Genomic DNA, 45,077 nt, shown 5'->3' with positions numbered 1-45,077 from the left:
CATCTTCTTGTAGCGCTCCTCCATCTCGCGCACGGCCCATTTGAGGGCGATGACCGCCTTCTTCGGATCGGTGACGACGGGCGAGAGCAGATGCGGGATGCCGTCGTAGACGGAGAGTTCCAACATCTTCGGATCGACCATGATCAGGCGGCACTCCTCCGGCTTCAGCCGGTAGAGCAGCGACAGGATCATGGTGTTGATGGCCACCGACTTGCCCGAGCCGGTGGTACCGGCCACCAGCAGGTGCGGCATCCGGGCAAGATCGGCGATGATCGGCTCACCGCCGATGTTCTTGCCAAGACACAGGGCGAGCTTGTGCTTGCTCAGGCTGAAATCGACGGACGCCAGGAGTTCGCGCAGGTACACGGTCTCACGGGTGTCGTTGGGCAGCTCGATGCCGATGACGTTGCGGCCGGGCACCACGGCGACGCGGGCCGAGACGGCGGACATGGATCGGGCGATGTCGTCCGAGAGGGAGATGACGCGGCTCGACTTTGTCCCGGGGGCCGGCTCCAATTCGTAGAGCGTCACCACCGGACCGGGCCGCACGGCGAGGATGTCACCGCGTACGCCGAAATCCTGCACGGTCTGCTGGAGGTTGAGGGCGTTCTGCTCGAGGACGTCGGCATCGATCTCCTCGGTGCCGGTCGGATCGGGTTCGGCCAGGAGTTCGAGGGAGGGGTGCTCGTAATCCTCGTTCTCGACGAGGGACATGGAGATGTGACGCCCGGCGGCGATGAGGGTCGGGCGCTCGGGCAGAATGGCGCGCGGGATGTTCAGGACCGGGGCCAGGGGGGTGGCTTGGGGAGCTGCGACCTGGTGGGGGACGGCAACGGGTTCGGCCTCGGGCGCCACGGCGGCCAACGCGATCTCCTCGGACGAAGGCTGCTCTTGCGTCGTCACCACGGCTTCGGCCTCCGGCTCCGCCGAGACGGGTTCTTGAACGACGGGTTCGGGCATGGACGCGCCCTTGGGCGTGCGCAGGAGAACCGTCCGCGTCGGAATCACCGTGGGGACGAAAGCCGGTGCGGCAAAAGTCACCGGTTCGAGGAAGGCGGGGGCCGCGGGAGCGGTTTCTTCGGAGGCGGGCTCCTGAACGGAAGGCTCTTGGAAGACCTCCTCCGAATGAGCCTCAGGTTGGACGGCGATCTCGCCCTGGGCCTGCGGCATTGCCTCGGGCAGGAACGGCACGACGGCAACGAGCGGCTCCAGGGGGATGGCCTCCGGGGCAGGGGAGGGGGCCACGGGGATCCGGGCCGAGCGGATGGCCGCACGGGCGGCCATGGCGCTGAGCATGGGCGCGCGCGGTGCGGCGGCCGCCGGCGCGGCGGGCACCCGCACGGCGTTGTCCTGGCCATCGGCCGGGACCGGGGTCGCGGTCCGATCGAACTGAAGCAGGCGGTCGAGGACGTAGACCGGCGCGGGCGGCAGGAGCGCGAGCCCTGCCGGAGCGACATCCACGGGAGCGGCCACGACGGCCATGTCGGTGGTGGCCACGTCCGGGCTGGCCATGACCGAGATGGATACGTCCGGGATGAACGCGGCCTCGCCGTCGGCCGCGGGCAGGGTGACGACCTCGACGGCCTCGACGACCGGCACGATCTCGGAGGCCGATTCGACCTCAACGGCCTCGGCCCGGATCTCCGACCAGGCGTCGAGGGCGGCGCAATCCCGGTTGTCGAACCAGGCGTGGACCTCGGACCAGTCCGGCACGTCTTCCCAGTCGCGATCCTCCACGATGGGTTCGGCCGCGAGCACCTCAGGCTGGGCGATCACCGCCACCTCGGCGAGCTCCTCCGGCGCGGTCACGACGGGGGCGGGGACCGCCTCGTCCACGGCCGACAGCTCGAGGACCGGCGTCTCGGCGACGGGACTGGGCTGGCGGCGAGGGGGGCTGCGGAAGAATCGCACGCCTTCCGGCACCACGAAGGGCTGGCGCCACAGGGGCTCGGCGGCGGCGGCGGCGGCCTCGCGGGTCGCCTGCTCGATGGCTTCGCGTTCGATGGCCGCGAGGGCGGCGGCCTCGGCGGCGCGCTCCGCCTCGGCCTGAGCCCGCAGGGCCTCGGCTTCCGCCTCGGCTTTGGCGCGAAGGGCCTCGGCCTCGGCCAGGACGGCGCGCTCGGCGTCGAGGGCGCGCTGACGGCGCTCCTGCAGCACCGGATCGGGCGTGCGCGTGTAGCGGACGGCGGGGGCCGGCGCGGTGGTGGCGCGGGCCTGGATGCGCGGAACTTCGTCGGCCTCCGGCACGATGGCGGCGGGCCGGCGCGGTGTCCGGATCAGCACGCGGGGACCGGCTTCGCCCCCGGCGAACCCGTCCTCGCTGCGGGCCGCCGGCGTGGTCCGCGCCGGGATCATGTCGAGGGTGGCGCGGTCGTCGAACACGTGGTCGGGCCAGCCCTGCACGGCGGGTGGAATCCGGTAGGTGGGCTCGCGCCCGACCAAGGTCTGCGGGCTGGTCATCCAGCTCGGCACCGGCCGGGTGGCGGCCACGGTGTAGTCCGGGCGCTGCGGCGGGCCGGCGAGGCGGCGGGTGAGGGTGGCCCGCAGGTTCATGAGGCGATGCGCCAGGGCGCCGATGGACAGGCCGAGGCGGTCGCCGCCACGGACCGGACGCGAGGGATCGCGATGGGAATAGGGAAGCCGTCCCGATGCACGCATGATTGGCCGAATTGACTCGAAGCGGGTCCGCCGCCGGGAGGGGCGCGGTTCACGCCTGAGTTAGGACCATCGTCGTTAACAGACGCTTGCGGCGCCCGATGCTGGAGGCGGGAACCCCGGCGGGGTAGGATAGCGGCGCCTTCCAGCCGCCCGGAGCCACCCGCCCCTTGTCCATGCCCCCGGTCCAGCCCGTTTCCCCCGAGTCCTTCCGCTCGCTCTATACCCACGGCTTCGCCCGGGTCGCGGCCTGCACCGGGCGTAGCCATCCGGGCGACCCGGCGGCCAATGCCGAAGCGACCCTCGCCCTCGCCCGGGACTGCGACCGGCAGGGCGCGGCCCTGGCTGTGTTTCCCGAACTCGGCCTTTCCGGTTACGCCATCGAGGACCTGCTGCTGCAGGGCACGGTGCTGGACGCCGTGGCGGCGGCCGTAGAGACCGTGCGGGCGGGGTCGGAGCACCTGAGCCCGGTGCTCGTCATCGGCGCGCCCCTGCCCTGGCGGCACCGACTCTACAATTGCGCCCTCGCCCTCCACCGGGGCCGGGTGCTCGGGGTGGTGCCGAAGAGCTACCTCCCGAACTACCGGGAATTCTACGAGAAGCGCCACTTCGCCTCGGGCGTCGGGATCGTCGGCGAGACGATCCGGGTGGGGGAGGACACCGTGCCGTTCGGCACCGATCTGCTATTCGCCGCCGACGACCTGCCCGGCTTCGTCCTCGGCCTCGAGGTCTGCGAGGACCTCTGGGTCCCCGCCCCCCCCGGCATGGATCTGGCGCTCGCCGGGGCCACGGTGCTCGCCAACCTCTCGGGCAGCCCCATCACCGTCGGCCGGGCGGAGTCCCGCGCGCTCCTGTCACGCGCCGCCTCCATGCGGGGCCTCTGCGCCTACGTCTATGCGGCGGCGGGCTACGGCGAATCCACCACCGACCTGTCCTGGGACGGCCAGACCAGCGTCGACGAACTCGGCGAACGCCTCGCCGAGGGCCCGCGCTTCGCCCAGGACCCGGTCGTGACGATCGCGGACATCGATCTCGATCGCCTCGTCCAGGAGCGGCTCCAGGCCGGGAGCTTCGACGACAATGCCCGCGCCCGCGCCTCGGATTGGCGCCGGATCGGCTTTCGCCTCGATCCGCCCCGTGGCGATCTCGGCCTCCGGCGGCGAGTCGAGCGATTCCCGTTCGTGCCGGCCGATCCGGCGCGCCTCGCCCAGGATTGCTACGAGGCCTACAACATCCAGGTGGCCGGCCTCGCCCAGCGCCTGGAGGCGACGGGAACGAGCAAGGCCGTCATCGGCGTCTCGGGCGGCCTCGATTCCACCCACGCGCTCATCGTCGTCGCCAAGGCGTTCGACCGCCTCGGACTGCCGCGAAAAAACATCCTGGCCTACACCCTGCCGGGCTTCGCCACCTCCGACGAGACCAAGGCCAACGCCCATGCGCTCATGGCGGCGCTCGGCACCACGGCGCGGGAGATCGACATCCGCGACACGGCGACGAAGATGCTCGCCGAGATGGGGCATCCGTTCGGACGCGGCGAGGCGGTCTACGACGTCACCTTCGAGAACGTGCAGGCGGGCCTGCGCACGGACTATCTGTTCCGCCTCGCCAACCAGCAGGGCGGCCTCGTCATCGGTACCGGCGACCTGTCGGAGCTGGCGCTGGGCTGGTGCACCTACGGCGTCGGCGACCAGATGAGCCATTACGGCGTCAATGCCGGCGTGCCCAAAACCCTGATCCAGCACCTCATCCGCTGGGTCGTGGGCACGGGGCAGTTCACGCCGGACGTGAACGCCACCCTGGAGGCGATCCTCGGCACGGAGATCTCGCCCGAACTCGTGCCCGTGGCGGCGGGTACGCGCCCTCAGAGCACGCAGGACGCCATCGGCCCCTACGCCCTGCAGGACTTCAACCTGTTCCACATCCTGCGCTACGGGTTCCGCCCCGCGAAGATCGCCTTCCTGGCCCTCCACGCCTGGGGCGATGCCGGGGCGGGGGCCTGGCCGCCGGACTACCCGGTCGACGAGCGCGGGGCCTACGCCCTGCCGGAGATCCGCGCTTGGCTCGCCCTGTTCCTGAAGCGGTTCTTCGGCTTCAGCCAGTTCAAGCGCTCGGCCCTGCCCAACGGGCCGAAGGTCTCGGCCGGCGGCGCCCTCTCGCCGCGGGGCGACTGGCGCGCCCCCTCCGACGGCAGCGCGCGGGCCTGGCTGAACGACCTGGAGCGGACCGTCCCGAGGACCTGATGCCCGGCCGGCGGAAGGCCCCACGCGGCACGGTCTGTCGGTGTCGAAACGCACGCTGACACAGTCCCGTCCGAATGTATGGCTAAGACATTCGTCGGGCGGGCGATTCGGAGATTGACCGATGCAGAATTACAACGTTTTCTGCCTCAGATCCGTCGAGGGCCTGTGCTGCGCCGTGCCGGAGAGCCGCGCGGTGCCGCACTTCCTCGCCGGGGGACATTGGTCGTTCGGCGGCAAGCTCGACGAGTCCGCCGCGATCCCCGTGGAGTTCGATGACCGGGCGGCGGAGACCGCCGTACGCTTCAACGGCTTCTACCTCTTCCAGACGATGGACAGCCGCTTCCATTGATCCTGCATCCGCAGGGCGCGTCGCACAATCCGGCGATCATTCCTTAAGGCCCCTGTGACAGGGTCACGGCTCGCGAGCGGTGAACGGAGATCGCGCCCCATGTCGGAGCATCGCAGGGAAATTCGCCAGAGGACGTTCCTCAAGGGCCGGATCATCTTCAACAAGGGCGCATCGAGCATGGACTGCCTCGTGCGGGACATGTCGCCCTCCGGCGCGCGGCTCTCGCTCAGCGAGACCACGACCCTGCCCGACGCGTTCGAGCTCTACATCCCGCAGAAGGACAAGACCTACCGCTCGACTCTGGCGTGGCGTCGCCTCGACAGCATCGGGGTCACCTTCCAGGAGGAAGCCACCCCGGCCCCCGTCGCGGCGCCCGTCGACGATGCGGCATCCCTCGTCGCCCTCGTGCGCCGGGTGAGCGAACTCGAAGCCGAGAACGCCGCCCTGCGCCGCCTGCTGCTGACCACCCCCACCGCCCCGAGCGCGGGAGCCGCGAGCGCCGCCTGATCCGGTTTCGCCCCCCCCGCGGCCGGCGACGAACGCAGGGCGGGGCCGGGCTTAGCCGACGTCCAACACGGCACGGATCCGCGCCGCGTGGTCGGCGAGCATTCCCGAATCGGCCATGCCGCCGCTGTGCCGCCCGAGCGGGATGCCTTCGAAGCGCGGCAGGATATGGACATGAAGGTGGAACACCGTCTGTCCGCCGGCCGGTTCGTTGTACTGGAACACCGTCAGACCGTCGGCGGAAAACGCCGCCTTCACCGCGCGGGCGACGCGCTGCACCGTGGCCGCCACCGCCGCCAGGGACTCAGGGCTGGCGTCGAGGAGCCCCCGCGCCGGTGCCTTGGGGATCACCAGGGTATGGCCCTCCCCCTGGGGCATGACATCCATGAACGCGAGGGTGTGATCGTCCTCATAGACCCGGTGGGCCGGGATTTCGCCGCGTAGGATCTTGGCGAAGACGTTCTGGGGGTCATAGGCTGCGGTCACGCGGTCACGCTCCTGTCGGATGGTCGGGCCGCACGATGCCGAGACGCGCTCCGCGCGTCTACCATCCCATGGAAAGTCGCGCTGCGCGTCCACGCCCGGATGCAAAGACGCGCCGCGTCCGTCCGGCGCCGAAATCCGCTGAACCGTGGCCGTGGTCCGTGCGTTGCCGTGCCCGATGCCCGGACTTCTCCGGCACGCTCCCGGACGAGACCCGCATGGCCCACGAAAGCACCAGCGCCATTTACACCGCCGCGGGCGCCAACCTCGCCATCGCGGCCGCGAAGTTCGTCGGCGCCTTCTTCACCGGCTCCTCGGCGATGCTGGCCGAGGGCGTCCACTCCGTGGTGGACACGGCCAACCAGATTCTGCTGCTGGTAGGGATCAAGCGGGCGAAACGCCCGGCCGATGCCCTGCACCCGTTCGGCTACGGCCGAGAGATCTACTTCTACGCCTTCATCGTGGCGCTGTTCATCTTTCTCGGCGGCGGCGCCTTCGCGATCTACGAGGGCATCCACAAGCTGCACTATCCCGAGCCCGTCTCCGACGCGCACGTGTTCGGCCATACGATCCCTGGCCTGTGGGTGAATGTCGGCATCCTGGGCTTCGCCGTGCTCGCCGAAGGCTATTCCTGTGCCGTCGCCCTCAAATCGTTCTGGGCCGAGAAGGGCAGCCGCCCGCCGATCACCGCCATCCGCCGCAGCAAGGACCCGGCCCTGTTCACCGTCCTCGTCGAGGATGTCGCCGCCCTGATGGGCCTCGTGGTGGCGCTGTCGGGCGTGATCCTGGCGCATGTGCTCGACATGCCCGACCTCGACGGCTGGGCCTCCATCGCCATCGGGGCGATCCTCATCGGCATGGCGATCTTCCTGATGATCGAGACCCACGGCCTGCTCATCGGCGAAGCGGCGGACCCGGCCGTCGTCGCCGCCATCCGGGAGGTGGTGCGAACGGAGCCGGGCGTCCACCACGTCAACGCGGTGCTCACCCAGCACATGGGTCCGTCCGACATCCTCGTGAACGTCAGCCTCGACATGGACGACAACCTGAAGGCGGGCGCCATCGAGGCCATGGTCGGCCGCCTCGAAGCCAAGCTCAAGGCGCGCAGCCCCGACGTGACGCGGGTGTTCATCGAGATCCAGGCCAAGGAGCAAGGCGCGGAAGCAGCGGGCGCCAAACCCGTCGCCGCCGAGGCTTAGAGGGCCTCACGAAACTCCCGATGCCGGACGGTTCTCGCTCCGTGACCGACGGCGCCACGGGCGTTTTGTGAGAAACACTCAGGGCGCCGGCTCGGCGAGCGCCATCGCGATGGCCGCGTCGAGGTCGGCGGGCTTCGTCTTCGGGGCGTAGCGGGCGATCACTCGCCCGTCGCGTCCGACGAGGAACTTCGTGAAGTTCCACTTGATGCCGGTGAGGCCGAGGAAGCCGGGCTTCTGCCGCTTGAGATGATCGAAGACCGGATCGGCCCGTGGCCCGTTGACCGCGACCTTGGCGAGCACCGGGAAGGTCACGTCATAGGTGAGATGACAGAACCGGGCGATCTCGGCGGCGTCCCCCGGCTCCTGGGCACCGAACTGGTTGCAGGGAAACCCGAGCACCACGAGCCCGGCCGCACGGTAGCGCCGCCACAGATCCTCGAGCCCGGCATACTGACCGGTGAAGCCGCATTGCGACGCGGTGTTGACGATGAGGAGCACGTCGCCGCGATGCTGGGCGAGGGGATGGGGCGTGCCGTCGGCCGCGCGCGGAGCCAGGCTGTACAGGTCGGTCATCGAAAGCCTTCGGTCTTGTCCCGGCGATCAGACCGGCTCGTCGGGCACGACGTCGATCTCCCCGCGCCGGAACGGCGTCAGGGTATCGAGGGCGTCGGCGGCCTCGATGACGTGGGCGCGCTCGCGCTTGAGGTAGTCGGCCACGGCACGGCGTAGGGCCGGATCGGCGATGTCGTGGGCCGAGTGCATGAGCACCGGCCGGTAGCCCCGGGCGAGCTTGTGCTCGCCCTGCGCCCCGGCCTCGACCCGCTTCAGGCCGTGGGCGATGGCATAGTCGATGGCCTGATAATAGCAGACCTCGAAATGCAGGAAGGGATGGTCCTCGATGCAGCCCCAGTTGCGGCCGTAGAGGGCGACGTCGCCGATGAAGTTGATGGCACCGGCGATGATCCGGCCCTCGCGCCGGGCGAGGACGAGGAGCACCCGCTCCGGCATCCGGGCACCGACGAGATCGAAGAATTTGCGATTGAGGTAGGGCCGCCCCCATTTGCGTGCGCCGGTGTCGGAATAGAACGAGTAGAAGGCGTCCCAGTGCTCGGGCTTCAGGGCGTCGCCGGTGACATGCTCGATGGTGATGCCGTTGGCGAGTGCGTCCCGGCGCTCGCGACGGATCACCTTGCGTTTGCGCGAGGCCAGGGCCCCCAGAAAGTCCTCGAAGCTGGCATAGTCGGCATTGTCCCAGTGGAACTGCTGGTCGATGCGCTGGAGGAAGCCGAGCTCGCCGGCCTGCCCCCATTCGCGCTCCTGCATGAAGGTGACGTGGATCGAGGAGGCCTTCGTCTCGGCACGCAGGGCACGCAGGCCCGCGACGAGGGCGGAGGCCGCCTCGTTGACGTCCTGCCCCGGCGCGATGAGGAACCGCGCGCCCGTGACGGGCGTGAACGGCACGCTGACCTGGAGCTTCGGATAATAGGCGCCCCCCGCCCGCTCATAGGCATCGGCCCAGCCGTGATCGAACACGTACTCGCCCTGGCTGTGGGATTTCAGATAGCAGGGCGCGACGCCAACGAGGCGGCCTTCCCGCTCGACGGCAACATGGAGCGGCAGCCAGCCCGTGTGGCGGGAGACGCAGCCCGAATCCTCCAGGGCCGACAGGAAGGCGTGGGAGGTGAAGGGGTTGTGGGTCTCGTCCCCGGCCGACAGGGTCTCGGACGAGGTGGCGCAGGCATCCCACTCCGCCGCCGCGATCTGGCCGAGGCCCTGGACCGCGCGCACCCGCAATTCGGTCACGGTCTCGTCGGTCCCAGTCTCGGCCGGGGCGTCGGGGGCAGCGTCGGGCGTGTCCATGGATGGCGAATCTAGTCCCCGGCGGCGGAGGGGCCAAGGGTGGGCCGGGGCCGCGCACCGTCGCAGGGGTCGGATCGCTACGGGCGAAATCCCTCGAACACCATCTGATCGGCATGTGCCTCGGCGTGGCGGCGCTGATCGGGTGTGCGCACGGTCCAGGTCATCACCGGACGCCCGCCCAGGAGACGGCAGAGATGGACCGGGGCGCAGGGTAGGTCGTCGACGCGCCAGGACAGGAAATCCGGCTCGGTCTCGGCGAAATGCAGCAGGTCCGAGAGGGAGCGGCGCAGGCTCGGGGGCAGGGCGGCATAGGCCGGATCGTTCTGCCGGGTCTCCGCCACGATGCCGCGCGGGACGTCCGGCGCAAGGGTCCGCAAGGCGGCGACGAGTTGCGGGTCGAAGGATTTCACCGCCACGGGGCCGTCATAGGTTCGCGCGAGGTCGGCCACGCGCTGGACGAGGCGCAGGTCGCCATCGTAGCGCGACTTCACCTCGATCACGAGGGGTGTGCGTCCCGCGATGGCCCCGAGGAAGGCCGGCAGGGTCGGGATACGCTCGGCCGAGCCCGCGACGGGAAGATCCGTCAGGGCGGCGGCCGAGAGGGCCTCCACCGGGTCCGACGCCTCGGTCAGGCGACCGAGGGCGGGATCGTGGAACACCATCGCCTCGCCATCGGCGCTGCGCTGCACGTCGCACTCGATGGCATAGCCCCCCGCGACCGCAGCTTGCGCGGCCACGATCGTGTTCTCCGGCACCCCGGCCGCCCGGTCGTGCAGGCCGCGATGGGCGATGGGCCGCGCGTTAAGCCAGGCCGGGGCGTTGACGCTCATTTGACCTCGAAAATCGCCTCCACCTCGACGGCGGCGTCGAGGGGCAGTTCGGCGACGCCGACGGTGGAGCGGGCGTGCCGTCCCCGGTCGCCCAGCACCGCCACCATGAAGTCGGAGGCGCCGTTCATGATGCCGGCGAGGCCGGCGAAGCTCGGCACGGCGTTGATGAAGCCGCCCAGCCGTACGCATTGCACCACGCCGTGGTCGAGGTCGCCCACCGCCGCCTGGACCTGAGCCAGGACATTGATGGCGCACAGGCGCGCGGCGGCGATGCCGCTCTCCACCGACACCTCGGCGCCGAGCTTGCCCACATGGGCGGGATCGAGCTTGCCGTCGGCCGAGAAGCAGATCTGGCCCGAAATCACCACGAGGTTGCCGGTGCGGACGAACGGAACGTAGTTCGCCACGGGGGCCGCCGCTTTCGGCAGGGTGAGGCCGAGGGCCTCCAGACGTTCCTTGGCCGTGCTCATCCGGTCGCATCTCCCCGTCGGTTGTTCCGTGGCGGCTCTGACCATGTCCGCACGCGGCACGCAAGCCACGTCGGGCCTCGTGCCCGAGAAGCGTAGCGGAGTCTCGTGTCGGCTGCGTGAACCCCGCCCATGATTGACAGAATTGACGTTTTCTCTAGTAATCGCGCGCGTGCCGCCCCCTTGTCGAGGCGGCACTTTCATTTGGTGCGGCTGCCCTCGCGCGCCGCCACGCGACACGGAGTCGGGATCGTGACATCCGCCCTTCTGCCGACCTATGCCCGCGCCCCCATTGCCTTCGAGCGCGGCGAGGGTGCCTGGCTCGTGACGCGCGACGGCGAGCGATACCTCGATTTCGGGGCCGGCATCGCGGTGAATGCCCTGGGCCACGCCCACCCACACCTCGTGGAGGCGCTGACCACCCAGGCCCAGAAGCTCTGGCACACCTCGAACCTGTTCGAGATTCCGGAGGGCGAACGGCTGGGCCGGCGCCTCGTGGACGCGACCTTCGCGGACGTGGCGTTCTTCGCCAATTCCGGCGCCGAGGCCAACGAGGCCGCCATCAAGATGGCGCGCAAGTACCATGCGGCAGGCGGACACCCCGAGCGGTTCCGGATCATCACCTTCGAGGGCGCCTTCCATGGGCGGACCCTCGCCACCATCGCGGCGGGGGGCCAGGCCAAGTACATCGACGGCTTCGGCCCGAAGGTGGACGGGTTCGATCAGGTGCCGACGGGGGATTTCGACGCCCTCGAGGTCGCCATCGGCCCTGAGACCGCCGCCCTGATGATCGAGCCGATCCAGGGCGAAGGCGGCCTGCGGGTGATCCCGCACACCGACCTGCGCCGCCTGCGCGCCCTGTGCGACCAGCATGGCCTGCTCCTCATCATGGACGAGGTCCAGACCGGCGTCGGGCGCACGGGCCGTCTGTTCGCCCACGAATGGTCGGGGGTGACGCCCGACATCATGAGCGCGGCCAAGGGCATCGGCGGCGGCTTTCCCCTGGGCGTCTGCCTTGCCACGACCGAGGCCGCGCGCGGCATGACGGCCGGCACCCACGGCACCACCTTCGGCGGCAATCCCCTGGCCATGGCGGTGGGCAACGCCGTGCTCGACGTGGTGCTGGGCAACGGCTTCCTCGCTCGAGTCGAGGCGCTCGGCCTACGCCTGAAGCAGAGCCTCGCCGCCCTGCGGGACAGCCATCCCGACGTGATCACGGAGGTTCGCGGCGAGGGCCTCATGCTCGGTCTGAAGCTCGCCGTGCCGAACACCGAATTCGTCGCCGCAGCGCGGGACGGGCACCTCCTGGTGATCCCGGCGGGCGACAACGTCGTGCGCCTGTTGCCGCCCCTCATCGTCACCGATGTGGATGTGGCGGAGGCCGTGGCACGCCTCGATGCGACGGCGACCCGCCTCGAAGCCGAGAAGCTCGCCCCGAAGAGACAGGGAGCGGCGGCGTGATGGCCGGCTCCACGACGAACCGTCAGACGAAGAACGGACCCATGACCACCACCCTCAACGGGACCGGACCCGGCCCGCGCCACTTCCTCGACCTCAAGGATTTCTCGCCCCAGGAACTGCGCACGGTGCTGGATGCCGCCGCTGCCATCAAGGCGCGCCGGCGCAAGGGCGAGGTGGCGACCGAGCGGCCCCTCGTGGGCAAGACCCTCGCGATGGTGTTCGACCGGCCCTCCACCCGCACCCGGGTGTCGTTCGACGTCGGCATGCGCGAACTCGGCGGCGAGACCCTCATGCTGACGGGCAGCGAGATGCAGCTCGGCCGGGGCGAGACCGTTGGCGACACCGCCCGCGTGCTGTCCCGCTACGTCGACGCGATCATGATCCGGATCCTCGACCACGACCTCATGCTCGAACTCGCCGAGCACGCCACCGTGCCGGTGATCAACGCCCTCACCAAGGTGTCGCATCCCTGCCAGATCATGGCGGACGTCCTGACGTTCGAGGAGCACCGCGGCCCGATCAAGGGCCGTACCATCGCGTGGTCGGGCGACGCCAACAACGTCCTGGCGAGCTGGGCCCACGCCGCCGCGCGGTTCGACTTCACCCTCAACGTCGCCGCGCCGCCGGAGCTCTCGACGCCGCAGCCGCTCCTCGACTGGGCGCGGGCGCAGGGCGCCACGATCAACGTCACCACCGACCCGTTCGAAGCCGTGGCCGGCGCCGACGCCGTGGTGACGGATTGCTGGGTGTCGATGGGCGACGAGGACGACACCCACCGTCACAACCTGCTCTCGCCCTATCAGGTGAATGCCAAGCTCATGGCGGCGGCGGCCAAGGACGCCCTGTTCATGCACTGCCTGCCGGCCCATCGCGGCGAGGAGGTCACGGCCGAGGTGATCGACGGTCCGCAATCGGTGATCTTCGACGAGGCCGAGAACCGCCTGCATGCCCAGAAGGGCATCCTGGCCTGGTGCCTGCACGCGCCCGGCCTGTAGGAACGGGCGTATCCGTCGGCGGGGACGCGACACGCGGCCCCCGTCGCGCGGCCCGGACTCGCATCCTATATGAGGGGCTGAGCCGGACGCGGCCGTGCCGGGCGACACTCCCGTGCGCAGCCCTTCGCGTCCGAAGGAGATGCCAGTGACCGCCGAATCCGAACATTCCGCCAGACCCGCAGCGCAAGCCCCCGTCATTGAGGGCGCCGACGATGTGGTGCTGCCCTTCGCGGTGGAAGCCCTCGACGTGCGCGGCCGGGTGGTGCGCCTCGGCCCGTCCGTCGACACCATCCTGCGCCGCCACGGCTATCCCGACCCGGTGGCGCGGCTGCTGGGTGAAGCGGCGGCGCTCACGGTGCTCCTCGGCTCGTCCCTGAAGTTCGAGGGTCGGTTCCAGCTCCAGACCAAGACCGACGGTCCCGTCGAGATGATCGTGGTCGATTTCGAGGCGCCCGACCGGGTGCGGGCCACGGCGCGGTTCGATGCCGGACGGGTCGAGGCTTTGGGCGCCGCGCCGGTGAAGAACCCGGACCTGATGGGGCAGGGGTACCTCGCCATGACCATCGACCAGGGGCCGCAGAGCAGCCGCTACCAGGGCGTCGTCGCCCTCGAAGGCCAGAGCCTGGAAGAGGCGGCCCACCAGTATTTCCGCCAATCGGAGCAGATCCCGACGCAAGTCCGCCTCGCCGTCGCGGAGGAGTTCGCGGGCGGGACCACGACCTACCGTGCGGGCGGCCTCCTCGTGCAGTTCCTGCCCCAATCCATCGACCGGGCGCGTCTGGCCGACCTGCCGCCCGGCGATATCCCCGAGGGGCACGCCCTCCTCGATGCGCAGGGGGGCGGCGAGGACGATGCCTGGGTCGAGGCCCGCAGCCTCGTCTCCACCATTGAGGACCACGAACTCGTCGATCCGGCGGTGTCGTCCGAGACCCTGCTCTACCGCTTGTTCCACGAACGCGGCGTGCGGGTGTTCGAGGCACAAGGGGTGCGCGAACAGTGCCGATGCTCGCCCGAGCGCGTCATGGCGATGATCGTCTCGTTCTCCCCTCAGGAACGCCGCGACATGATCGCGGACGACGGCCGCATCGGCATCACCTGCGAGTTCTGTTCGCGGCGCTACGACCTCGACCCGGCGGAAGTCGAGGCGCAGGCCGCCGTCGGTTGAGGGCGGATCAGCCCTTCAGGGCGTCCAGCCCCGCGACCGCCGTGGTCACGTCGATCTCGGTGATCGTGAAGTCGGCGATGCCGTGCACGCGGAACGGGTCGGCCTCGACATAGGCCTCGATGGCTTCGCGGGGCCCGCGCGCGAAAATCACCCCGCCGGTTCGCGGCACCTTGCGGCCAGAGGCGAGGAAGCCGTGCTCGGCATAGCCCCGCTTCACCCAGGCCATGTGCGCCTCCATGTGGCGGTCGGCCTCCTCGGTGCTTTTGACGTAGGTGAGCGCGATGACGATCATGCCGGTCGGTCTTTCGTAAGGGACGGCCCTCAGGCCTTCAGAACCGGCTCGGCAATCTCGCCGCTGCCGCGCCGGGCGAGGTAGGCCGGCTGGAACAGGCACATCCGCACGGCGTCGCGGTACTTGCCGTTGACGAAGAACTCGTCCTTGAGGATGCCCTCCGGAACGAAGCCGCAGCGCTCGTAGATCCGCACGGCCCGGGCGTTGTCCTTGTCCACGTGCAGGTAGAGCTTGTGAATGTTGAGCACGCTGAAGGCGTAGTCCATGGCGATGCGGGTGGCGCGCGGCGCGTAGCCCTGGCCCTGGAAGGCCGGATGGATCGCGATCTGGAATTCGCAGCGCCGGTGGAGGTGGTTGATCTCCACGAGCTCGACGAGGCCGGCGGGCGCCCCCTCCGCCGTGGCGATGATGAAGCGCCGCTCCGTCTGGTTGTGGATGTTGCGCTCGTAGAGCTGCGCCAGTTCGGCGAAGGATTCGTAGGCCTCCTCGAACCAGTAGCGCATGATGCTGTCGTTGTTGTTGAGCTGATGCACGAACATCAGGTCTTCGCGCTCGAGGGGGCGAAGCTTCACCGGGCCGTCGGCCGCGATGGTACGGGTGGTGACGGGACTCACGGGACGACACACTCGGAAATCAGGCGACGCATGAAGGCTTCGCCGGCGGCCAGGGCCGCCAGGGTGATGAACTCGTCGGGCTGGTGTGCCTGGTCGATGGAACCGGGCCCGCACACCACCGTGGGGATGCCGGCGACCTGGAAGCGTCCGGCCTCCGTGGCATAGGGCACCGAGACCGTGTGGTTGCGCCCCGCCACCCGCAGGGCGAGGCGCTCGGCCGCCGAGCCGGGCTCCGGCGCGAGGCCCGGAACCGCGACCTCCTCCAGGGTCTCGATGCGCCCGTAGTCCCCGTAGCGGTTGAGCCGTTCGGCGAGCACGCGCTGCACCTTCGCCTGGAAGAGGGCGGGGATTTCCCCCATGTCGAGGTCGGGCAGACCCCGGAACTCCCAGTGGAAGGCACAGAGCTTCGGCAGGATGTTGCGGGCCGTGCCGCCCGACATGGTGCCGACATGGACGGTGGTGGAGGGCGGATCGAACCGGCCGGATGCATCGCCCCGCGCGATCATGAGGTCTGCGATGCGGTTGAGTTCCGACACGAGATCGGCCGCCGCCATCACGGCATTGGCGCCAAGCATCGGTTTGGCCGAATGCGCCTCGTGGCCGTGCACCGTGGTGAGGTAGGTGACGATGCTCTTGTGGGCGTCCGCCACCTCGAGATCCGTAGGTTCGCCCACGATGACGGCGCCCGGACGCGGCAGGTCGGCGCCGAACCGCGCGATGGTGTCGGCGACGCCGAGGCAGGTGGTCTCCTCGTCGTAGGACAGGAGGATGTGGATCGGCCGCACGAGGGGGGCGGCGAGGAAGTCCGGCACCGCCGCCAGGGCCAGAGCGCAGAAGCCCTTCATGTCGACGGCGCCGCGCCCGTAGGCGCGCCCATCCGCCACCCTCAGGGTGAACGGGTCCGTGCTCCAGGCCTGCCCCGTCACCGGCACCACGTCGGTGTGGCCCGACAGGACGACGCCGCCGTCGATCCTCGGACCGATCGTGGCGAACAGGGCGGCTTTGTCGCCCTGGGCATTGGGAATCCGCACGAAGGGCACACCAAGCCCGTCGAGGTATCCAGAGACGAAGTCGACGAGGGCGAGGTTCGATTTCGAACTCTCGGTGTCGAACGCGACCAGCTGCGCCAGGAGGTCGAGGACAGCCTGGCTCGGAACGTCGCCGGGCATCGCCTTAATGGACGCTGCGGCGGACGTGGGGCGAATCGAGGGAGAAGGCGGGGATCTCGGCCTCGAAGCTCTCACCGGCATTCGTCGCCATGGTGTAGCTGCCGGCCATGACGCCGTCAGGCGTCGTGAGGGGGCAGCCGCTGGTGTAGCTGAACGACTCGCCGGGATCGAGCACCGGCTGCTTGCCGACGACGCCGGCGCCGCGCACCTCCTGCGTCGCCCCGCGCCCGTCGACGATGCGCCAGTGGCGCGAGCGCAGCTGCACCTGCTCGGAGCCGTTGTTCACGATCTCCACGGTGTAGGCGAAGAAATAACGGCTCTCGTCGGGCGAGGATTCCTCCTCGACGAAACGGGGCATGACCGTCACGCTGATCCCGCGCGTCTGAGCCTTGTACATCGCCTTCCACGCCTCCGTGATCCGCCCGAGCGCGGCGCGCAGCTTTCCAGCGGGGCGCGCGACAAGCTCAGGGCGCCGTGGTACGGCCCGGCGAAAACCGCGTCAATCGTGGCGAATACGGGGAGACCCGTGCACACATGAGGACCATCCGCGTGGTCGACGAGACCGTCTCGCGTTTTTCCAGCATCCTGCCGAGGCCGGGCCGGCTCCTGGGACCGCTCGCCGGCCTGATCATGGCCGGACTCGCGGGCGCCTTCGCGTGGCGCGCGCCCGAGGTGAACGGCTGGGCGGCCGCCGCCCTCCTCGCTGCCCTTTTCCTCGACGCGGCCGCGCGCCTCGTCGGACGCCGGGTCGCGCGCCGCATCGGGCCGGCCCCCCGCATGGTCGGGATGCCGTCGGTGGTGCTCGCCGTCGGACCGGGGGCGGGCGTCGGCGCCGTGCTGTTCGGCCTCGGGCTCGCCGCGTGGCCGGCGGGCTTTCCGGTGCTGGCGAGTGCCATGGCGGGGCTCATCGCCATGGGGGCGCTGGCCCGCCTCGCCCTCGCGCGGATCGTCCTCGCGACCCCACGGGAGCCGGAGGCTTAGCGGCTCTCACACGACTCCCGCCCCTGGACGGTTCTCGTCCTGCAGACGACGGTGCAGCGGGAGTTTTGTGAGGGACACTTAACCCCACCTTAGGCCGTTCGCCCGACACTGATGCGGATGCCGCCGATGCTTCGCGAACGAGGCGCCCGGTCGCGCGCGGCCAAGCCCCGAGGAGACCGGACGCCATGCAGAACACGGGAATTCTGGCCGCCCAAGGCATCGCGGCCCTGACCCGGGCCGGGGCGATCCGGCCCGATACGCCTTACGCCCCCGACCAGATCCAGCCGGCGAGCCTGGATCTGCGCCTCGGCGCCCGGGTGTTCAGGGTGCGTACGAGCTTCCTGCCCGGCGCCCGCACGGTGCAGGCCTGCATCGACGCCTTCGCGCTCCACGAGATGGACCTGACGCGCGGCGCCGTGCTGGAGACGGGCTGCGTCTACATCGCCGAATTGCAGGAACACCTTGCCCTGCCGGCCGACCTCGCGGCCAGCGCCAACCCGAAGAGTTCGACGGGACGGATCGACGTGTTCACCCGCGTCATCACGGACCGAGGCACGGCCTTCGATGGGGTCGAGGCCGGCTATCACGGCCCGCTCTACGCCGAGATCTCGCCGCGCACCTTCCCGGTGATGGTGCGCACGGGCTCGCGCCTGTCGCAGATCCGCTTCCGCCGGGGCGAGCCGCGCCTGACGGACGCGGAACTCGCGGCCCTGCACGCGGCGACGCCCCTCGTCGATGCGGGCCAGCCGTCGTTCCAGGGCGGCATCGCCGTCTCCATCGATCTCGCCGGCTTCGACGGCCTCATCGGCTACCGGGCCAAGCGCCACACCGGCCTCGTCGATGTCGACCGGCCGGGCGCGCATCGCACCGCCGCGTTCTGGGAGCCGCTCGCCGCCGACGGGTCGGGCGCGCTCATCCTCGATCCGGGGCAGTTCTACATCCTCGCCTCCAAGGAAGCCGTGCAGGTGCCGCCGGACCACGCCGCCGAGATGGTGCCGTTCGATCCCCTCGTCGGCGAGTTCCGGGTGCATTACGCCGGCTTCTTCGATCCGGGCTTCGGCTTCGCCGGGGCCGGCGGGGCAGGGGCTCGCGCCGTCTTGGAAGTGCGCTCCCGCGACGTGCCGTTCCTCTTGGAAGACGGCCAGATCGTCGGCCGCCTCGTCTACGAGCGCATGGCCGAAATCCCGGCCACCCTCTACGGCGCGGGCGCGGGCTCCAATTATCAGGCCCAGGGCCTGAAGCTCTCGAAACACTTCGCCTGAAAAGCGGGTCTCGAAGGGCTTGCCCTCCGCGGGTCCAGGGCTGGCTCTGGCTCTTCGTCGGGCTCCGCCCGACCCCCGCCGAAGGGCTTGCCCTTCGGAATCCCGTTTCAGACCGGGAGCGTGAGGGCGGCGCGCAGGCCGCCGAGGCCCGAGCGGTCGAGGTGGAGGCCGCCGCCGTAGAGTTCGGCCAGTTCCTGGGTGATCGACAACCCGAACCCGTTCCCCGGTACGGTCTCGTCGAGGCGTCGACCGGGCCGGACCGCCTCGGCGGCGGCCTCCGGGGCGAGGCCCGGCCCGTCATCCTCCACGGCGACGACGAGGCCGGCTTCCGACGCTGCGGCGCTGATGCGGACATAGCCCCGGCACCACTGACAGGCATTGTCGATGAGGTTGCCGAGCATCTCGTCGAGGTCCTGGCCGTCGCAGGCCACGGCCGCCCCCGCCGGCAGGCTGACGTCGAGGACGAGGCCCTTCTCCGAATACAGCCGCGCGAAGGTGGTGCGGAGATCCGCGACGGGTTCGGCGAGCGGCGTGCGGGTCCGGGTGGCGCCCCCCAGCGCCCCCGCGCGGGCGCGGCGGAGATGATGACGCACCTGCCGGTCCATGGAGGCGACGAGGTTGGCGAGCACGCCGTCCGGGTCGCGGGTCCGGTCGGACAGGGCGAGGGTCAGGGTGGCGAGGGGCGTCTTCAAGCCGTGGGCGAGGTTGGCCACATGGGTGCGGGCGCGCTCGAGATTGGCCGCGTTCTGGTCGAGGAGGGCATTGACCTCCTCGACCAAGGGCCGGATTTCCGCCGGCTGCTTGCCCGGCACGCGGTCCCGCTCCCCGGCCCGCACCGCCGCGAGGTCCCGGCGCAGGCGCTCCAGGGGCCTTAGGCCGAGGCGCACCTGGGCCAGGGTGCCGGCCACGAGGCTCACGCCGAGGATGCCGAGGATGAGCGCCAGGGCGCCGCCGGCCTCGCGCAGGGGGCCGCGCAGGGCGGCGGCCGGCGCCGAGGCGACGAGGACGGTGGGCGGCCCTGGCCCCTCAGCCGGCAGGACGAGGACGCGGAGGATCAGGCTCTCGCCCCAGGGGCCGGTTCCGTCGGCCGGGCGCGGTTGATCCGAACCGCGCGGCCCCTCGGGGCTCGCCTGCGCGGCGAGGTCGCGGCCGTCGAGGCTTCCCGAGCGCAGGACCTGTCCGCCCCGGCGGACCTGCCAGTACCAGCCGGCCCGGTCACGGTCGAAGGGGGGACCGTCGAAGTCGCGCGACAGGCGCAAGGCTCCGCCTGGACCGCGTTCGAGGCCTGCGCCAAGGGCGACGAGCTGGCTGTCGAGGCGGCTGTCGAGCTGCCCCCGGACGAAGCGGTGCAGGACGAGGCCGATGGCGACGCCCGCCACCACCAAGGCTGCGGTGATGAGCACGAGGGCGGCGGCGAGGAGCCGGCGCTGCAGCGACCCCGGATGGAGCGGCCCCGGCGGCCGCCCGGGCTTCGGTGAGTCAGATTTCGGAGTCTCGGTCTTCGGAACCACGGGCTGCGGAGGCCGGTGTTCCGGTGGGGCAGGGCGCTCGGGCTTTTCGCGATGGGCCTCCGGACTGGGCGCTCTCATGCCGCCTCGCCCGGCATCAGCCGGTAGCCGTGGCCGCGCACGCCCTCGATGCGGGCCGGGGCGATCTTGCGGCGCAGGCGCGTGATGATGACCTCGACGGAGTTCGAATCGACGTCGGCGTCTCCATCATAGACCCGCTCGATGAGCTGGCCCCTGGGCACCACCCCGTCCTTGCGCAGGATGAGGCAGGACAGCACGCGCCATTCGAGACCCGTCAGCTTCAAGGGCAGGCCGTCGCGCTCGAAGGTGCCGAGCCCGGAATCGTACGTGAGGGGACCGCAGACCACGCGGTTCGCCCCGTGGGCGGTGGCGCGCCGCACCAGGGCGCGCAGACGGATCACGAGTTCCTCGACCCGGAACGGCTTCACCAGGAAGTCGTCCGCCCCCGCCTTGAACCCCGCCACCTTGTCGCTCCAGCCGTCGCGGGCCGTGAGGATGAGCACCGGCACCGTCCGGCCCTCCGCCCGCCACGCCTGCAGCACCGCGATCCCGTCGCGCTTGGGCAGGCCGAGGTCGAGCACCACGGCATCGTAGGTCTCGGTCTCGCCGAGATGCTGGCCGTCCTCGCCGTTCACGGCGTGATCGAGGGCGAAGTTCTCCGCACGCAACGCCTTGGCGATCTCGGCGGCGAGGGGCGCGTCGTCCTCCACGAGCAGGATTTTCATGCGGGCGGGGGTCCTGGGCTGAGTGAAGGGGCGAGCTACGCCCGGCGGATAAACCGGGGCTGAACCGCCCGGTTCAGATCGGATTGGAGGCGGCCCCCTAGAACGGCGTCAACCCGAGAGGGCAACGCAGACGAAGGACCCGACACCGTGACCACATCGAACACCATCGACGGCACCGCCACCGACCTCACCCCGAAGCCCACGAAGCGCTCGAACCGCCGCGCCTGGATGGCGGGCGCCATCGCCGCCCCCCTCGCCTTCGGCGCCGTCGGCCTGTCGCTGGCTCAGAACAACGCCGCGACGCTGACTCCCGTCGCCCCCGTGGCGATCTCGGCCCTGAAGCCGTCGGCCGCCATCGCCGCCAAGGGCGAGGTCGCCGAAATCTACGGCAACAAGTTCATCGTGCAGGACGGTTCCGGCAAGGCCCTGGTGGAGACGGGCCGGGCCGGCGAGGGCGGAACCCTGGTGAAGGCCGGCGAGGCCGTGACCGTCCAGGGCCGGTTCGAGAACGGCTTCCTCCACGCCATGGTCATCACCCGCGCCGATGGCAGCCGGGTGGTGGTCGGCCCCGCCGGCGGTCCGCCCCCCGGCACCCTCGACTGGGCGAAGGATAAGGTCGGCCTCGGCCCCAAGGCCGACGTGCCGACCCTGACGGCCCTCGTGGAAGCCGCTGGATATTCCGACATCCGTGTCCTGGGTCAGGGACCGCGCCACCTCGACGTGGCGGCACGGGGCGCCGACGGCCGCGAGCGCCAGCTCCATGTCGGCTTCGACGGACGGGTGCGCGAGACGCGCGTGTTCTGAACCCGCCGACTGGCTTCGCGTTCTTAACCCCCGGTTGCCCGTTGCCCGAAGGGGCCGGGCACCCTCATCGAGAGAGCCTCCCATGACCAAGACCATCGCCCTGTTGAGCGCGGCCGCGATACTCGTGACGTCCGCCGCCGTGGCCCAGCCCGCACCGCCGCCGCCCGGCGGCCCGAGGCCCGGACCGGAGGCCGGCGCGCCCTCGCCGCCCCCGCCGCCGGGCGGCCCCCAGGCCGGACCGCGCGGACCACGTGGCGGCCCGGACGCGCCTCCGCCGCCGCCCAAGGCCGCGCAGTTCCGCCTGGAGCGAGGCGACACCGCCCTCGACGTGAAATGCGCCGCCGACGAGTCCATGCGGGCCTGCGCCGACATCGCCGTTCAGCTCCTGGACAAGCTCGCGGCCATGCCGGTTCCCCCGCCGCCCGCTCCGAAACCCCGCGACTGATCGGCCGCGATCCGGAGGGGCGGCGTCAACGGCCACCCCTCCAACTTGGAACCAGAGGTTGAAGGCTTCCACGGCGACACGAAAGAGCCCTGCGACCGTTCGCCCATGACGATGTGGCAACCTCGATTGCCTGAGAGACTGCCGGCCTCCGCAAGGGGCGCTGGCGCGAACAGGGTGATTACGTTGGTGGACACCGACAACGACGGCCCCCTCGACGCCGAAGAACTACGGTCTGGCACCCTGTGCCGGGCCGTTTCCGTTTCAGGCGGCGGCGACCGTCCGGGAACGTCGCGTGACGAGGATTGACCGCTGCCCCGCATTCGGACCATGCCAAGCTGGCACGCCCTTCGCGAGGCAGTCCGCTGAAAAGACGGTCGGCGCCACGAGGGCGGCAGGTTCCGGAAAGGCGCCCATGGAATTCTTCGCCCAGCAGTTCATCAACGGGCTGACGCTCGGATCGATCTACGGCCTGATCGCACTGGGCTACACCATGGTGTTCGGCATCATCGGCATGGTGAACTTCGCCCATGGCGACGTCTTCATGCTCTCGTCCTTCATCGCGCTGATCTTCTTTCTCATCCTCACGACGTGGCTCGGCCTCACTTCGGTGGCCCTGGTGTTCCTCGTTGTGCTGATCCTCGCCATGGTGCTCACCGCCCTGTGGGGCTGGGCCATCGAGCGCGTGGCCTACCGGCCCCTGCGGGGCTCGTTCCGGCTGGCCCCCCTGATCTCGGCCATCGGCGTGTCGATCTTCCTGTCGAACTTCGTGCAGGTGGTGCAGGGCGCGCGCAACAAGCCGGTGCCGCCGCTCGTCCGCGACGTCATCGTTCTCTACCAGAACGAGCAATACACCGTGACCCTGTCCTACAAGCAGGCGATCATCATGACGACGACGGCGCTGCTCCTCGCCGGCTTCTGGTACCTCGTGCAGCGCACGCCGTTCGGCCGGGCCCAGCGCGCCTGCGAGCAGGACCGGCGCATGGCCGCGCTGCTGGGCATCAACGTCGACCGCACGATCTCCCTGACCTTCGTGCTCGGGGCCGCGCTCGCCGCCGTCGCCGGTACCCTCTACCTCCTGTATTACGGCGTGGTCTCGTTCTCGGACGGGTTCGTGCCGGGCGTGAAGGCGTTCACGGCGGCGGTGCTCGGCGGCATCGGCTCCCTGCCGGGGGCCGTGCTCGGGGGCCTGATCATCGGCCTCATCGAGACGTTCTGGTCGGCCTACTTCTCAATCGAGTACAAGGACGTGGCCGCGTTCCTGATCCTGATCGTGGTGCTCATCTTCAAGCCGTCCGGCATCCTCGGACGCCCCGAAGTGGAGAAGGTCTAGCGTGGCGCAAGGTTCGACCCAACACGCTTCGACGATCGGACGGGTGACCCCGACCGTGGCGCGCCGCTCGGGGGCCGCCCTGCCCGACATCATCAAGGACGCGGCCCTCTTCGCCCTCGTGACCCTGGGCCTGAGCATTCCCGTGGTGGCCTACCGCACGGATCTCGGGCAGGGCACCGGCCTCGAACTCACCGGCCGCTGGGGCCTCGTCGCCGGCCTGTGCGCCGCCGTGTTCGTCCTGCGCCTCGCCCAGCGCCTCGTCCTCGGTGAAGTCGCGCGCCGCCGCGAGGTCCGCACCCTGGCGACGGCGGAAACCAAGGCTTCCGCCCGCGTCGCGCGGCCCGGTCGGATCATCGGCCCCCTCACCCTCGGCGTCGCCCTCACGCTGCCGCTGCTCGCGGCCCTCGGCACCGGCAGCCTGTCGGATGGGCGCTACTGGATCGATCTCGGCATCCTCATCCTGACCTACGTGATGCTCGGCTGGGGCCTCAACATCGTGGTGGGCCTCGCAGGCTTGCTCGACCTCGGCTACGTCGCCTTCTATGCGGTCGGCGCCTATTCATACGCCCTGCTGTCGACGGTGTTCGGCCTGTCGTTCTGGGTGTGCCTGCCGCTCGCAGGATTGTTCGCGGCGGCCTTCGGCGTGCTGCTGGGCTTTCCGGTGCTGCGCCTGCGGGGCGACTACCTTGCCATCGTGACCCTGGCCTTCGGCGAGATCATCAGGCTCGTCCTCATCAACTGGGTCGATTTCTCGGGCGGCTCCGGTGGCCTCTCGTCGATCCCCCGGGCGAGCTTCTTCGGCATCCCGTTCACGGCCGGGGAGGGCGGTTTCGCCCATCTCTTCGGCCTCACCTTCAACCCGATGCACCGGGTGGTCTTCCTCTACTACCTCATCCTGGTGCTGGCGCTGATCACCAATCTCGTGACCCTGCGCATGCGCCGCCTGCCGCTGGGCCGCGCCTGGGAGGCCCTGCGCGAGGACGAGATCGCCTGCCGGTCGCTCGGCATCGACACCACCATGACGAAGCTCACGGCCTTCGCGCTGGGCGCCATGTTTGCGGGCTTCGCCGGCTCGTTCTTCGCCGTGCGGCAGGGCTTCGTGAGCCCGGAAAGCTTCAACTTCCTCGAGAGCGCCATCATCCTGGCCATCGTGGTGCTCGGCGGCATGGGCAGCCAGCTCGGCGTCGCGATCGCGGCCATCGCCATGGTGGGCGCGCCGGAATTGCTGCGCAACCTCGGCTTCCTCAAGGCGGTGTTCGGCGAGGGCTTCGATCCCAACGAGTACCGCCTGCTGCTGTTCGGCCTCGCCATGGTGGCGATGATGGTCTGGCGCCCGCGCGGACTCATTTCCGAACGCACCCCGTCCGTCCGCCTCGGAGCACGCGCCCGATGAGTCAGGCTCGCCGCGGCCCGGCCGACCCGATCCTCGTCGTCGACCACCTCACCATGCGGTTCGGCGGCCTCACCGCCGTCGGCGACGTCTCGTTCAAGGTCGGGCGCGGCGACATCACCGCCCTCATCGGCCCCAATGGCGCGGGCAAGACCACGGTCTTCAACTGCATCACGGGCTTCTACAAACCCACCGAGGGCATGATCCAACTCCGCCAGGAGAGCGGCGAAACCTACCTCCTGGAACGGCTGCCCGGCCACGACGTCAATCGCCTCGCCCGCGTCGCCCGCACCTTCCAGAACATCCGCCTGTTTCCGCAGATGACGGTGCTGGAGAACCTGCTGGTCGCCATGCACAAGCCCTTGATGCGGGCCTCGGCTTTTAGCCTCGCGGGCATCCTCGGCCTGCCCGGCTATCGCCGGGCGCAGGACGAGGCCATCGCCAAGGCCGCTGCCTGGATCGAGCGCATCGGCCTCACCCACCGGGCCGACGAGCCAGCGGGCGACCTGCCCTACGGCGACCAGCGCCGCCTGGAGATCGCCCGGGCCATGTGCACGGATCCCGTGCTGCTCTGCCTCGACGAACCGGCCGCCGGCCTCAATCCGCGCGAATCGGCCGATCTCAACACCCTCCTGCGCCTCATCCGCGACGAGTTCGGCACCTCCGTCCTCCTCATCGAACACGACATGTCCGTGGTGATGCAGATCTCCGACCGGATCGTGGTGCTCGATTACGGCATCAAGATCGCCGACGGCACGCCCGACGAGATCCGCACCGACACCCGCGTCATCGCCGCCTATCTCGGTGTCGATGACGAGGAGGTCGCGGCCGTCGAAGCGGAAGTCGGCCTTGCGGGAACCCACGCATGAGCGTCGCGGGCATCAACGTGCTGGTGGACGAGACCCGCGCCCGGATGGAGGCCGCCAAGGCGCCGCTCCTCAGCGTGCGCGGCGTCTCGGCCTATTACGGCAGCATCCGCGCCCTCAAGAACGTCGACGTCGAGGTGAACGAGGGCGAGATCGTGGCCCTCATCGGCGCCAACGGCGCCGGCAAGTCCACCCTGATGATGACGATCTTCGGCCAGCCCCAGGCCCGCGAGGGCACCATCACCTTCGCGGGCCAGGACATCACGCGGCTGCCGACCCACGAGATCGCGCGGCTCAACCTCGCCCAGTCGCCGGAGGGCCGCCGCATCTTCTCGCGCATGACGGTGCGCGAGAACCTGCAGATGGGTGCCGCCGTCAACGGCGGGAAACATTTCGCCGAGGATCTCGAGCGGATGTGCACCCTGTTCCCGCGTCTGCGCGAGCGGATCGACCAGCGCGGCGGCACCATGTCGGGCGGCGAGCAGCAGATGCTCGCCATCGCCCGAGCCCTCATGAGCCGGCCGCGCCTGCTGATGCTCGATGAGCCGTCGCTGGGCCTCGCCCCCCTGGTGGTGAAGCAGATCTTCTCCACCGTGCGCGAGCTGAACCGCACGGAGGGGCTCACCGTGTTCATCGTCGAGCAGAACGCCTACCATGCCCTCAAGCTCGCGCATCGCGGCTACGTCATGGTCACGGGCGCCGTCACCATGAGCGGGACGGGCCAGGCGCTGCTCGACGATCCGCAGGTGAAGGCCGCCTACCTCGAAGGGGGACAGCATTGATGCCGGAATCCTTCGCGCTCGACGGGCCCGCCATCGGAGTCTTCCTCCTCGTCACCGTGGCCATGGGCGGCTCGGCCGCCTGGATGACCGGCAGCGGCCTCGCGCGCGGCTGGCGTCCGTTCTGGCACTGCGCCCTGGCTCTGCTCCTCATCGCCGCCGTGACGCGCTTCCTGCATTACGCCCTGTTCGAGGGGACGCTCCTGTCCGGACCGGCCTATCTCGTGGACGCGGCGTTCGTCCTCGCGGTCGGTGCCTTCGCCTATCGCTACACCCGCACCGGCCAGATGACCCGGCAATATGCCTGGCTCTACGAGCGCACCGGCCCGCTGACCTGGCGGGACCGGCGGGCCACGCCCTAACGTTTCACGCGCGTCCGCCGTCCCGGTGCGCCGGGCGGCCCGATGCTTCCAGAGGGGAAACCAGCATGAAGTCAGTGTTGTCGGCCGGCGTCGCCTTGAGCCTGATACTCGCGGCCACGGCGGCCCGGGCGGAGATCAAGATCGGCGTCGTCGTGCCCGTCACCGGGCCGAACGCCGCCTTCGGCGCGCAGATCAAGACCGGCGCGAGCCAAGCCATCGCCGACATCAACAAGGCCGGCGGCGTCAACGGCGAGAAGCTCGTGATGACGGTGGGCGACGACGCCTCCGACCCGAAGCAGGGCGTGTCGGTCGCCAACAAGTTCGCGTCCGACGGCGTGAAGGCCGTGGTCGGCGCCTTCAATTCCGGCGTCTCGATCCCGGTCTCCGACGTGCTTCAGGAAGCCGGCATCATCGAGATCAGCCCCGCCTCGACGGCGATCAAGTACACCGAGCGCGGCAACTGGAACACGTTCCGCACCTGCGGCCGCGACGACCAGCAGGGCGCCGTGGCGGGTGCCTACCTCGCCGACAAGTTCAAGGGCAAAAAGATCGCCTTCGTGCACGACAAGACCCCGTACGGACGAGGGCTGGCCGACGAGACCCTGAAGGCGCTCAAAGCCAAGGGCGGCACCAGCACGATCTTCGAAGGCATCAACCCGGGCGAGAAGGACTTCTCCTCCCTGGTGTCGAAGCTGAAGCAGGCGGGCGTCGACGTGGTCTATTTCGGCGGCGTCTACACGGAAGCCGGCCTGCTCATCCGCCAGATGCGCGACCAGGGCCTCAAGGCCCCCCTCATGGGCGGCGACGGCATCGCCGACCGCGAGTTCGCGCAGGTCGCGGGCCCCGGCTCGGACGGCACCCTCATGACGTTCTCGCCCGACGCCCGCAAGAACCCGAAATCCAAGGCCACCGTGGACGCCTTCAAGGCGGCGAACTTCGACCCCGAAGGCTACACCCTCTACTCCTACGCCGCCGTCCAGATCCTGAAGCAGGCCATGGAGGCGGCGAAATCCTCCGACGGCCAGAAGGTCGCGGCCGTGCTGCACCAGGGCAAGCCCTTCGACACGGTGATCGGGGACATCTCGTACGACAAGAAGGGCGACATCACCCGTCCGGACTACGTCATGTACATCTGGAAGAAGGGCGCGGACGGCGCCATCAACTACGCCGGCAACGAAGTCGCCCAGTAGGGATATGCGGCGCCGGCTCCGCGCGCCGGCGCCGTGACAGGAGGAACCATGGGAACGCCGAGGGACCTCAAGGTCCAGATGGCGGCCGAGACCCGGGCGCGTGAACGTGCCCAGGCGGTGGCCAAGTTGCAGACGGCTCGGGCGGACAAGGCAGAAGCCGCCCTGACCCAGGCACTCGCCGAGCGCGACGCCTGGCGAGAGCGGGCGCTGGCCGGAACGTCGCCCGCCGACACGTCCGATCCCGCGGAAGAAGCGGGGACCGAGACATGAACCGGCTTCGCCTCCCTAAGAATCGCCCGACGTCGAGCCGGTGAAACCCTCTGCCGCGCGCAATCCCGATGGGGTCGGCACCTGCTCAACTCAGAGAAAAGGGACCGCGGAGGTCTTTATCGATTTCTGAAGGTTTGCCGTCTGGCAACGGAAGCCGGCCCGTGGCATACTACCCGAATGAGCGAAACAACCGTCAACACCCATCCGTACACCCTCGAGATCGTGCCGCCGAAGGCAGAAGGCGCGCCCTACCAGTGGGCCATTCGTAAGAACGGCAAGCTGGTGCAGCGGTCCGACCGCAGCCTGCCCACCGAGGCGAAGGCCTATGGCAACGGCATGGAGCAGATCGAGAAGCTGCTCTCCGGAGTCGGCGACCGCTGAACGGCCCCGTCCGTCGATTCTCGACCTAACGACGCCGCAGGCCCCCGGGTCTGCGGCGTTTTTCGTGGTCCCGCGAGCAGACATCACGCGAACGCCGCCTGATTCCTCGGAATGGCGGAGTTCGGTTGCCCTCGGGTGCCACGCGGCGCCTTGGAGAGGGCCCCTGGGTCGGACGAGCGGAAACGGGATCACCCGCCCCGGATTCGGCCCGTGCGCGGATCGCGCGCTCGCCCGGATGGAAACCGAAGGGTACCGACCGGTCGCCGGGAGGGCAGGGGGTAAATCAGGAACCGACCACGTCGCATGCACGCCGAGCGTGGCACACGGAACATCGATTAAACCGAAATGTTGGCTCCCCGAGCAGGACTCGAACCTGCGACAAAGCGATTAACAGTCGCTTGCTCTACCAACTGAGCTATCGGGGATCACCGTCTGACCTCTCGACACACCAGTCCGGCGCGGCAAAAAGCCGACTCGATCACCTGGATGAAACATCATCCAGGACAACAACCTGGTTCCACCGAACCAAGACCTCAAACAATGCCCTGAAGCAAAGCCTAAGACCAGAAAGAATTTGGCTCCCCGAGCAGGACTCGAACCTGCGACAAAGCGATTAACAGTCGCTTGCTCTACCAACTGAGCTATCGGGGACCGCGATCGGGTCTCTACACAGGGCCGCCGCCGGACGCAAGGCCCCCAAGGCCGGCGTTTGACAAATCCGTCGCATTTCCTCGGCGAAGGAGGCCGAAGTCGTCACAGCGGGGGCGGCCGAGCACTTCTCACGCCTTGGCCGGCAAAACACCGTTGCCGATCGGCCCAACCCTCTGCTAGAGACCCCTCACCCCGGACGGACCGCCTGTCCTGGGTCGCCGCCCCGCCTCGTCGGGGCAGGACGGGAAGGCCTCGTGGCGGAGTGGTTACGCAGAGGACTGCAAATCCTTGCACGGGGGTTCGATTCCCTCCGAGGCCTCCAATTCTCAACTCATCTCTCTGAGCGGCGTCGCTGTCCCCGGTCTTCTCGTGACGAGCGGCCAAGTGTGAAGCATCGCTCCGAAACCTTGCGTTTTCCGCGTCCATCCCCGACAACCCGCCGACGTCAAGCGCGGCCGAACGGCCCTCCGTCAGGAGGCGCCGTCGAGGACCACGTGAACACGCCGTCGAAGGAAGAGACCGCATCCATGCTCGATTACGCGCAGGCGCGCCGCCTCATGGTCGATTGTCAGTTGCGGACCTTCGACGTGAACAGCGTCGCCGTCCTCGACGCCTTCGGGGATGTGGCCCGCGAGCGGTTCGTCCCGCCCGGCCGCGAGGACTTCGCTTACATCGACCAGACCCTGAGCCTCGACGGCGGCGGCGATACCCGCGCCATGCCGGCCCCGATGCTCCTCGCCCGGATGATCCAGGCCCTGGATCTCAAGGCCGGCGACAAGGCCCTCGATGTCGGCACGGGCTACGGCTACGCCGCCGCCATCCTGCGGCACCTCGGGGCCGAGGTCGTCGCCGTGGAATCCTCGGCCGCCCTGGCGGCCGAAGCCCGCGAGCGCCTCGAAGGCCCCTCCCTCGCCGCGGTCGTCGAAGCCGCCCTCGATGGGGGCGCCCCGGCGCATGCGCCCTATGACGGAATCCTCGTCAACGGACGGGTCGAAGTGCGGCCCCAGGGCCTCCTCGAACAGCTGAAGGAAGGGGGGCGCCTCGTCTGCGTCCTCGGGCCGGCCCGGGCCGCCAAGGCGACCCTGTTCGTGCGGACGGGCGACGCCTTCGGGGCTCGCCCGCTCTTCGACGCCGCCCTTCCGGCCCTCAGTGCCTTCGCGACGGAGCGGGGATTCGCCTTCTGAAGGCGAGTTCCGAGGGCCGGCTCAAGGCGGGGCACTGTCGCTTTTATGCGGCACCGTTTTTCATTCGACACCCGGGCGGCCCGCGCCCCGGTGCTCGACCTGCCCAGTTCGGCTAGACTGGCCCCCGGGCGGGCAACCCGGATTGCGCGAAGGCGCGGAGCCGCGAGACAGCGGCCGACCGGTTCATCGTAAAACCGCAAGGGCTGATGAACGTGAAAGAACGGACTCCAGCGATGCGCCATGGGCTTCGGTGCATCGGCATCGTCGCCCTGACTTTGGCCGTCGCGCAGCAGGCCAGGGCCGAGACGCTGGAAAGCGCCCTGGCGCGCGCCTACGCGGCGAATCCAACCCTGAACTCGAACCGGGCCGCCCTGCGCGGCGTCGACGAGAACGTCGCCCAGGCGAAATCCGGCTATCGGCCCACGGTGAGCGGCTCCGCCGATATCGGCCTCGCGCGCAACGAAGGCCGGATCCAGGGCTTCAACCTCGACAACGTCACGCGGCCGGGCGGTGCGTCGCTCACCGTCAACCAGACCCTGTTCAACGGCTTTCAGACGGACAACCAGACCCGCCGGGCGGAATCGAACGTGCTCAGCACGCGCGAATCCCTGCGCGCCGTCGAGATGAACACCCTGTTCAGCGCGGCGCAGGCCTACATGTTCGTGCTGAGCGACACGGCGAACCTGGAACTGCGCCGCAACAACGTCGAGGTGCTGGAAGAGCAATTGCGCCAGACCCGCGACCGCTTCAACGTCGGCGAGGTCACCCGCACCGACGTCGCCCAGGCCGAGGCGCGCCTCGCTGGCGCCCGCTCGGAGGTGAGCGGCGCCGAGGCGACCCTGCGCGCCAGCATCGGCACCTATCGCCGCTTCATCGGCGTCGAGCCGCGCCAACTCGCCCCCGGCCGCCCGCTCGACCGCTACGTCCCGCCGAGCCTCGACGCAGCGGTGACCATCGGCTTGCGCGAGCATCCGCAGATCCTGGCGGCGATGCATGCGGTGGATGTCGCCGAGGCCAGCGTGAAGGTCTTGGAAGGCCAACTCTATCCCACGGCCGGCATCTCGGGCACGGTCCAGCAGCGCTTCGACACCCAGTTTCCCGGCGACCGCAGCCTCAACGCCCAGATCGTCGGCCGCATTTCCGTTCCCCTCTACGAGGGCGGTCTGACCTATTCGCAGATTCGGCAGGCCAAGGAACTCGTGGGCCAGCGCCGTATCGAGGTCGAGGACGTCCGCGACCAGATCCGGTCGGCCATCGTCACCGCCTGGGGCCGGCTCGAAGCCTCGAAGGCGCAGGTCATCGCCTCACAGGCCCAGGTGCAGGCTAACGAGGTCGCCCTCAACGGCGTGCGCGAAGAGGCCCGCGTCGGCCAGCGCACCACCCTCGACGTGCTGAACGCGCAGCAGGAACTGCTGAACTCCCGCGTCAACCTCATCCTGGCCCAGCGCGACCGCGTCGTGAACTCCTACGGCGTGGTGCAGACCGTCGGCCGACTCACCGTGCGCTTCACCGCGCTGCCCGTGACGGCCTACAGTCCCAAGGAGCATTTCGATCAGGTCAAGGACCTCTGGTTCGGCGTGCGGACCCCGGACGGCCGATAGGGCGTGCGATTTCGCCGATTCGGCATCCGCCTCGGCGAAACTTGATCCATCCGGAGTCCCGAACGGGGACATCCGGATTCAGGAAACGTCGCGCCGGCCGAGCGCGCGTGCGCCCCGTCCGGAGGGTCACTCTCCGGCCACACCGCGCGGGGCTGATGACGAAAGCGCTTCTTTTCCCGCCCGCGGCTTCGCCGAGCACTTGTCTCGGAATGGGAGCGTGAAATACTGGCCCGCATCGAGGTTCGTTACCTTGATGACGAGCCTCTTTCCGTCTTCCTACAGCCGAGCGTCTTTCGGATGAGTGCAGCTAGCCCCAAGATGCCCGACAAGGCTCCGGATCCCTCCATGGAGGAGATTCTCGCTTCGATCCGTCGCATCATCGCCGACGATCAGAGCACCAAGACCGATGTCGCAGAGCCGGTTAACGCCAAGCTCCCGCCCGCGGAAAACGATGACATTCTCGATCTCGCAGAGGTAGCCCAGCCCGTGCGTAAACCGGCGCTCGTTCCCGTACCGGAACCCGAAGTCCACTTCACCAACGACACGCTCGACTTCGACGCCATCGCGTTCGACGACGAGCCGGAGCCCGAGCCGGAACCGGAGCCGGTCTTCGCGCCCGAGCCGCCCCGGGCCGCCGCCCCGGCCGCCCCCGTCGAGCCGACCGCGCGCCTCACCTCGCCGGTGACGGATGCCAGCGTGGGCCAAGCCTTCAACATGCTGGCCAGCACGGTGCTGTCGAACAACGCCCGCACCCTCGAAGACCTCGTGCAGGACATGCTCCGGCCGATGCTGAAGGGCTGGCTCGACGAGCAGCTTCCCTCCCTGGTCGAACGCCTCGTCCGGGCTGAAATCGAGCGGGTGTCCCGCGGCCGCTGACGGCCGAAGGGACGGACGAATCGCCGCTTCGTGTTGACGCGGCGGGCCGGACGGGTTGAAAGCGGGCCAACCCGCTGAGCGTGCCTCACGAAACATCCGGACCCGTCGCCTCTCCAGCGGAGCCGACCGGACCGGGACCGTTCCGTGAGAGCCACGACATCCCGTCTCGCTCGAATTGGCCCGACCCCGCCCATGATGGACAAGACCTTCGACCCCGCCGCCGTCGAGGCGCGCATCGCCGACGCCTGGGAGGCGGGTGACGCGTTCAAGGCGGGCCGGCCGGACCGGGCGGACGCCAAGCCCTTCACCATCGTGATCCCGCCGCCGAACGTCACCGGCAGCCTTCACATGGGCCACGCCCTCAACAACACCCTGCAGGACATTCTCGCCCGGTTCGAGCGCATGCGCGGCCGCGACGTCCTGTGGCAGCCCGGCACCGACCACGCCGGCATCGCCACCCAGATGGTGGTGGAGCGACGCCTCGCCGAAGCCAAGGAGCCGGGCCGGCGCGAGATCGGCCGCGCCGCCTTCGTCGAGAAGGTCTGGGCCTGGAAGGCCGAATCGGGTGGCGCCATCGTCAACCAGCTCAAACGCCTGGGCGCCTCCTGCGACTGGTCGCGCGAGCGCTTCACCATGGGCCTCGACGGCTCACCGGACGACCAGATGGTCCGGGCCGTCACCAAGACCTTCGTGGATCTCCATGCCCAGGGGCTGATCTACCGCGACAAGCGCCTCGTGAACTGGGACCCGAAGTTCCAGACGGCGATCTCCGACCTCGAAGTGCTGCAGGTCGAGGTCAAGGGCCATCTCTGGCACTTCGACTATCCCATCGTGGACGAGGCCGGCGCCGAGACCGGCGCGGTCATCACCGTGGCGACGACCCGCCCCGAGACCATGCTGGGCGACACCGCCGTGGCGGTCCATCCGGACGATGAGCGCTACACCCACCTCGTCGGCAAGCGCGTTCGCCTGCCCCTGGTCGGACGCCTCATCCCCATCGTGGCCGACACCTATTCCGACCCGGAGAAGGGCACGGGTGCCGTCAAGATCACCCCGGCGCACGACTTCAACGATTTCGAGGTCGGCCGCCGCGCCGGCTGCACGCCCATCAACATCCTGGACGCCGAAGCCCGCATCAGCCTCGCGGGCAACGCCGCCTTCCTGGCCGACGCCGCCCCGGAGCCGGAGGCCATGGCGCTCCACGGCCTCGACCGGTTCGCCGCGCGCAAGCAGGTCGTCGCCCTCATGGAGGCGCGCGAGCGCCTGCGCCTCGTCGAGGCCAACACCCATGCGGTGCCGCATGGCGACCGCTCCAACGTGGTCATCGAGCCGTATCTCACCGACCAGTGGTACGTGAACGTGAAGCCACTCGCCGAGCGCGCCCTTCAGGCCGTGCGCGACGGTCAGACCAAGTTCGTGCCGGACAACTACGAAAAAACGTTCTTCCAGTGGCTGGAGAACATCGAGCCGTGGTGCATCTCGCGCCAGCTCTGGTGGGGCCACCAGATCCCGGTCTGGTACGACGAGACCGGCGGCGTCTTCGTGGCGGCGAGCGAGGCGGAGGCGCAAGCCCAGGCGGATGCCCAGCATGGCCGTCCGATCGCCCTGCGCCGGGACGAAGACGTCCTCGATACCTGGTTCTCCTCCGCCCTGTGGCCGTTCTCGACGCTCGGCTGGCCCGACGCCACGCCCGAACTCGCGCGCCACTATCCCACCGACACCCTGGTGACGGGCAAGGACATCATCTTCTTCTGGGTCGCCCGGATGATGATGCTCGGGCTGCACGTCACCGACCGGGTGCCGTTCTCCACCGTCTACCTGCACACCCTGGTGCGCGATGCGGCCGGCGCCAAGATGTCGAAGTCGAAGGGCAACGTCGTCGATCCGCTCGGGCTCATCGACCAGTACGGCGCCGATGCCCTGCGCTTCACCCTCGCGGCCATGGCGGCGCAGGGGCGCGACATCAAGCTCGCGGTGAACCGGGTCGAGGGCTACCGCAACTTCGCGACGAAGCTCTGGAACGCCTCCCGCTTCGCCGAGATCAATGGCTGCACCCTGCGGGCCGATTACCGCCCCGAAGCCGCCCGCGATCCCCTCAACCGCTGGGCCTTGGGCGAGGCCGCCCGCGCCGTCGCCGAGGTCACGCAGGCCCTCGACGCCTATCGCTTCAACGATGCCGCGGCGGCGGCCTACCGCTTCGTCTGGAACATCTTCTGCGACTGGTACGTCGAGCTGGCGAAACCCGTCCTGCAGGGGGAGGAGGTCGACGCCGCCTCGAAGGCCGAGACGCAGGGCACCGTCGCCTTCCTCATCGATCAGATCGCCAAGCTCCTGCATCCGTTCATGCCGTTCCTCACGGAGGAACTCTGGGCGATCAAGGGCGCGGGCGTACCGGATCGCGGGCTCCTCGCCCTCGCCCCCTGGCCGGAACTCGGCGCCCTGAACGACGCCGAGTCCGAGGCGGAAGTCGGCTGGCTCGTGGATCTCGTCTCCGAGATCCGCTCGGCTCGCTCCGAGACCAGCGTGCCGGCCGGCGCCCAGATTTCCCTCGTGGTGATCGGCGCCGATGAGGCCCTGAAGGCCCGCGCTACGCGCTGGACCGACACTCTCCTGCGCCTCGCCCGCCTGTCGGAGATCCGCTTCGAAGCCACGGCCCCGAAGAACGCCGTGCAGCTCCTCGTGCGCGGCTCCGTAGCGGCCCTGCCGCTCGAGGGCATCGTCGATCTCGGCGCCGAGGTCTCGCGCCTGAAGAAGGAAGCCGCCAAGGCGGCGGCTGAGATCGAGAAGATCGACGCCAAGCTCGCCAATGCCGACTTCATGGCCCGCGCCCCCGACGAGATCGTGGACGAGCAGCACGAGCGTCGCACCGCGCAGGCGACCCGCCTGGAGAAGATTACGGAAGCGCTGACCCGTCTCACCGACGAGACCGCGTGATCCTGCGCCGGCTGGCCCTCGCCCTGGCCGGCCTCCTCGCGATATCGGGGCTCGTCGTCTTCCTGACGGCGAGCCCCGGCGATCCCACTCTGTACCCCCCGGCCGCGTCCGACACACACACGATTCACCTCGTCAGCCACGGCTGGCATTCCGGCCTCGTGATCGCGCGTGGCGACCTCACGGGGGAGGGGGCGGGTCCGGCGCTTCGCGCCATCGCCCTGCGCTTCCGGGCCTATCCCGACCTCGAATTCGGCTGGGGCGAGGCCCGGTTCTACCGGGCGACGCCGACACTCGCGGAGTTCGACCTCCGCCTCGCCCTCGAGGCCCTGTTCACCCCCGGCGGACGGGCGGGCGTGGTGCAGGTGGTCGGCCTGGAGCGGACCGTGCGCGAGAGCTTCCCGCATTCCGACATCGTGACCGTGCCGGTCTCGTCTGCCGGGCTGAGCCGCCTCCTCGCGCGCCTGGAGGCGAGCTTCCGCCTCGCGGACGGGCAGCCCGTCGCGGGCGGTCCCGGCCTCTACGGACCGAGCCTGTTCTACGAGGGCGAGGGGCGATTCTCCTACGCCAACGTCTGCAACCACTGGGCGGCGCGGCTCCTCAACGCGGCGGGCGTGCCGGTGACGATTGCCCTCGACACTCACCCCGTCGGCCTCCTCCTGGACCTCCGTTGGCGGGCTGGGCTGGCGACGCGAGCGCCACCGTCGAACCTGTCCAAACCGTAATCCGGCCGCCACGGAGGGGTCACCCGGCCGGCCCTAAACCCTGGATCACGGCCCGCCGCTCGGCGGCCCCCCGATCCGGAGACTTCGATGCCCGTCCAGACACATCGCCTGCGCCGCAATGCCCTCGCCTCCGTCGCCGTGGCCGCCCTCGTGACGACGGGTGCCGCCGGCGTTCTCACCCAGCCCACGACCTCGGCCTTCGCGCAGTCCCTGTCGAAGAACCCCATCGAGACCCCCGACCATCCGCCCGGCTCCTTCGCCAGCGTCGTCGACAAGGTGAAGCCCGGCGTCGTCGCCGTGAAGGTTAAGCTCGACGACAGTGCGTCGTCGGACGACGACGACGGTCCGGGCGGCCAGGGCCAGCAGAACGTGCCGCCGCAGCTGCGCGAGTTCTTCAAGCGCTTCGGCCAGGGCGGTCCCGGCGGCCCGGGCTTCGGCGGACAGAAGCGCCAGGGCCCGCGCGGCGCCATGGGCTCGGGCTTCATCATCTCGGCGGACGGCTACGTGGTGACCAACAATCACGTGGTCGACAAGGCGAAAACCGTTCAGGTGACCCTCGATGACAATCGTACCCTCGATGCCAAGATCATCGGCAAGGATCCCAAGACCGATCTCGCCCTCCTGAAGATCACCGATGGCGGCCCGTTCCCCTACGTGTCGCTCAGCAAGGCGGCGCCCCGCGTCGGTGACTGGGTGGTAGCCATCGGCAACCCGTTCGGGTTGGGCGGCACCGTCACGGCCGGCATCGTCTCGGCCCGTGGCCGCGACATCGGCGCCGGGCCCTACGACGACTTCCTGCAGATCGACGCCCCCATCAACAAGGGTAATTCCGGCGGCCCGACCTTCAACGTCGGCGGCGAAGTGGTGGGCGTGAACACCGCCATCGCGTCGCCCTCGGGCGGCAGCGTCGGCCTCGCCTTCGCCATTCCCGCCGAGACCGTGCAGGCGGTGGTCGATCAGCTCCGGGCCGACGGCAAGGTGGCCCGCGGCTACCTCGGCGTGCAGGTGCAGCCGGTGACGAAGGACATCGCCGACGGTCTCGGCCTCGACAAGGCCAAGGGTGCGCTCGTCGATCACGCCGAACCCGGCACCCCGGCGGCGAAAGCCGGCCTCAAGTCCGGCGACGTGATCGAAACGGTCAACGGCAGCGCCGTCAACGACGCCCGGGAGCTGTCACGCAAGATCGCCGGCCTCAAGCCGGGGGCCAAGGTCGATCTCGCCTACCTCCGGGGCGGCAAGACCGACACCGCGACGGTGATCCTCGGCGCCCTCCCGAACGATCCGAAGTCGTCGAGCGATCGCGGCGGGATGTCCTCGGACGGTCAGCCGCGCCTCGGCCTCAGCCTCGCCCCGGCCACGGAGGTCGGTGCCGGCGAGGAGGGGGTGGCGGTGATGGAGGTCGATCCCGACGGTCCGGCGGCCGCCAAGGGCATCGAGCAGGGCGACATCATCCTCGATGTCGCCGGCTCCAGCGTCTCCAAGCCCTCCGAGGTCGCCGAACGTATCCGCTCGGCCGAGTCGAGCGGGCGCAAGGCGGTGCTGATGCGCGTCAAGAGCCCCAAGGGCGTCACTCGCTTCGTCGCCGTCGCCCTGAACAAGGCCGGCTGACGCCGAAGACCTTACGCTCTCGGCTGGGCGGGTCCGTCCCGCTCAGCCACGTCCTCCCCCGACTCCTCACCTTGAAGCCGGCCCCCGTGGCCGGCTTCCTTTTGCTCAAGGACCGACGACGCCCGTCATGCAGGGCAGGGCACTCAGGGCCGCGACGAAGATGGGGTGACGCGGGCGATGCGAGAGGCCATGGTGCGCTCCGTTTGATTGCAGCCCAGCCATTCGGAACCCCATCATGACCACCATCGCCGATCGGAGCGCCGCCGATCTCGCGGACCTCCATGCCCGCGCCCGTGATGCCTACGAGGCCTTCAAGGCCCGGGGTCTCAAGCTCGACATGACCCGTGGCAAACCCTCCCCCGAGCAGCTCGACCTCGCCGCCGGCATGCTGGGGCTCGCCGGCAACGGCGACTATGTCACGCAGGCTGGCGAAGACGCGCGCAACTACGGCGGCCAGCAGGGCATCGCCGAGGTGCGCGCCCTGTTCACGCACCTCCTCGACGCACCGGCCGACCAGATCGTGGTCGGCGACAATTCCAGCCTCGCGATGATGCACGACAGCATCGCCTGGGCGCTGCTCACGGGCGTGCCCGGTTCGGCCAAGCCGTGGTCGAAGGAGAGCGATATCGCCTTCCTGTGTCCGGTGCCGGGCTACGACCGCCACTTTGCCCTGTGCGAGGCCTACGGCATCCGCATGATCCCCGTGCCGATGACGGGCCACGGCCCCGATATGGACGTGGTCGAGGCCGCCGTGGCGGATCCGGCCGTGCGCGGCCTATGGTGCGTGCCGAAATACTCGAACCCCTCGGGCGAGACCTATTCCGACGAGACGGTCCGGCGCCTCGCCGCCATGAAGACCGCCGCCCCGGATTTCCGCCTGTTCTGGGACAACGCCTACGCGGTGCACCACCTGACCCCCGAACGCGTCGCCGTCGCCAACATCCTCACCCTCTGTGCCGAGGCCGGGAATCCCGACCGGGCCTTCGTCTTCGCCTCGACCTCGAAGATCACCCTTGCGGGCGCCGGCCTCGCCTTTTTCGCGAGCTCGCCCGACAACGTGCGTTGGTACCTCGCCCGCGCCTCGAAGCGCACCATCGGGCCGGACAAGCTGAACCAGTTGCGCCACGTGCGCTTCCTGCGCGACGGCGCCGGCCTCGACGCCCATATGGATGCGCACCGCGCCCTGCTGGCCCCCAAATTCGCCGCCGTGGAAGAGGCTCTGTCCCGCCACCTCGCGGGCACCGGGGCGGCCAAGTGGACGAAGCCGGACGGCGGCTACTTCATCACCGTCGAGGCCCGCGACGGCACGGCGACCGAAGTGGTGCGCCTGGCCAAGGAAGCCGGCCTCGCCCTGACCCCGGCGGGCGCGACATCGCCCTACGGCCGCGACCCGCGCGACAGCGTCCTGCGCCTCGCCCCGTCCTATCCGAGCCTGAAGGACGTCACCGCCGCCGCCGAGGGCATCGCCGTGTGCATCCTTCTTGCATCCGTCGAAGCCGAGCGCCGGGTGCGCGAACGCAACGCCGCGTAGCCGAATCCCGACGCAAACCGGAAACCGACGCCCCCCAGGGTGCGTCGGTCATCGGAGGGCGATCATGTCGGGCCGAATCACGCTGGGAAGCTTCAGTCTCGCCGCCCTGTCGGCGCTTTGTCCGGACCCCGCCTGGCCCCGGACCAACTGGATTTCAGGCACCTACGTCTATGCCAGCCCGTGCGCCACGGCGGAGGACGCCACCGGCCGACGCGTCACCCTGCGACGGTCGCCGCTGGGCGACACCCTCGTGTACGAAGCGGCGACGCTGGCGAAACCCGTCCGGATCGACACCATCGCCCTCGACGCGGCCACCAAGGGCGTCGCCTTCGCGACGGAGGCCGACGGTCACCCGATCCGCTTCACCGGAACCCTCGCGGTCGATGCCCTTACGGGCGTGCTGGAGGACGAGGCCGGCCCGCACGCCGTGCATCTGGCGCGCGTCCTGCGTCTGCATGGCGATCCGGCTTGCCGAGCGGACCCATCCGGCGCAGCACGATGAAAGCCGGCGCGCGTTGCGATCGGGCGGGCACCCTTTAAGAGTGCCCCATGACCGTTCGCCTCGCCGTCGCCTGCGTCTTGTTCTCGATTTTCGTTGGCCCCGCCTCGGCGGCCGATGCCTGCGATGCCCTGACGGCCCGAATCATCCGCGCCACCGGGGCATCCCTCGCCGGCCGCGCCGGATCGGGAGCAGTGTTTCGGGCCGCCGATGCCGAACGGATGAGCCTGGCCTGTCGGACGCCCCGCCGGATGGTGTTCGGGTCCCTGTCCCGCGAGCCGGAGCGGCGCTTCTTCATCCTTGTCGGGCAGGCGGCGGAAACGCTGACGGGTGCGAAGGCCGAGGCCGTCGAGACCCTGGCCCTGACCCTGCACCAGGAATCCCTCCTGACGGGGGCGCCGCGCCGGGGCCGCGCGGGACGGGCGGATCTGCGCTGCGAGACCGGACCGCGCGACGACGGCCTCGCCGGATCCCTCACGGTCTGCCTCGTGACCGCTGCCAAGCCCATCTCCAAGATCCTGCGCCGCCGCTCCGGACTTTTCGCGGGCCGCCGCGCGGGCTAGACCGCTCGGCATGTCAGAGAACGCCCCCACCACTCCAGGCTCCGTCGTCCAGGCGGGGGCCGTCGCCTTCGCCAACCACCTGCCTTTCGCGCTCATCGCCGGCCCGTGCCAACTCGAGAGCCGCGACCAGGCGATCGAGATCGCCGACGCCCTGAAAGCCATGACCGACCGCCTCGGCATCGGCCTCGTGTTCAAGGCCTCGTTCGACAAGGCCAACCGCACCTCGGGCACCACCGCACGCGGCCTCGGGCTCACGGGCGCCCTGCCGATCTTCGCCGAGATCAAGGAGCGGTTCGGCCTGCCCGTCCTCACGGACGTGCACGAGGCCGGGCAATGCGCCGTCGCGGCGGAGGTGATCGACGTCCTGCAGATCCCGGCCTTCCTGTGTCGGCAGACCGACCTGCTCCTCGCCGCCGCCGCCACGGGTCGGGTGGTCAACGTCAAGAAAGGCCAGTTCCTCGCCCCCTGGGACATGGCCCATGTCTCCGCCAAGGTGACGGGGGCGGGCAACCCCAACGTCCTCGTGACGGAACGGGGCGCCTCGTTCGGCTACAACACCCTCGTGTCCGACATGCGCAGCCTGCCGATCATGGCGCGGGTCACTCAAGGAGCGCCCGTGGTGTTCGACGCCACCCATTCGGTGCAGCAGCCGGGCGGGCAGGGGGCCACCTCGGGCGGTCAGCGCGAATTCGTCTCGGTCCTCGCCCGGGCCGCCGTCGCCGTGGGCGTCGCCGGCCTGTTCATCGAGACCCATCCCGACCCCGATCACGCCCCCTCGGACGGTCCCAACATGGTGGCGCTGAAGGATATGCCCGCGCTTCTGGCACAGTTGCAGGCGTTCGACCGCCTCGCCAAGGCAACGGACGCGTCATCGAAGGCTTGAAACGTTTCCCCCACGCCCCTGTTCGAACGGAACCTTTCGTCCTCGTGACCGTTGCTTTCTCTAAGAGACGCAACATTCTGAGGAGCCTCATGCGCAAGCTGGCAATGATCACCGCCGTGACCCTTTCCCTCGGCGGCTTGGCCGCGGCAACCGCCGCCGAAGCCCGCCCCGGTCATGGCCACGGCTATGGATACGGTCGCGGAGGCTACGCCCATGGTGGTTACGGTCATCGTGGCTACGCCTATCGTGGCGGACGCCGTGGAATTGGCACCGGCGCGGCCGTGGGCCTGGGTATCGCGGGCCTTGCCGCCGGTGCCATCGCGGCAGGTGCCGCGCGTGATTCCTACTACCGCGGCGGATACGGTGGACCGGCCTATGGCTACGGCGCCCCGGCCTACGGATACGGCTACTGAGACTTGGAGATTCGAGAACGAAAAAGGGGCGGCCTTCATGGGCCGCCCCTTTTTCATATCTCTTGCCGAGGCGCAGTTGCCCCTCAGCGGGCCCGGTAAGGCGGAACGCCCTGCTCGGGGAGCCAGACCGATTTCAACGGTTCACCCGTCTGCCAGAACACGTCGATGGGAATGCCGCCGCGCGGATACCAGTAGCCGCCAATGCGCAGGAAACGCGGCGCCAAGAGCTGGTTCAGCGTCAGGCCGATGCCGACGGTGCAATCCTCGTGGAACGCGCCGTGGTTGCGGAACGCCGTGAGGTAGAGCTTGAGCGACTTCGACTCCACGAGCCACTGATCCGGCACGTAGTCGATTACCAGGATGGCGAAGTCCGGCTGGCCCGTGACGGGACAGAGCGATGTGAATTCCGGCACCGTGAAACGGGCGAGATAATCCGTGCCGGGATGCGGATTTGGCACCCGGTCGAGGCGAGCTTCCTCTGGGGAGGCGGGCAGGGGCGTGGCCTGCCCGAGTTGAAGCGTTTCGGGGTTCAAGGGGGGCTGTGTCATCGGCCCCCTATACCGCGCGACGCGGTGAGACGCATCCGCTAGGTCGCCGCCGAGCCCCGACGCCACGCCACGACGTCAAGTTTTTGTTGACAGACGGGAGAACATTCTTCGGGCGCGCATCGGCAATCCAAGCCGGCGGGCGCTTGCCCGATGCGCGGCGTTGACGGATAAGCCTCGGTAGAATCACGATCTCCCCGCCCACGCCGATGGTGTAGGCGAGGGGCCGGCCCGGAACGGGTCCGTCGTCGATCGCAACGTCCGAAGAAGGCTCCTGCATGACCGCGATCACCAATATCGCCGCCCGCGAGATCCTCGACAGCCGGGGCAACCCGACCATCGAGGTCGATGTTCTGCTCGAGGACGGCTCCTTCGGCCGCGCCGCCGTCCCGTCAGGCGCCTCCACCGGCGCCCACGAGGCGGTCGAGCTGCGCGACGGTGACAAGGGCCGGTTCGGCGGCAAGGGCGTGCGCAAGGCGGTGAACGCCGTGCAGTCCGATATCCTCGATGCCATCGGGGGCATGGACGCCGAGGACCAGATCGCCATCGACGAGGCGATGATCGAGCTCGACGGCACTCCGAACAAGGCCCGTCTCGGCGCCAACGCCATCCTGGGCGTTTCGCTGGCCGTGGCGAAGGCCGCCGCCGAGACCGCAGGCCTGCCGCTCTACCGCTATATCGGCGGCACGCAGGGCCGGGTCCTGCCCGTGCCGATGATGAACATCATCAATGGCGGGGCGCACGCCGACAACCCCATCGATTTCCAGGAATTCATGATCATGCCGGTGGGCGCGTCCTCGCTCGCTGAGGCCGTGCGCATGGGCGCCGAGGTGTTCCACACCCTCAAGAGCGCCCTGAAGAAGGCCGGCCACAACACCAACGTGGGCGACGAGGGCGGTTTCGCCCCCAATCTTCCCTCGGCCGAGGCCGCCCTCGATTTCGTGATGCAGTCGATCCAGGCCGCCGGCTTCAAGCCGGGCACCGACATGGTGCTGGCCCTGGACTGCGCCGCCACCGAGTTCTTCAGGGAGGGCGCCTACCGTTACGAGGGCGAGGGTCAGACCCGCGACATCGAGGCTCAGGTCAGCTACCTCGCCAAGCTCGTCGACAGTTACCCGATCCTATCCATCGAGGACGGCATGGCGGAGGATGACTGGGCCGGCTGGAAGCTTCTCACCGACCGGGTTGGCGACCGCTGCCAGCTCGTCGGCGACGACCTGTTCGTCACCAACGTCACGCGCCTGTCGCGCGGCATTGCCGAAGGCACGGCGAACTCGATCCTCGTGAAGGTGAACCAGATCGGCTCGCTCACGGAGACCCTCGCCGCCGTCGATATGGCCCAGCGTGCCGGATACACGGCGGTGATGTCCCACCGCTCCGGCGAGACGGAGGATTCCACCATCGCGGATCTCGCCGTCGCGACCAACTGCGGACAGATCAAGACCGGCTCGCTCGCCCGCTCCGACAGATTGGCGAAGTACAATCAGCTCATCCGCATCGAGGAGGGCCTCGGCTCGCAAGCCCGCTACGCCGGCCGCGAAGCCCTGAAGATCCGCTCGGCCGATTGAGCCGTACTCTTTTGTAAAAGATCCAACGGCCGCGACGCCCGTCGCGGCCGATTTTCGTTTGCGCTGCCCTATGTTCCCCGGATGGACACCGCGCCACCACTCACCGTCTACTACGATGGGGCCTGCCCGCTCTGCGCGGCCGAGATTCGCGCCTACCGCCGGAATCGTGGCGCCGCAGCCCTCGCCTGGGTGGATGTGAGCCGCGACGATCCGGACGACCTCGGGGGCCTCAGCCGCACGGTCGCGCGCGCCCGGTTCCATGTCCGCGACGCCCAAGGGCACCTCAAATCCGGCGCCGACGGCTTCTTCACCCTATGGGCACACTTGCCCGGATGGCATCGCCTGGCGTGGCTGCGCCACATCCCCGGCCTGCCCTGGCTGGCGGAAGGCGCCTATCGGCTGTTCCTGCCCATGCGCCCCTGGATCGCCAGACGTCTCGGGGGAACGGCGCCGTGCCGAGACACCTGCGGTCCGCGCCCCTCCTAACGGGAGGGCGCTGAGGGAAAGCGCCCCTCACGCCAGCACGGGATTGGCCGGGGCCCCGGAACAGGGGAGGGCGGGTGTCGGAGGACACCGAACCTCATGGTCGAATGCCCGCCGACCCAAAAAGGGCCGTTCGCTACGCGTCGGACGCCCCACCACAACGCCTGAAGGCGCCGTCGCAAAAATTTCGCCCACCCGTCATTTGTGCGTTGACGGGCGGGGATTGGGTCTCTAGAAGCCTGTTCATCGGCGGCGGCCAGCGGGTCTTTCGGGACTGGCGGGGCGGGTTGGCCGGTCATCTCGGAGATGTTGCGGATGGATGATCCGGCCTTGGCTGGATGGTCCGCTGTTTTTGTCTCTTGGATGCTGTCTTGTCTGGTTGGGCGGTCCGGTTCGCTGGATTGTCTGGGTTGACAGGG

At 69.5% G+C, this 45,077-nt stretch carries 45 protein-coding genes and 3 tRNA genes; 33 read left to right on the top strand and 15 right to left on the bottom strand.

All coding sequences use genetic code 11. The annotated features are described in order from the left end of the window. A partial coding sequence (locus tag BM249_RS18725; protein WP_091974855.1) for a DNA translocase FtsK occupies positions 1-2,658 on the bottom strand: 2,658 nt, incomplete at its 3' end. Between the two features lie 173 nt (positions 2,659-2,831). Here BM249_RS18725 and BM249_RS18720 point away from each other — a divergent pair. The 3 genes from BM249_RS18720 (at position 2,832) to BM249_RS18710 (ending at position 5,751) form a co-directional block, all read left to right on the top strand. Further along, positions 2,832-4,895: an NAD(+) synthase gene (locus tag BM249_RS18720; RefSeq protein ID WP_177232460.1), complete on the top strand. Its 2,064-nt coding sequence runs from the start codon at positions 2,832-2,834 to the stop codon at positions 4,893-4,895. Positions 4,896-5,016: 121 nt separating this feature from the next. Then, positions 5,017-5,244, top strand: coding sequence for a hypothetical protein (locus tag BM249_RS18715; RefSeq protein ID WP_091974853.1), 228 nt, complete (start codon positions 5,017-5,019; stop codon positions 5,242-5,244). A gap of 99 nt (positions 5,245-5,343) precedes the next feature. After that, a complete protein-coding gene (locus BM249_RS18710) occupies positions 5,344-5,751 on the top strand; it encodes a PilZ domain-containing protein (RefSeq protein WP_091974852.1) in 408 nt (135 codons plus the stop codon). Between the two features lie 51 nt (positions 5,752-5,802). Here BM249_RS18710 and BM249_RS18705 read toward each other — a convergent pair whose 3' ends face one another. Further along, complete coding sequence (locus tag BM249_RS18705) at positions 5,803-6,234, bottom strand: HIT family protein (RefSeq protein ID WP_091974851.1); 432 nt, start codon at positions 6,232-6,234, stop codon at positions 5,803-5,805. A 215-nt stretch (positions 6,235-6,449) separates the two neighbouring features. Here BM249_RS18705 and BM249_RS18700 point away from each other — a divergent pair, with 215 nt between their 5' ends. Continuing rightward, complete coding sequence (locus BM249_RS18700; protein WP_091974850.1) at positions 6,450-7,430, top strand: cation diffusion facilitator family transporter; 981 nt, start codon at positions 6,450-6,452, stop codon at positions 7,428-7,430. A gap of 78 nt (positions 7,431-7,508) precedes the next feature. Here BM249_RS18700 and BM249_RS18695 read toward each other — a convergent pair whose 3' ends face one another. From BM249_RS18695 to BM249_RS18680, 4 genes are all read right to left on the bottom strand, one after another. After that, on the bottom strand, positions 7,509-8,003 hold the full coding sequence (locus BM249_RS18695) for a glutathione peroxidase (RefSeq protein ID WP_091974848.1): 495 nt from the start codon (positions 8,001-8,003) through the stop codon (positions 7,509-7,511). A gap of 27 nt (positions 8,004-8,030) precedes the next feature. Then, the gene (locus BM249_RS18690; RefSeq protein ID WP_091974846.1) at positions 8,031-9,290 is read right to left on the bottom strand and encodes a GNAT family N-acetyltransferase; all 1,260 of its coding nucleotides are present in this window, start codon (positions 9,288-9,290) and stop codon (positions 8,031-8,033) included. 77 nt (positions 9,291-9,367) lie between these two features. Further along, complete coding sequence (locus tag BM249_RS18685) at positions 9,368-10,120, bottom strand: glycerophosphodiester phosphodiesterase family protein (protein WP_091974845.1); 753 nt, start codon at positions 10,118-10,120, stop codon at positions 9,368-9,370. Then, entirely contained in the window at positions 10,117-10,590 is a 474-nt protein-coding gene (locus BM249_RS18680) for a RidA family protein (protein WP_091974843.1), read from the bottom strand. Before BM249_RS18680 ends, BM249_RS18685 begins: the two co-directional genes overlap by 4 nt. A gap of 249 nt (positions 10,591-10,839) precedes the next feature. Here BM249_RS18680 and BM249_RS18675 point away from each other — a divergent pair, with 249 nt between their 5' ends. The 3 genes from BM249_RS18675 to BM249_RS18665 all read left to right on the top strand — a co-directional run bounded on the left by BM249_RS18675 (position 10,840) and on the right by BM249_RS18665 (position 14,208). Beyond that, positions 10,840-12,048 carry an aspartate aminotransferase family protein gene (locus BM249_RS18675; RefSeq protein WP_091974863.1) on the top strand — a complete coding sequence of 403 codons (1,209 nt, stop codon included), beginning with the start codon at positions 10,840-10,842 and terminating at the stop codon, positions 12,046-12,048. A gap of 41 nt (positions 12,049-12,089) precedes the next feature. Then, on the top strand, positions 12,090-13,043 hold the full coding sequence (argF, locus tag BM249_RS18670) for an ornithine carbamoyltransferase (RefSeq protein WP_091974861.1): 954 nt from the start codon (positions 12,090-12,092) through the stop codon (positions 13,041-13,043). Between the two features lie 139 nt (positions 13,044-13,182). Next, positions 13,183-14,208, top strand: coding sequence for an Hsp33 family molecular chaperone (locus BM249_RS18665; protein ID WP_091974842.1), 1,026 nt, complete (start codon positions 13,183-13,185; stop codon positions 14,206-14,208). Between the two features lie 7 nt (positions 14,209-14,215). Here the strand turns inward: BM249_RS18665 and BM249_RS18660 are convergent, their stop codons facing one another. Genes BM249_RS18660 through apaG form a run of 4 tightly spaced genes read right to left on the bottom strand, consistent with a single transcriptional unit; the run spans position 14,216 to position 16,680 of the window. Further along, entirely contained in the window at positions 14,216-14,500 is a 285-nt protein-coding gene (locus BM249_RS18660; protein ID WP_091974840.1) for a YciI family protein, read from the bottom strand. A gap of 29 nt (positions 14,501-14,529) precedes the next feature. Further along, positions 14,530-15,114 (bottom strand): spermidine N1-acetyltransferase, encoded by a 585-nt coding sequence (gene speG / locus BM249_RS18655; protein WP_091974838.1) that lies wholly within the window; start codon positions 15,112-15,114, stop codon positions 14,530-14,532. Next, positions 15,111-16,283 carry an acetylornithine deacetylase gene (gene argE, locus BM249_RS18650; protein WP_091974836.1) on the bottom strand — a complete coding sequence of 391 codons (1,173 nt, stop codon included), beginning with the start codon at positions 16,281-16,283 and terminating at the stop codon, positions 15,111-15,113. Before argE ends, speG begins: the two co-directional genes overlap by 4 nt. 4 nt (positions 16,284-16,287) lie before the next feature. Continuing rightward, positions 16,288-16,680, bottom strand: coding sequence for a Co2+/Mg2+ efflux protein ApaG (gene apaG / locus BM249_RS18645; protein WP_091974834.1), 393 nt, complete (start codon positions 16,678-16,680; stop codon positions 16,288-16,290). 137 nt (positions 16,681-16,817) lie between these two features. Between apaG and BM249_RS18640 the strand changes: the two genes are divergently transcribed. Next, positions 16,818-17,264 carry a hypothetical protein gene (locus BM249_RS18640; protein WP_244528857.1) on the top strand — a complete coding sequence of 149 codons (447 nt, stop codon included), beginning with the start codon at positions 16,818-16,820 and terminating at the stop codon, positions 17,262-17,264. Between the two features lie 185 nt (positions 17,265-17,449). Continuing rightward, positions 17,450-18,526, top strand: a complete 1,077-nt coding sequence (locus BM249_RS18635; protein WP_091974832.1) for a 2'-deoxycytidine 5'-triphosphate deaminase — start codon at positions 17,450-17,452, stop codon at positions 18,524-18,526. A gap of 107 nt (positions 18,527-18,633) precedes the next feature. Here the strand turns inward: BM249_RS18635 and BM249_RS18630 are convergent, their stop codons facing one another. Further along, on the bottom strand, positions 18,634-20,115 hold the full coding sequence (locus BM249_RS18630) for a sensor histidine kinase (protein ID WP_091974830.1): 1,482 nt from the start codon (positions 20,113-20,115) through the stop codon (positions 18,634-18,636). Continuing rightward, positions 20,112-20,780, bottom strand: a complete 669-nt coding sequence (locus BM249_RS18625) for a response regulator (RefSeq protein ID WP_091974828.1) — start codon at positions 20,778-20,780, stop codon at positions 20,112-20,114. The genes BM249_RS18630 and BM249_RS18625 overlap by 4 nt, the downstream gene beginning before the upstream one ends. Positions 20,781-20,927: 147 nt before the next feature. On the opposite strand from BM249_RS18625, the gene BM249_RS18620 reads away from it, so the two are divergent. The 10 genes from BM249_RS18620 (at position 20,928) to BM249_RS18575 (ending at position 28,597) form a co-directional block, all read left to right on the top strand. After that, positions 20,928-21,584, top strand: coding sequence for a DNA-binding protein (locus BM249_RS18620; RefSeq protein ID WP_091974826.1), 657 nt, complete (start codon positions 20,928-20,930; stop codon positions 21,582-21,584). 82 nt (positions 21,585-21,666) lie between these two features. Further along, on the top strand, positions 21,667-22,029 hold the full coding sequence (locus BM249_RS18615; RefSeq protein WP_091974824.1) for a hypothetical protein: 363 nt from the start codon (positions 21,667-21,669) through the stop codon (positions 22,027-22,029). Positions 22,030-22,441: 412 nt separating this feature from the next. Then, positions 22,442-23,359, top strand: a complete 918-nt coding sequence (locus BM249_RS18610) for a branched-chain amino acid ABC transporter permease (protein ID WP_091974822.1) — start codon at positions 22,442-22,444, stop codon at positions 23,357-23,359. Positions 23,360-23,402: 43 nt separating this feature from the next. Continuing rightward, the gene (livM, locus tag BM249_RS18605) at positions 23,403-24,752 is read left to right on the top strand and encodes a high-affinity branched-chain amino acid ABC transporter permease LivM (RefSeq protein WP_091974858.1); all 1,350 of its coding nucleotides are present in this window, start codon (positions 23,403-23,405) and stop codon (positions 24,750-24,752) included. Further along, positions 24,749-25,618 (top strand): ABC transporter ATP-binding protein, encoded by an 870-nt coding sequence (locus BM249_RS18600; RefSeq protein WP_091974820.1) that lies wholly within the window; start codon positions 24,749-24,751, stop codon positions 25,616-25,618. Before livM ends, BM249_RS18600 begins: the two co-directional genes overlap by 4 nt. Then, positions 25,615-26,397 carry an ABC transporter ATP-binding protein gene (locus tag BM249_RS18595; protein ID WP_091974818.1) on the top strand — a complete coding sequence of 261 codons (783 nt, stop codon included), beginning with the start codon at positions 25,615-25,617 and terminating at the stop codon, positions 26,395-26,397. The genes BM249_RS18600 and BM249_RS18595 overlap by 4 nt, the downstream gene beginning before the upstream one ends. Continuing rightward, positions 26,397-26,756 (top strand): DUF6867 family protein, encoded by a 360-nt coding sequence (locus tag BM249_RS18590; RefSeq protein ID WP_091974816.1) that lies wholly within the window; start codon positions 26,397-26,399, stop codon positions 26,754-26,756. The genes BM249_RS18595 and BM249_RS18590 overlap by 1 nt, the downstream gene beginning before the upstream one ends. 65 nt (positions 26,757-26,821) lie before the next feature. Beyond that, positions 26,822-27,946 (top strand): branched-chain amino acid ABC transporter substrate-binding protein, encoded by a 1,125-nt coding sequence (locus tag BM249_RS18585; RefSeq protein WP_177232459.1) that lies wholly within the window; start codon positions 26,822-26,824, stop codon positions 27,944-27,946. Between the two features lie 48 nt (positions 27,947-27,994). Then, positions 27,995-28,216 (top strand): hypothetical protein, encoded by a 222-nt coding sequence (locus BM249_RS18580; protein ID WP_091974814.1) that lies wholly within the window; start codon positions 27,995-27,997, stop codon positions 28,214-28,216. Between the two features lie 177 nt (positions 28,217-28,393). Beyond that, positions 28,394-28,597, top strand: coding sequence for a hypothetical protein (locus BM249_RS18575; protein WP_091974812.1), 204 nt, complete (start codon positions 28,394-28,396; stop codon positions 28,595-28,597). Positions 28,598-28,946: 349 nt separating this feature from the next. Here the strand turns inward: BM249_RS18575 and BM249_RS18570 are convergent. Together BM249_RS18570 and BM249_RS18565 are read right to left on the bottom strand one after the other, a co-directional pair. Beyond that, positions 28,947-29,022: transfer RNA gene (locus BM249_RS18570), tRNA-Asn, on the bottom strand. 150 nt (positions 29,023-29,172) lie between these two features. Then, positions 29,173-29,248, bottom strand: a tRNA-Asn gene (locus BM249_RS18565). A 248-nt stretch (positions 29,249-29,496) separates the two neighbouring features. Here BM249_RS18565 and BM249_RS18560 point away from each other — a divergent pair. The 12 genes from BM249_RS18560 to BM249_RS18505 all read left to right on the top strand — a co-directional run bounded on the left by BM249_RS18560 (position 29,497) and on the right by BM249_RS18505 (position 42,062). Then, positions 29,497-29,570, top strand: a tRNA-Cys gene (locus BM249_RS18560). A 205-nt stretch (positions 29,571-29,775) separates the two neighbouring features. Next, positions 29,776-30,432: a protein-L-isoaspartate O-methyltransferase family protein gene (locus BM249_RS18555; RefSeq protein ID WP_091974811.1), complete on the top strand. Its 657-nt coding sequence runs from the start codon at positions 29,776-29,778 to the stop codon at positions 30,430-30,432. Positions 30,433-30,665: 233 nt separating this feature from the next. Further along, entirely contained in the window at positions 30,666-32,033 is a 1,368-nt protein-coding gene (locus BM249_RS18550; protein ID WP_425284855.1) for a TolC family outer membrane protein, read from the top strand. Between the two features lie 297 nt (positions 32,034-32,330). Continuing rightward, the gene (locus BM249_RS18545) at positions 32,331-32,909 is read left to right on the top strand and encodes a PopZ family protein (protein ID WP_177232458.1); all 579 of its coding nucleotides are present in this window, start codon (positions 32,331-32,333) and stop codon (positions 32,907-32,909) included. A 192-nt stretch (positions 32,910-33,101) separates the two neighbouring features. Continuing rightward, a complete protein-coding gene (locus BM249_RS18540) occupies positions 33,102-35,843 on the top strand; it encodes a valine--tRNA ligase (protein ID WP_091974807.1) in 2,742 nt (913 codons plus the stop codon). Then, positions 35,840-36,565 carry a DUF2459 domain-containing protein gene (locus tag BM249_RS18535; protein WP_091974805.1) on the top strand — a complete coding sequence of 242 codons (726 nt, stop codon included), beginning with the start codon at positions 35,840-35,842 and terminating at the stop codon, positions 36,563-36,565. Before BM249_RS18540 ends, BM249_RS18535 begins: the two co-directional genes overlap by 4 nt. Before the next feature lie 87 nt (positions 36,566-36,652). After that, positions 36,653-38,173, top strand: coding sequence for a Do family serine endopeptidase (locus BM249_RS18530; protein WP_091974802.1), 1,521 nt, complete (start codon positions 36,653-36,655; stop codon positions 38,171-38,173). A gap of 235 nt (positions 38,174-38,408) precedes the next feature. Then, positions 38,409-39,704 (top strand): aspartate aminotransferase type Ic, encoded by a 1,296-nt coding sequence (locus BM249_RS18525; RefSeq protein WP_091974800.1) that lies wholly within the window; start codon positions 38,409-38,411, stop codon positions 39,702-39,704. A 64-nt stretch (positions 39,705-39,768) separates the two neighbouring features. Next, positions 39,769-40,206 carry a hypothetical protein gene (locus tag BM249_RS18520; RefSeq protein WP_091974798.1) on the top strand — a complete coding sequence of 146 codons (438 nt, stop codon included), beginning with the start codon at positions 39,769-39,771 and terminating at the stop codon, positions 40,204-40,206. Positions 40,207-40,253: 47 nt separating this feature from the next. After that, a complete protein-coding gene (locus tag BM249_RS18515) occupies positions 40,254-40,766 on the top strand; it encodes a hypothetical protein (RefSeq protein ID WP_091974796.1) in 513 nt (170 codons plus the stop codon). Positions 40,767-40,776: 10 nt separating this feature from the next. Then, the gene (kdsA, locus tag BM249_RS18510) at positions 40,777-41,649 is read left to right on the top strand and encodes a 3-deoxy-8-phosphooctulonate synthase (RefSeq protein ID WP_091974794.1); all 873 of its coding nucleotides are present in this window, start codon (positions 40,777-40,779) and stop codon (positions 41,647-41,649) included. 89 nt (positions 41,650-41,738) lie between these two features. Continuing rightward, positions 41,739-42,062: a hypothetical protein gene (locus BM249_RS18505; RefSeq protein WP_091974793.1), complete on the top strand. Its 324-nt coding sequence runs from the start codon at positions 41,739-41,741 to the stop codon at positions 42,060-42,062. An 83-nt stretch (positions 42,063-42,145) separates the two neighbouring features. Here the strand turns inward: BM249_RS18505 and queF are convergent, their stop codons facing one another. Then, the gene (gene queF, locus BM249_RS18500) at positions 42,146-42,610 is read right to left on the bottom strand and encodes a preQ(1) synthase (protein ID WP_091974791.1); all 465 of its coding nucleotides are present in this window, start codon (positions 42,608-42,610) and stop codon (positions 42,146-42,148) included. 275 nt (positions 42,611-42,885) lie between these two features. On the opposite strand from queF, the gene eno reads away from it, so the two are divergent. Continuing rightward, positions 42,886-44,175: a phosphopyruvate hydratase gene (eno, locus tag BM249_RS18495; protein WP_091974789.1), complete on the top strand. Its 1,290-nt coding sequence runs from the start codon at positions 42,886-42,888 to the stop codon at positions 44,173-44,175. 81 nt (positions 44,176-44,256) lie between these two features. Then, positions 44,257-44,661: a thiol-disulfide oxidoreductase DCC family protein gene (locus tag BM249_RS18490; RefSeq protein ID WP_091974787.1), complete on the top strand. Its 405-nt coding sequence runs from the start codon at positions 44,257-44,259 to the stop codon at positions 44,659-44,661. The last annotated feature ends 416 nt before the right edge of the window (positions 44,662-45,077 follow it).

The organism is Methylobacterium gossipiicola (assembly GCF_900113485.1).
GTDB lineage: Bacteria > Pseudomonadota > Alphaproteobacteria > Rhizobiales > Beijerinckiaceae > Methylobacterium > Methylobacterium gossipiicola.
This window is presented reverse-complemented; position numbering and strand designations above follow the sequence as displayed.

Excerpts from the sequence above, each read along its gene's own strand:
- BM249_RS18525 (WP_091974800.1), top strand. The coding sequence starts at position 38,409 with ATGACCACCATCGCCGATCGGAGCGCCGCCGATCTCGCGGACCTCCAT.
- BM249_RS18595 (WP_091974818.1), top strand. The coding sequence starts at position 25,615 with ATGAGCGTCGCGGGCATCAACGTGCTGGTGGACGAGACCCGCGCCCGG.
- BM249_RS18625 (WP_091974828.1), bottom strand. The coding sequence starts at position 20,780 with ATGAAAATCCTGCTCGTGGAGGACGACGCGCCCCTCGCCGCCGAGATC.
- BM249_RS18550 (WP_425284855.1), top strand. The coding sequence starts at position 30,666 with ATGCGCCATGGGCTTCGGTGCATCGGCATCGTCGCCCTGACTTTGGCC.
- BM249_RS18590 (WP_091974816.1), top strand. The coding sequence starts at position 26,397 with ATGCCGGAATCCTTCGCGCTCGACGGGCCCGCCATCGGAGTCTTCCTC.
- BM249_RS18585 (WP_177232459.1), top strand. The coding sequence starts at position 26,822 with ATGAAGTCAGTGTTGTCGGCCGGCGTCGCCTTGAGCCTGATACTCGCG.
- BM249_RS18630 (WP_091974830.1), bottom strand. The coding sequence starts at position 20,115 with ATGAGAGCGCCCAGTCCGGAGGCCCATCGCGAAAAGCCCGAGCGCCCT.
- BM249_RS18540 (WP_091974807.1), top strand. The coding sequence starts at position 33,102 with ATGATGGACAAGACCTTCGACCCCGCCGCCGTCGAGGCGCGCATCGCC.
- BM249_RS18610 (WP_091974822.1), top strand. The coding sequence starts at position 22,442 with ATGGAATTCTTCGCCCAGCAGTTCATCAACGGGCTGACGCTCGGATCG.
- BM249_RS18665 (WP_091974842.1), top strand. The coding sequence starts at position 13,183 with ATGCCAGTGACCGCCGAATCCGAACATTCCGCCAGACCCGCAGCGCAA.
- argF (WP_091974861.1), top strand. The coding sequence starts at position 12,090 with ATGACCACCACCCTCAACGGGACCGGACCCGGCCCGCGCCACTTCCTC.
- BM249_RS18680 (WP_091974843.1), bottom strand. The coding sequence starts at position 10,590 with ATGAGCACGGCCAAGGAACGTCTGGAGGCCCTCGGCCTCACCCTGCCG.
- BM249_RS18635 (WP_091974832.1), top strand. The coding sequence starts at position 17,450 with ATGCAGAACACGGGAATTCTGGCCGCCCAAGGCATCGCGGCCCTGACC.
- BM249_RS18710 (WP_091974852.1), top strand. The coding sequence starts at position 5,344 with ATGTCGGAGCATCGCAGGGAAATTCGCCAGAGGACGTTCCTCAAGGGC.
- BM249_RS18600 (WP_091974820.1), top strand. The coding sequence starts at position 24,749 with ATGAGTCAGGCTCGCCGCGGCCCGGCCGACCCGATCCTCGTCGTCGAC.
- eno (WP_091974789.1), top strand. The coding sequence starts at position 42,886 with ATGACCGCGATCACCAATATCGCCGCCCGCGAGATCCTCGACAGCCGG.
- kdsA (WP_091974794.1), top strand. The coding sequence starts at position 40,777 with ATGTCAGAGAACGCCCCCACCACTCCAGGCTCCGTCGTCCAGGCGGGG.
- BM249_RS18660 (WP_091974840.1), bottom strand. The coding sequence starts at position 14,500 with ATGATCGTCATCGCGCTCACCTACGTCAAAAGCACCGAGGAGGCCGAC.
- BM249_RS18520 (WP_091974798.1), top strand. The coding sequence starts at position 39,769 with ATGTCGGGCCGAATCACGCTGGGAAGCTTCAGTCTCGCCGCCCTGTCG.
- BM249_RS18515 (WP_091974796.1), top strand. The coding sequence starts at position 40,254 with ATGACCGTTCGCCTCGCCGTCGCCTGCGTCTTGTTCTCGATTTTCGTT.
- BM249_RS18685 (WP_091974845.1), bottom strand. The coding sequence starts at position 10,120 with ATGAGCGTCAACGCCCCGGCCTGGCTTAACGCGCGGCCCATCGCCCAT.
- BM249_RS18555 (WP_091974811.1), top strand. The coding sequence starts at position 29,776 with ATGCTCGATTACGCGCAGGCGCGCCGCCTCATGGTCGATTGTCAGTTG.
- BM249_RS18615 (WP_091974824.1), top strand. The coding sequence starts at position 21,667 with ATGACCAAGACCATCGCCCTGTTGAGCGCGGCCGCGATACTCGTGACG.
- BM249_RS18580 (WP_091974814.1), top strand. The coding sequence starts at position 27,995 with ATGGGAACGCCGAGGGACCTCAAGGTCCAGATGGCGGCCGAGACCCGG.
- BM249_RS18690 (WP_091974846.1), bottom strand. The coding sequence starts at position 9,290 with ATGGACACGCCCGACGCTGCCCCCGACGCCCCGGCCGAGACTGGGACC.
- BM249_RS18505 (WP_091974793.1), top strand. The coding sequence starts at position 41,739 with ATGCGCAAGCTGGCAATGATCACCGCCGTGACCCTTTCCCTCGGCGGC.
- BM249_RS18720 (WP_177232460.1), top strand. The coding sequence starts at position 2,832 with ATGCCCCCGGTCCAGCCCGTTTCCCCCGAGTCCTTCCGCTCGCTCTAT.
- BM249_RS18545 (WP_177232458.1), top strand. The coding sequence starts at position 32,331 with ATGAGTGCAGCTAGCCCCAAGATGCCCGACAAGGCTCCGGATCCCTCC.
- BM249_RS18575 (WP_091974812.1), top strand. The coding sequence starts at position 28,394 with ATGAGCGAAACAACCGTCAACACCCATCCGTACACCCTCGAGATCGTG.
- BM249_RS18700 (WP_091974850.1), top strand. The coding sequence starts at position 6,450 with ATGGCCCACGAAAGCACCAGCGCCATTTACACCGCCGCGGGCGCCAAC.
- BM249_RS18715 (WP_091974853.1), top strand. The coding sequence starts at position 5,017 with ATGCAGAATTACAACGTTTTCTGCCTCAGATCCGTCGAGGGCCTGTGC.
- queF (WP_091974791.1), bottom strand. The coding sequence starts at position 42,610 with ATGACACAGCCCCCCTTGAACCCCGAAACGCTTCAACTCGGGCAGGCC.
- BM249_RS18490 (WP_091974787.1), top strand. The coding sequence starts at position 44,257 with ATGGACACCGCGCCACCACTCACCGTCTACTACGATGGGGCCTGCCCG.
- BM249_RS18640 (WP_244528857.1), top strand. The coding sequence starts at position 16,818 with ATGAGGACCATCCGCGTGGTCGACGAGACCGTCTCGCGTTTTTCCAGC.
- BM249_RS18695 (WP_091974848.1), bottom strand. The coding sequence starts at position 8,003 with ATGACCGACCTGTACAGCCTGGCTCCGCGCGCGGCCGACGGCACGCCC.
- BM249_RS18530 (WP_091974802.1), top strand. The coding sequence starts at position 36,653 with ATGCCCGTCCAGACACATCGCCTGCGCCGCAATGCCCTCGCCTCCGTC.
- argE (WP_091974836.1), bottom strand. The coding sequence starts at position 16,283 with ATGCCCGGCGACGTTCCGAGCCAGGCTGTCCTCGACCTCCTGGCGCAG.
- apaG (WP_091974834.1), bottom strand. The coding sequence starts at position 16,680 with ATGTACAAGGCTCAGACGCGCGGGATCAGCGTGACGGTCATGCCCCGT.